At 70.4% G+C, this 56,314-nt stretch carries 52 protein-coding genes, 1 rRNA gene and 1 riboswitch (1 of these 54 cut by a window edge); of the genes, 30 read left to right on the forward strand and 23 right to left on the reverse strand.

The genetic code is table 11. The features are described 5' to 3' along the window. Nucleotides 1-88 (forward strand): 5S ribosomal RNA (rrf, locus tag ACWD3H_RS32865); the annotation flags it as partial. Between the two features lie 142 nt (nucleotides 89-230). On the opposite strand, the gene ACWD3H_RS32870 is transcribed toward rrf, so the two are convergent. After that, nucleotides 231-1,211, reverse strand: a complete 981-nt coding sequence (locus ACWD3H_RS32870; RefSeq protein ID WP_451957745.1) for a phosphotransferase family protein — start codon at nucleotides 1,209-1,211, stop codon at nucleotides 231-233. Continuing rightward, entirely contained in the window at nucleotides 1,208-2,398 is a 1,191-nt protein-coding gene (locus ACWD3H_RS32875; protein WP_451957746.1) for an acyl-CoA dehydrogenase family protein, read from the reverse strand. The genes ACWD3H_RS32870 and ACWD3H_RS32875 overlap by 4 nt, the downstream gene beginning before the upstream one ends. A 52-nt stretch (nucleotides 2,399-2,450) precedes the next feature. Here ACWD3H_RS32875 and ACWD3H_RS32880 point away from each other — a divergent pair, with 52 nt between their 5' ends. The 3 genes from ACWD3H_RS32880 to ACWD3H_RS32890 all read left to right on the forward strand — a co-directional run bounded on the left by ACWD3H_RS32880 (nucleotide 2,451) and on the right by ACWD3H_RS32890 (nucleotide 8,052). Beyond that, on the forward strand, nucleotides 2,451-2,813 hold the full coding sequence (locus ACWD3H_RS32880; protein WP_451957747.1) for a DUF6285 domain-containing protein: 363 nt from the start codon (nucleotides 2,451-2,453) through the stop codon (nucleotides 2,811-2,813). A gap of 621 nt (nucleotides 2,814-3,434) precedes the next feature. After that, complete coding sequence (locus tag ACWD3H_RS32885) at nucleotides 3,435-4,613, forward strand: sugar phosphate isomerase/epimerase family protein (protein WP_355567669.1); 1,179 nt, start codon at nucleotides 3,435-3,437, stop codon at nucleotides 4,611-4,613. Between the two features lie 118 nt (nucleotides 4,614-4,731). After that, nucleotides 4,732-8,052, forward strand: coding sequence for a PQQ-dependent sugar dehydrogenase (locus ACWD3H_RS32890; protein WP_451957748.1), 3,321 nt, complete (start codon nucleotides 4,732-4,734; stop codon nucleotides 8,050-8,052). Nucleotides 8,053-8,108: 56 nt separating this feature from the next. Here ACWD3H_RS32890 and mctP read toward each other — a convergent pair whose 3' ends face one another. From mctP to ACWD3H_RS32910, 4 genes are all read right to left on the reverse strand, one after another. Continuing rightward, nucleotides 8,109-9,728: a monocarboxylate uptake permease MctP gene (mctP, locus tag ACWD3H_RS32895; protein ID WP_451957749.1), complete on the reverse strand. Its 1,620-nt coding sequence runs from the start codon at nucleotides 9,726-9,728 to the stop codon at nucleotides 8,109-8,111. 4 nt (nucleotides 9,729-9,732) lie between these two features. Beyond that, a complete protein-coding gene (locus ACWD3H_RS32900; RefSeq protein ID WP_355567660.1) occupies nucleotides 9,733-9,942 on the reverse strand; it encodes a DUF3311 domain-containing protein in 210 nt (69 codons plus the stop codon). A 133-nt stretch (nucleotides 9,943-10,075) separates the two neighbouring features. Next, nucleotides 10,076-10,717 (reverse strand): carboxymuconolactone decarboxylase family protein, encoded by a 642-nt coding sequence (locus tag ACWD3H_RS32905; protein WP_451957750.1) that lies wholly within the window; start codon nucleotides 10,715-10,717, stop codon nucleotides 10,076-10,078. Continuing rightward, a complete protein-coding gene (locus ACWD3H_RS32910; RefSeq protein ID WP_350928980.1) occupies nucleotides 10,717-11,271 on the reverse strand; it encodes a VOC family protein in 555 nt (184 codons plus the stop codon). The genes ACWD3H_RS32905 and ACWD3H_RS32910 overlap by 1 nt, the downstream gene beginning before the upstream one ends. Before the next feature lie 458 nt (nucleotides 11,272-11,729). On the opposite strand from ACWD3H_RS32910, the gene ACWD3H_RS32915 reads away from it, so the two are divergent. The 3 genes from ACWD3H_RS32915 (at nucleotide 11,730) to ACWD3H_RS32925 (ending at nucleotide 13,910) form a co-directional block, all read left to right on the forward strand. Continuing rightward, nucleotides 11,730-12,761, forward strand: a complete 1,032-nt coding sequence (locus tag ACWD3H_RS32915) for a LacI family DNA-binding transcriptional regulator (RefSeq protein WP_355562651.1) — start codon at nucleotides 11,730-11,732, stop codon at nucleotides 12,759-12,761. Beyond that, complete coding sequence (locus tag ACWD3H_RS32920; RefSeq protein WP_451957751.1) at nucleotides 12,758-12,928, forward strand: hypothetical protein; 171 nt, start codon at nucleotides 12,758-12,760, stop codon at nucleotides 12,926-12,928. Before ACWD3H_RS32915 ends, ACWD3H_RS32920 begins: the two co-directional genes overlap by 4 nt. Nucleotides 12,929-12,995: 67 nt before the next feature. After that, complete coding sequence (locus tag ACWD3H_RS32925) at nucleotides 12,996-13,910, forward strand: SDR family oxidoreductase (RefSeq protein ID WP_355562657.1); 915 nt, start codon at nucleotides 12,996-12,998, stop codon at nucleotides 13,908-13,910. A gap of 16 nt (nucleotides 13,911-13,926) precedes the next feature. On the opposite strand, the gene ACWD3H_RS32930 is transcribed toward ACWD3H_RS32925, so the two are convergent. Continuing rightward, nucleotides 13,927-14,967, reverse strand: a complete 1,041-nt coding sequence (locus ACWD3H_RS32930) for a helix-turn-helix transcriptional regulator (protein WP_451957752.1) — start codon at nucleotides 14,965-14,967, stop codon at nucleotides 13,927-13,929. Nucleotides 14,968-15,129: 162 nt separating this feature from the next. Next, complete coding sequence (locus ACWD3H_RS32935; protein ID WP_451957753.1) at nucleotides 15,130-16,752, reverse strand: CocE/NonD family hydrolase; 1,623 nt, start codon at nucleotides 16,750-16,752, stop codon at nucleotides 15,130-15,132. 327 nt (nucleotides 16,753-17,079) lie between these two features. Here ACWD3H_RS32935 and ACWD3H_RS32940 point away from each other — a divergent pair, with 327 nt between their 5' ends. From ACWD3H_RS32940 to thyX, 3 genes are all read left to right on the forward strand, one after another. Continuing rightward, complete coding sequence (locus ACWD3H_RS32940; protein ID WP_355562666.1) at nucleotides 17,080-19,221, forward strand: anthranilate synthase component I; 2,142 nt, start codon at nucleotides 17,080-17,082, stop codon at nucleotides 19,219-19,221. 271 nt (nucleotides 19,222-19,492) lie between these two features. Further along, on the forward strand, nucleotides 19,493-20,824 hold the full coding sequence (locus tag ACWD3H_RS32945; protein ID WP_451957754.1) for an amidohydrolase: 1,332 nt from the start codon (nucleotides 19,493-19,495) through the stop codon (nucleotides 20,822-20,824). A gap of 126 nt (nucleotides 20,825-20,950) precedes the next feature. Beyond that, nucleotides 20,951-21,643, forward strand: coding sequence for an FAD-dependent thymidylate synthase (thyX, locus tag ACWD3H_RS32950; RefSeq protein WP_355562672.1), 693 nt, complete (start codon nucleotides 20,951-20,953; stop codon nucleotides 21,641-21,643). A gap of 73 nt (nucleotides 21,644-21,716) precedes the next feature. Here thyX and ACWD3H_RS32955 read toward each other — a convergent pair whose 3' ends face one another. Both ACWD3H_RS32955 and ACWD3H_RS32960 read right to left on the reverse strand, forming a co-directional pair. Further along, nucleotides 21,717-22,046: a ubiquitin family protein gene (locus ACWD3H_RS32955; protein WP_355562674.1), complete on the reverse strand. Its 330-nt coding sequence runs from the start codon at nucleotides 22,044-22,046 to the stop codon at nucleotides 21,717-21,719. Nucleotides 22,047-22,390: 344 nt separating this feature from the next. Further along, nucleotides 22,391-23,506 carry a globin domain-containing protein gene (locus tag ACWD3H_RS32960; protein ID WP_451957755.1) on the reverse strand — a complete coding sequence of 372 codons (1,116 nt, stop codon included), beginning with the start codon at nucleotides 23,504-23,506 and terminating at the stop codon, nucleotides 22,391-22,393. A 421-nt stretch (nucleotides 23,507-23,927) separates the two neighbouring features. Between ACWD3H_RS32960 and ACWD3H_RS32965 the strand changes: the two genes are divergently transcribed. After that, the gene (locus ACWD3H_RS32965; RefSeq protein ID WP_355562680.1) at nucleotides 23,928-24,842 is read left to right on the forward strand and encodes an alpha/beta hydrolase; all 915 of its coding nucleotides are present in this window, start codon (nucleotides 23,928-23,930) and stop codon (nucleotides 24,840-24,842) included. A 45-nt stretch (nucleotides 24,843-24,887) separates the two neighbouring features. Here ACWD3H_RS32965 and ACWD3H_RS32970 read toward each other — a convergent pair whose 3' ends face one another. Together ACWD3H_RS32970 and ACWD3H_RS32975 are read right to left on the reverse strand one after the other, a co-directional pair. Continuing rightward, complete coding sequence (locus ACWD3H_RS32970; protein WP_350960111.1) at nucleotides 24,888-26,069, reverse strand: acyl-CoA dehydrogenase family protein; 1,182 nt, start codon at nucleotides 26,067-26,069, stop codon at nucleotides 24,888-24,890. An 80-nt stretch (nucleotides 26,070-26,149) separates the two neighbouring features. Beyond that, nucleotides 26,150-26,758: a class I SAM-dependent methyltransferase gene (locus ACWD3H_RS32975; RefSeq protein WP_355562683.1), complete on the reverse strand. Its 609-nt coding sequence runs from the start codon at nucleotides 26,756-26,758 to the stop codon at nucleotides 26,150-26,152. 216 nt (nucleotides 26,759-26,974) lie between these two features. On the opposite strand from ACWD3H_RS32975, the gene ACWD3H_RS32980 reads away from it, so the two are divergent. The 9 genes from ACWD3H_RS32980 to ACWD3H_RS33020 all read left to right on the forward strand — a co-directional run bounded on the left by ACWD3H_RS32980 (nucleotide 26,975) and on the right by ACWD3H_RS33020 (nucleotide 37,519). Continuing rightward, nucleotides 26,975-27,394 carry a hypothetical protein gene (locus tag ACWD3H_RS32980; protein WP_451957756.1) on the forward strand — a complete coding sequence of 140 codons (420 nt, stop codon included), beginning with the start codon at nucleotides 26,975-26,977 and terminating at the stop codon, nucleotides 27,392-27,394. A gap of 247 nt (nucleotides 27,395-27,641) precedes the next feature. Continuing rightward, entirely contained in the window at nucleotides 27,642-28,238 is a 597-nt protein-coding gene (locus ACWD3H_RS32985) for a CDP-alcohol phosphatidyltransferase family protein (RefSeq protein ID WP_030915014.1), read from the forward strand. A gap of 3 nt (nucleotides 28,239-28,241) precedes the next feature. Further along, a complete protein-coding gene (locus ACWD3H_RS32990; RefSeq protein WP_350960116.1) occupies nucleotides 28,242-30,743 on the forward strand; it encodes a mannose-1-phosphate guanyltransferase in 2,502 nt (833 codons plus the stop codon). A 227-nt stretch (nucleotides 30,744-30,970) separates the two neighbouring features. Beyond that, nucleotides 30,971-31,483 carry an FHA domain-containing protein gene (locus ACWD3H_RS32995; RefSeq protein ID WP_343978377.1) on the forward strand — a complete coding sequence of 171 codons (513 nt, stop codon included), beginning with the start codon at nucleotides 30,971-30,973 and terminating at the stop codon, nucleotides 31,481-31,483. A gap of 26 nt (nucleotides 31,484-31,509) precedes the next feature. Further along, complete coding sequence (ftsR, locus tag ACWD3H_RS33000; RefSeq protein WP_386271103.1) at nucleotides 31,510-32,160, forward strand: transcriptional regulator FtsR; 651 nt, start codon at nucleotides 31,510-31,512, stop codon at nucleotides 32,158-32,160. Nucleotides 32,161-32,239: 79 nt separating this feature from the next. Further along, a complete protein-coding gene (locus ACWD3H_RS33005; protein WP_157594447.1) occupies nucleotides 32,240-32,710 on the forward strand; it encodes a bifunctional nuclease family protein in 471 nt (156 codons plus the stop codon). A gap of 144 nt (nucleotides 32,711-32,854) precedes the next feature. Further along, nucleotides 32,855-33,475, forward strand: a complete 621-nt coding sequence (locus ACWD3H_RS33010; RefSeq protein ID WP_350929010.1) for a MerR family transcriptional regulator — start codon at nucleotides 32,855-32,857, stop codon at nucleotides 33,473-33,475. 15 nt (nucleotides 33,476-33,490) lie between these two features. Continuing rightward, nucleotides 33,491-33,583, forward strand: a riboswitch (glycine riboswitch). A gap of 182 nt (nucleotides 33,584-33,765) precedes the next feature. Beyond that, nucleotides 33,766-36,621 carry an aminomethyl-transferring glycine dehydrogenase gene (gene gcvP / locus ACWD3H_RS33015; RefSeq protein WP_451957757.1) on the forward strand — a complete coding sequence of 952 codons (2,856 nt, stop codon included), beginning with the start codon at nucleotides 33,766-33,768 and terminating at the stop codon, nucleotides 36,619-36,621. A 115-nt stretch (nucleotides 36,622-36,736) separates the two neighbouring features. Further along, nucleotides 36,737-37,519, forward strand: coding sequence for a tetratricopeptide repeat protein (locus tag ACWD3H_RS33020; RefSeq protein WP_451957758.1), 783 nt, complete (start codon nucleotides 36,737-36,739; stop codon nucleotides 37,517-37,519). A gap of 117 nt (nucleotides 37,520-37,636) precedes the next feature. On the opposite strand, the gene ACWD3H_RS33025 is transcribed toward ACWD3H_RS33020, so the two are convergent. Beyond that, complete coding sequence (locus ACWD3H_RS33025; RefSeq protein WP_451957759.1) at nucleotides 37,637-37,957, reverse strand: hypothetical protein; 321 nt, start codon at nucleotides 37,955-37,957, stop codon at nucleotides 37,637-37,639. Nucleotides 37,958-38,060: 103 nt separating this feature from the next. Here ACWD3H_RS33025 and ACWD3H_RS33030 point away from each other — a divergent pair, with 103 nt between their 5' ends. Then, a complete protein-coding gene (locus ACWD3H_RS33030; protein WP_355562707.1) occupies nucleotides 38,061-38,702 on the forward strand; it encodes an alpha/beta hydrolase family protein in 642 nt (213 codons plus the stop codon). Between the two features lie 17 nt (nucleotides 38,703-38,719). Here the strand turns inward: ACWD3H_RS33030 and ACWD3H_RS33035 are convergent, their stop codons facing one another. Together ACWD3H_RS33035 and ACWD3H_RS33040 are read right to left on the reverse strand one after the other, a co-directional pair. Then, entirely contained in the window at nucleotides 38,720-38,911 is a 192-nt protein-coding gene (locus tag ACWD3H_RS33035) for a DUF5999 family protein (protein ID WP_030915037.1), read from the reverse strand. A 404-nt stretch (nucleotides 38,912-39,315) separates the two neighbouring features. Beyond that, complete coding sequence (locus tag ACWD3H_RS33040) at nucleotides 39,316-39,903, reverse strand: TetR/AcrR family transcriptional regulator C-terminal domain-containing protein (RefSeq protein ID WP_451957760.1); 588 nt, start codon at nucleotides 39,901-39,903, stop codon at nucleotides 39,316-39,318. Nucleotides 39,904-40,116: 213 nt separating this feature from the next. Here ACWD3H_RS33040 and ACWD3H_RS33045 point away from each other — a divergent pair, with 213 nt between their 5' ends. Further along, on the forward strand, nucleotides 40,117-40,515 hold the full coding sequence (locus tag ACWD3H_RS33045; protein ID WP_451957761.1) for a hypothetical protein: 399 nt from the start codon (nucleotides 40,117-40,119) through the stop codon (nucleotides 40,513-40,515). 7 nt (nucleotides 40,516-40,522) lie between these two features. On the opposite strand, the gene ACWD3H_RS33050 is transcribed toward ACWD3H_RS33045, so the two are convergent. The 3 genes from ACWD3H_RS33050 to ACWD3H_RS33060 form a co-directional block, all read right to left on the reverse strand. Beyond that, nucleotides 40,523-41,182, reverse strand: coding sequence for an isochorismatase family protein (locus tag ACWD3H_RS33050; protein ID WP_350929022.1), 660 nt, complete (start codon nucleotides 41,180-41,182; stop codon nucleotides 40,523-40,525). Nucleotides 41,183-41,397: 215 nt separating this feature from the next. Continuing rightward, nucleotides 41,398-42,564, reverse strand: coding sequence for an isochorismate synthase (locus tag ACWD3H_RS33055; RefSeq protein WP_451957762.1), 1,167 nt, complete (start codon nucleotides 42,562-42,564; stop codon nucleotides 41,398-41,400). 20 nt (nucleotides 42,565-42,584) lie between these two features. Continuing rightward, the gene (locus ACWD3H_RS33060; RefSeq protein WP_451957763.1) at nucleotides 42,585-43,352 is read right to left on the reverse strand and encodes a 2,3-dihydro-2,3-dihydroxybenzoate dehydrogenase; all 768 of its coding nucleotides are present in this window, start codon (nucleotides 43,350-43,352) and stop codon (nucleotides 42,585-42,587) included. Between the two features lie 391 nt (nucleotides 43,353-43,743). On the opposite strand from ACWD3H_RS33060, the gene ACWD3H_RS33065 reads away from it, so the two are divergent. Beyond that, the gene (locus ACWD3H_RS33065) at nucleotides 43,744-43,953 is read left to right on the forward strand and encodes an MbtH family protein (protein ID WP_350960138.1); all 210 of its coding nucleotides are present in this window, start codon (nucleotides 43,744-43,746) and stop codon (nucleotides 43,951-43,953) included. A gap of 124 nt (nucleotides 43,954-44,077) precedes the next feature. On the opposite strand, the gene ACWD3H_RS33070 is transcribed toward ACWD3H_RS33065, so the two are convergent. The 3 genes from ACWD3H_RS33070 to ACWD3H_RS33080 form a co-directional block, all read right to left on the reverse strand. Then, complete coding sequence (locus ACWD3H_RS33070; RefSeq protein WP_451957764.1) at nucleotides 44,078-45,418, reverse strand: RNA polymerase sigma factor; 1,341 nt, start codon at nucleotides 45,416-45,418, stop codon at nucleotides 44,078-44,080. Between the two features lie 192 nt (nucleotides 45,419-45,610). Then, nucleotides 45,611-45,988, reverse strand: coding sequence for a hypothetical protein (locus ACWD3H_RS33075; RefSeq protein ID WP_355568670.1), 378 nt, complete (start codon nucleotides 45,986-45,988; stop codon nucleotides 45,611-45,613). Nucleotides 45,989-46,037: 49 nt separating this feature from the next. Beyond that, a complete protein-coding gene (locus ACWD3H_RS33080; RefSeq protein ID WP_451957765.1) occupies nucleotides 46,038-47,213 on the reverse strand; it encodes an AMP-binding protein in 1,176 nt (391 codons plus the stop codon). Between the two features lie 116 nt (nucleotides 47,214-47,329). On the opposite strand from ACWD3H_RS33080, the gene menB reads away from it, so the two are divergent. Beyond that, nucleotides 47,330-48,184: a 1,4-dihydroxy-2-naphthoyl-CoA synthase gene (gene menB, locus ACWD3H_RS33085; RefSeq protein WP_343978451.1), complete on the forward strand. Its 855-nt coding sequence runs from the start codon at nucleotides 47,330-47,332 to the stop codon at nucleotides 48,182-48,184. 121 nt (nucleotides 48,185-48,305) lie between these two features. Then, nucleotides 48,306-49,964: a 2-succinyl-5-enolpyruvyl-6-hydroxy-3-cyclohexene-1-carboxylic-acid synthase gene (gene menD / locus ACWD3H_RS33090; RefSeq protein ID WP_451957766.1), complete on the forward strand. Its 1,659-nt coding sequence runs from the start codon at nucleotides 48,306-48,308 to the stop codon at nucleotides 49,962-49,964. Nucleotides 49,965-50,018: 54 nt separating this feature from the next. On the opposite strand, the gene ACWD3H_RS33095 is transcribed toward menD, so the two are convergent. Beyond that, a complete protein-coding gene (locus tag ACWD3H_RS33095) occupies nucleotides 50,019-50,750 on the reverse strand; it encodes an ABC transporter permease (RefSeq protein ID WP_451957767.1) in 732 nt (243 codons plus the stop codon). Then, complete coding sequence (locus tag ACWD3H_RS33100; RefSeq protein WP_451957768.1) at nucleotides 50,747-51,433, reverse strand: ABC transporter ATP-binding protein; 687 nt, start codon at nucleotides 51,431-51,433, stop codon at nucleotides 50,747-50,749. The genes ACWD3H_RS33095 and ACWD3H_RS33100 overlap by 4 nt, the downstream gene beginning before the upstream one ends. A gap of 156 nt (nucleotides 51,434-51,589) precedes the next feature. On the opposite strand from ACWD3H_RS33100, the gene ACWD3H_RS33105 reads away from it, so the two are divergent. From ACWD3H_RS33105 to ACWD3H_RS33125, 5 genes are all read left to right on the forward strand, one after another. After that, on the forward strand, nucleotides 51,590-52,690 hold the full coding sequence (locus tag ACWD3H_RS33105) for a sensor histidine kinase (protein ID WP_451957769.1): 1,101 nt from the start codon (nucleotides 51,590-51,592) through the stop codon (nucleotides 52,688-52,690). A gap of 130 nt (nucleotides 52,691-52,820) precedes the next feature. Further along, a complete protein-coding gene (locus tag ACWD3H_RS33110) occupies nucleotides 52,821-53,507 on the forward strand; it encodes a response regulator (protein WP_451957770.1) in 687 nt (228 codons plus the stop codon). A gap of 171 nt (nucleotides 53,508-53,678) precedes the next feature. Continuing rightward, nucleotides 53,679-54,161, forward strand: coding sequence for a general stress protein (locus ACWD3H_RS33115; RefSeq protein WP_355567978.1), 483 nt, complete (start codon nucleotides 53,679-53,681; stop codon nucleotides 54,159-54,161). 152 nt (nucleotides 54,162-54,313) lie between these two features. Next, nucleotides 54,314-56,221, forward strand: coding sequence for a molecular chaperone DnaK (gene dnaK, locus ACWD3H_RS33120; protein ID WP_350966017.1), 1,908 nt, complete (start codon nucleotides 54,314-54,316; stop codon nucleotides 56,219-56,221). Then, on the forward strand, nucleotides 56,214-56,314 hold the 5' end (the start) of the coding sequence (locus tag ACWD3H_RS33125) for a nucleotide exchange factor GrpE (RefSeq protein WP_451957771.1). It continues 559 nt past the right edge of the window; only the first 101 of its 660 coding nucleotides appear in the window; it begins with the start codon at nucleotides 56,214-56,216; the stop codon falls past the right edge of the window. The genes dnaK and ACWD3H_RS33125 overlap by 8 nt, the downstream gene beginning before the upstream one ends.

A 56,314-nucleotide genomic window follows, 5' to 3' on the forward strand; every position in this document is an offset into this window, starting at 1 on the left:
CGGTTACATTCCGAACCCGGAAGTTAAGCTCTTCAGCGCCGATGGTACTGCACCGGGGACGGTGTGGGAGAGTAGGTCGCCGCCGGACAATCTTTTATGAGGGCCCTCACCTTTTGGTGGGGGCCTTCGTGTTTTCCAGGGGAGTTCCGAAAGGCCGAGGCTTTTCGCACCCTCAGGGAGGGTTTCGAAAGCGGGTGCCGAGAGAACCTCCCAGGAGATGGCCTCTCGGTTCAGGACAGTGTCTCCAGGAGATCCCATTCGGTCTCACAGACACGGCGGCCGATCGCGGCCAGTTCCACGGATCGGGCGCCGCCCTCAAGGTGGCGCAGGGTCTGCGTGACGCAGATGATCCCCCACTTCAGCACACCGAACGTCTCCCACCAGCGCAGCGCGTCGCGGTCGACGGGATACCCGCTCGCCCGCTCGTAGGACTGGACGAGCCGCTCGTACTCCCCGAACCCGCCCACCGGCAGCGGCGACCCGAACCGCCAGGACTTCACGCACAACCAGCCGAGGTCCTCCATCGGATCGCCGGCGTGGGCGAGCTCCCAGTCGAGCACCGATCGGACCCCGTCGGGGCCGATGACGAGGTTGCCGTTCCGGAAGTCGCCGTGCACGACGGTCACCCGCTCGCTCGCGGGGCGGCAGCCGGAAAGGCGGCGGAAGGCCAGCTCGAAGACCGGGTGCGCGCTGCCGGTGAGATCCAGTATGTCCCGCCACGACCGGAGCGGATCGTCCGGCTCGATCGACTGCGCGCCTGCCGGAACCCCGAGATCGGTCCTGGGCGTGAGCGAGACCAGCGGCATGCGATGGATCGCGGCCAGGATTTCGCCGCACTGGGCGGCCAGCAGCGGCCGGGCGTCCATGAAGGCGTCGTCGCGGAGGATCCTGCGCGGGATCGTCTCCCCGTCCACCCGGCTCATCAGGATGTACGACTCTCCGGCGGCCAGTACCCGGGGCACGGGAACGCCGGCCGCCTCCGCCGCCCGCATCAGCCGCGTCTCCCCGGCCAGACCGATCCCGGCCGATCCGATTCCCGTATCCGGGACGGTGCCCGGAGAGTCCAGGCGCAGGATCAGCTCATGCCTGACGCCGTCAGGAACGATGACGTCCAGAGCCCACGTCTCCCGCGACGCACCACCCGGCAGCCGGATCCGAGAGGTGACGGCCGAGCCTGGCCCGAACACATCCGAGACGAGGTCGTCGATCATCGAAGGCCGAACTCCCAGTTGCCCCCCGCCGCGTACTCGCCCAGGATCCGGCGGCCCACCGAGTCGATGTGCACCTCGTCGGGGCCGTCGTAGATGCGACCGGCTCGGGCGTGCCGGTACATCCGGTCCAGCGGGGTGTCCGGGGTCAGCCCCGCGGCACCGTACACCTGGATGGCCCGGTCGATCACGTTGTGCAGCATCCGTGCCCCGGCCACCTTGGCCACTCCGATCTCCACCCGCGCCTGCTCACCCCGGTCGATGGCCTCCGCCGCGCTCAACGTCAGCAGCCGGGCCGACTGGATCTCGGTGTAGGAGTCGAACACGTGCTGGCGCATCAGCTGCCTGTCCGCCAGTGGCCGGCCGAAGGCGCTGCGCTCGTGCAGGCGGCGGCACATCAGGTCGAAGGCCCGCTGGGCCTGGCCCAGCCAGCGCATGCAGTGGAAGATCCGGCCGGGGCCCAGCCGCTGCTGGGCGATGACAAAGCCCTGGCCGCGCGGCCCGAGCAGGTTGGAGGCGGGTACCCGCACGTCGGAGTAGCGGACCTCGCAGTGACCGCCGTCGATGCCCAGCACCGGGGTGTCGCGCACGATGGTGTAGCCGGGTGTGTCGGTCGGTACCAGGATCATGGAGAACGCCAGGTGCGGGGCGGCGTCCGGCTCGGTACGGCACATCACCGTCGTGTACGCGGCCCGGTCCGCCCCGGTGGTGAACCACTTGTGGCCGTTGATCACCCACTCGTCGCCGTCCAGCACCGCCGTGGTCTGGAGCTGGGTGGGATCGCTGCTGGAGACGTTCGGCTCGGTCATCGCGAAACTCGGCCAGATCTCCGCCTGGACCAGCGGGGCGAGGAATCGCTCGCGCTGCTCGGGGTTGGCGTGCAGGCGCAGCATCAGCGAGTCCTGCAGGGTGAACGTGCCGAGCGCCAACTGCCCGAACTCGCTGCGGCCCTGCACCTCGTTCACGTACACATAGTCGAGGAAGGGCAATCCGCCGCCGCCCAGCTCGCGGGGGTGCCCGAGGGCCCACAGCCCTTCCTTCTTCGCCTGTGCCTGCAGCTCGCGCAGGAGCGAGGCGGCCTCGGGCCCGGCCTCGTGGAGTACGGCCTCCGCCGGCTCCACCCGTTCGGTCATGAACGCGTGGACGGCGTCACGAATCGGCCGGACGCTGTCGGGAACCGCGAAGCTCATGGAATGATCTCACCGGAGATTCGTTGCCGCGTCAACGGATAAGGAGTTCCTTATGTCGCAGGGCATGCCCCATGACATGCCGTCCGCGGCTCGGCTCGTCGCCGCGGTCCGTGACTTTCTGGAGAGCGATGTGCTCCCGGTCGTCGAGGGCCGGGTCCGTTTCCACACCCGGGTGGCGGTCAACGTGCTGAGCATGGTCGAGCGGGAGCTCGAACTCGGACCCGCGCAGCACGCCGCCCACCGCGTGCGCCTCGACGAGCTCGGCTTCGCCTCGGATGCCGAGCTCGCCGCCGCGATCCGCGAGGGGCTGGACGGCCCGGATCTTCTCGACGCCTTGGCGGCGGCCGTACGGGACAAGCTGGCCGTGGCGAACCCCGGCTACACCACGGCCCCGGACGTCCCGCCCCGCCCCTGACGGCCCGTCTCTTCTACTTGGTTCTGAACTTGGCCTGGTCGTGCCCCGGTCCGACCCGTCGGCAAGGTGCCCGCCGGCCGCGTGTCGCCCGATGCTTCTGCCGATTATGGGCGAAAGTCGCGAGTCTTTCAACCAAAGCTCTCGTCCGACCGGGTTACGCGACGCTTCGTCGCAGGTCGATCCGCGTGTCGTGGATGTGAACGGTCGCGGGCGCCTGCCGGATCAACCTGCTCGGGTTCCTGCGAACCGGAGCCCGGTTCGGCGTCCTGGAGGGCGGCCATCCAGGTCTACCTGGGAAGACTCCCCGGGGTTGGAGTGTTCGGGGCCTGGTGACCAAGATCGTGCGCTAGGGCGACTTTGGTCGTGGGCGACAGAAAGTTCAAGAGATCACGACAAAAGTGCTTCCTAAATGGGTAAAAGACGCGTAACTTCCACGCCAAGTTCTCTGCACGGCATCGAGAGGGCGAAGTGAGTCGGTCGGCGGCATCCACGGCAGGTCCCCGCGGGGAGATGACCTGCCGGGCGATGCCGCCGGACCTGCGGCGGAAAGGGGTCGGTGGTCACTCGGTCGAGGCATCGGGGATCACGGGGCTCCATCCACCCACACGGAAGTAGGAAAAGATGAGCGCACACGAAGAAGAGATCGACGAGGTCGCCGGCGCGTTGCGCCGCAGGCTCGGGCTGAACCGTCGCCAGTTCCTCGCGGCCACGACGGGAGTCACCGCGGTGGCCGCCATGGCGGCGGTCGGCCCGCTCGCGTCGGCCGCGTACGCGTCCCCCGGCGACGAGCAGGAACGCGGCCATGGCCACGGCGACAAGAACGTGCTGGTGCCGGAGGCCAAGCGGGGCATCATCCTCTACACCGTCCGCGACGTGATCTCCCGCGATCCGGCGACGAACCTGCCCGCCGGCTTCCGGCGCGTGTTCGAGGAGCTCTCGCGGATCGGCTACAAGCAGGTGGAGTTCGCGGGCTACCGCCAGCACGCGAACGCCGAGGGCGGGGCCGACCTGGAGACCGTCGAGGGCGCCCGGCTGCTGCGCCGGTGGCTCGACGACAACGGGCTCAAGGCACAGGGCAACCACGGCTTCATCCCCGGCTCCTGGCCACTCACCGAGGCCGACCTCGATCGCTTCAAGCGGACCCTGGAGATCGCCAACATCCTCGGCATGGAGCACGTGGGCACCGGCGGCGACCCGACCAACAGCGCCTACAAGGCGGACTGGGACGTCGCCGCCCAGAAATGGGACGGCCTCGGCTCGATCGCCTCGGCCGCCGGCCTCAAGTTGTACACGCACAACCACGACGCGGCGTACGGCTTCCTCCTCGACGAGGGCCCGCTCGACGAGCTGGGCCGGCCCACCCGCTCGTCGGGCGTCCGGAAGCTGGAGTACTTCCTCAAGATCACCAGCCGCAGGCACGTCTATCTCGAGATGGACATCTTCTGGGCGCACGTGGCCCAGTTCAAGCACCGCACCTACACCGCGCGCAACGGCTCCACCAAGACCGACATCTTCGACCCCCTGAAGCTGGTACGGCAGAACGAGAAGCGCTTCCCGCTGTTCCACGCCAAGGACGGCAAGGCCAACGAGGCCACCGCCAACGGCTACGACATGGTGCCGTTCGGCACCGGGAACATCGACTACAGCGCCTTCTTCTCCAAGCTGGACATAGAGAAGCGCCACAACCCGATGTACGAGCAGGACAACGCGCCCGGAGGAACGGCGGAGCCGGGCCGCTCGCTGCAGTACGCGGATCTCAGCTACAAGAACATGGCCGCCCTGCGCCGCGGTCGCCACTGACGCCCCGCTCGAAGAACCCGAGAGGTTCGGCGGACCGCCACGTGATCGCTGCCGTTGCCGCGGCGCGAGTGGCGGTCCGCCCTGTCCTGACACCCCCCTGAAGAAGAGGCTCAGGAAATTGAAGCGTACCCGCATGATGGTCGGCAGGGCACTCGCCGCTCTGTTGCTCCCCTCGGTGGTGCTGGTCGCCGCGCCCGCACCCGCATACGCCCATGAAGCCGCTACGCACTGGTCGAACTACGAGAAGATCACGCTGACCAAGAACGTCGGCGAGCCGATCGACATGGCGGTCCTCCCGGACAGGAGGGTCCTGCACACCGCCCGCAACGGTGACATCCGCCTGACCGACGGCGACACCGGCATCACCAAGGTCATCAACACGATCCCCGTCTACGCGAACTCCGAGGACGGTCTCCAGACGATCGCGATCGACCCCGGCTTCGCCCAGAACAAGTGGGTCTACGTCTACTACGCGCCGAAGACGATGACAGCGCCGTACCCGGAGACGACCCCCACCGGGTCGGCGCCCAACTCGCTGCCCGCGGGCGCGGACGAGTCGTACTGGAACCAGTGGAAGGGCTACAACCAGCTGTCCCGGTTCAAATGGACCGGTGACGCCCTGGACCTCTCCACCGAGCAGGTCATCATCAAGATCGAGACGCAGCGCGGACAGTGCTGCCATGTCGCGGGCGACATGGACTGGGACGCCGAGGGCAACCTCTACCTCGCCACCGGCGACAACACCCCCGCGGGCACGCCCGGGGCCAATGGCATGGCGCCCAACAACGACGCCCCCGGGATGAATCCGGGGCTCGACGCGCGGCGCGGCGCGGGCAACAGCAACGACCTGCGCGGCAAGATCCTGCGGATCACCGTGCAGGAGGACGGCTCCTACACGGTCCCGGCCGGCAACCTGTTCCCGCCGGGAACGGCCAAGACCCGTCCTGAGATCTTCGTGACGGGTGTGCGGAACGCCTTCCGCATGGACGTCGACGACGTGACCGGCACGGTGTCGTGGGGTGACTACGGTCCCGACGCCGGGGCACCCGACCCCGCCCGGGGCCCCCTGGGCTACGTCGAGTGGAACGTCACCCCCATCGACAAACCGATGAACAGCGGCTGGCCGTACTGCACCGGCGACAACTTCAACTACAACGACTGGAACTTCGCGACCTCGACGCCGCGTGCGTGGTTCGACTGCGCGGCCGGACCGGCGAACACCTCGCGGTGGAACACCGGGCTGGACACGCTGCCTCCCGCGACCCCGGCGGATCTCTACTACGGCGACAACAACACCCACCAGCCGGCGGAGTGGGCCGGGCTCACCGACTTCGAGGCGGCGGGCGGGCAGGGGCCGATGGGCGGCCCCGTCTACCACTACGACGCGGCGAACCCGTCGACGACGAAGTTCCCCGAGTACTGGGACAAGAAGTTCTTCTTCGCCGAGTTCTCGCAGGACTATCTCGCGGCGTTCACCGTGACGGCGCCGGACGGGCCGGTGACCAAGCTCGAACACTTCCTGCCCAACAGCGCGCTGACCGCGGCGGCGATGCCGATCACCGACAGCCCGATGGACATCGAGTTCGGCCCCGACGGATCGCTGTACGTGCTCGACTACGGCGACGGCTTCTTCCGCGCCAACCCCGACGCGGGCCTGTATCGCATCGACTACGCCGAGGGGAACAAGACCCCGCAGGCGAAGATCGTCGCCAAGCCGTCGTCGAGCAGTACCGCGCCCCTCACCGTCGACTTCAGCGCGGCGTCGTCGACCGACACCGAGCCGGGCCCGCTGCGCTACGAGTGGGACTTCGACGGCAACGGGACCTTCGACGCCACCGGCGTCACGGTCTCGCACACCTACACCGTGCTCGGGCAGTACGCCGCCCGGCTCCGCGTGACCGACGCGCAGGGCAGGTTCGGGCTCACCTCGACCGAGATCACCGTGGGCAACACCGCGCCCGAGGTGACCATCCAGACGCCGGGCAACGGCGCCTTCTTCGACTGGGGCGACGCGGTGCCCTTCCAGATCAAGGTCTCCGACAAGGAGGACGGAGACAACCCCGTGTGCAGCCGGGTGCAGTGGACCTTCGGGCTCGGCCACGACGTGCACGCGCATCCGGAGACCCTCGGCACGGGATGCTCAGGCGCGTGGCCGACGCCGGCCGACGCCCCCGAGCACGGCGAGACCGAGAACATCTTCGGCGTCGTCGTGGTGAGCTACCGGGACAACGGTGCCGGTGACATCCCCGGGGCGCTCGGCGACGCCACGCTCATCCTCAACCCCAAGCAACTGCAGGCCGAGCACGCGGACGCGAGCAGCGGTGTCACGCGGGTGGAGGACGAGAGCGCGTCCGGCCTGGCGAAGATCACGTCGTTCGACGCCGGGGACTGGATCGCGTACGACCCGGTGAACTTCGCCGGCATCACCGGCGTGCGGACCCGCGCCTCCGGTGCGGGAACGCTGTCCCTGCGGTGGGGCTCGGCGACGGCGGATCCGTTCGCCACCGTGACCGTGCCCGCCGGGGCGGGCTGGCAGAACGTGGACACCGAGCTCACCGGTGCCCCGACCGGCAGCGGGGAACTCTACGTCACCTCGACCGGCGGCGTGGAGGTCGACGGGTTCACCTTCCAGGGCGTCGGGGTCGGGGACGAGACGCCCCCGACCGTGTCGGCCACGCTCGCCCCTGCCCAGCCGGGCGGAGAGAACGGCTGGTACACCGGCAACGTCACGCTGACGGTCACCGCGACCGACAACGGCACGGTGGCGAGCCGGCAGTACTCGCTCAACGGTGGTACCACGTGGTCGAACGCCAACAACCCGGTCACGCTGAGTGCCGAGGGCGCCGTCGAGGTGTTCTACCGGGCGACCGACAACGCGGGCAACGTCTCGCAGGTCGGCAAGGTCACGGTGCGGATCGACAAGACCGCCCCGGTCCTGTCCGTGAGCGGGGTGGAGGCCGGTAAGCACGGTGACTCCGCGTCCCTCACCCCCGTCTTCTCGGCGGCGGACGCGACCTCGGGGGTGGCGAGCGTGACGGCGGCCATCGGTGACCTACAGGTCACCTCCGGCAAGCCGGTCGACCTGTGGCGGCTGGCGCTCGGCGCGAACACGCTGACCGTCACCGCGAAGGACAAGGCGGGCCACGTCACGAAACAGACCGTCGCGTTCGAGGTCACGACCTCCTTCGCCGACCTTCAGAAGCTCCTCGACGGTTTCAGGGCGGCGGGCCTGGTGACGGGCGGCTCGCTGAACGATCAGCTCAAGGAGGCCAGGAAGCACGCGGACAAGGGCAAGACGAAGAACGCCGTCAAGTCCCTGGAGCAGTTTGTGAAACACGCCCGCGACCCGCGCAAGGTGACCGACGCCGCGGTGCGCGCCGTGCTCGTCCGAGACGCGGAGGCGCTGATCGCGCAGCTTCGCGCCCCGGCCGGCGGATGACGCGGGCGCGGGGGGAGGGCCTGACCGGCTCTCCCCCCGCGCTCGGCGTGGGGACGTCAGTGGGCGGTGGGGTCCAGGTCCTTGTCCTTGTCCTTGTCTTTGTCCTTGATCCTGGGATCGCCCTCGTCGGCGAGGTAGTGGTCGGGCAGGGTGGCGTCATCGCCCTCGGCCACCTTGGTGGAACGCGCGATGACCGTGCCGAGCGCGGCGACGGCCAGGTTGACCGCCAGCGCGACGATGCCCGCGTAGATCGTCATCTTGGTGTCAAGACCCAGCTTCTCCAGCGGGAACGCCGACCCGGCGAAGTGCAGCTTGCCGGTGACCGGGTTGCCGATGTTGTAGAGCATGAGCATCCCGGCCCCCATGCCGGCCACCCAGCCGGCGATCAGGCCGCCACGGTGGAACCAGCGGGTGTAGAGGCCGAGCGCCACGGAAGGGAGCGTCTGCAGGATGATGACGCCGCCGATGAGCTGCAGGTCGATGGAGAAGCCGGTGTCCAGGAACAGGATGCACAGCACCGCGCCTACCTTGACGAGCAGCGAGGTGATCTTGGAAACCCGGGCCTCGTCGGCGTCGGTGGCGTTCGGCTTCAGGTACTCCTTGTAGATGTTGCGGGTGAACAGGTTCGCCGCGGCGATGGACATGATCGCCGCGGGGACCAGCGCGCCGATGCCGATCGCGGCGTAGGCGACGCCGGTGAACCAGTCGGGGAACATCTGGTCGAACAGCTGCGGCACGATCGTGTTGTTGTCCGTGCCGATGGGCTTGATCCCGGCCGCGATGGCCATGAAGCCGAGCAGCGCGATCAGGCCGAGCAGCAGGCTGTAGGCCGGGAGCGCGGACATGTTCCGCTTGATCACGCCGCGGTTCCTGGAAGCGAGCACGCCGGTGATGCTGTGCGGGTAGAGGAAGAGCGCGAGCGCCGACCCCAGGGCCAGCGTGACGTACTGCAGTTGGTTGTTGGCGTTGAGCAGGATGCCGTCGCCGGGTGCGGGACTGGCGTCGAACTTGGCCTGGGCGGCGGCGAAGATCCCCGACCAGCCGCCCTCCAGCTGGGCGGGGATCGCGATGATCGCCACCAGGATCACGATGTAGATCAGCGTGTCCTTGACGAACGCGATCAGCGCCGGGGCGCGCAGGCCCGACTGGTAGGTGTACGCGGCCAGGATCGCGAATGCGATGATGATCGGCAGGTGGCCGGTCACGCCCATCGACTTCAGCACCGCCTCGATGCCGACGAGCTGGAGCGCGATGTAGGGCATCGTCGCGACGATGCCGGTGATCGCGACCAGCAGCGCCAGCGTGGGCGAGCCGAACCTGGCCCGGACGAAGTCGGCGGGGGTCACGAAGCCGTGCACGTGCGAGACCGACCAGAGGCGGACCAGTACCAGGAAGACGATCGGGTAGACCACGATCGTGTAGGGCACCGCGAAGAAGCCCGTCGCGCCCGCGCCCCAGAGCAGGGCGGGCACTGCCACGAAGGTGTAGGCGGTGTAGAGGTCGCCGCCGACCAGGAACCAGGTGACCCACGAGCCGAAGCTGCGGCCGCCCAGGCCCCACTCGTCGAGGCTGGCCAGGCTGTCCGGGCGGCGCCAGCGCGCCGCCACGAACCCCATGCCGCTGACGAGCAGGAACAGTACGGTGAAGATGATGATCTCGGTCAGGTGCGCGTCCATCCGGTCACCGCCGCTTGGTCATCTGGTAGACGATCGAGGTGCAGGTCACGCCGACCGCGATGAAGGCGAGCTGGAGCCAGTAGAAGAGCGGAAAGCCGAAAAGTCGGGGTTCGTCGAAATTGTAGAGAAATGGAAGTAAAGGTAGGATGATCGGCGCGACAAGCAGCCAGTTCCACGGGCTGCGATCGCTCCGGTCCCCGTTCGGTGTGGTCAACGCGGTCTCCTGTGGCTGGAGAGGGACGCCCGAGCAGGATCATCCCCATCGGTTGACCGGCAGCGTAATTACCTGGACGTTTCTTGCGGGCCACTGAGCGCCGAGTGGAACGGTTGGCGCGACGAACGGTAGGTCAGCCCGGCCCGGCGATGTCGTCGGCGATGTCACGGGTGCCGTACCCCTCGGGGGCCTCCGCTTCGACGACGGGTTCCGGCCGGTCGTCGAACTCCAGGCGGAGTGCCCTTGACATGGTCGCGTGCATTTCGTAGAGGCAGGTGATGTAGGTCAGCTCCAGGATCTGCTCGTCCGGCAGGTGCGCCTTCAGGACCGCGAATATCTCGTCGTGCACCCGGCCGCCGTCGAGCACCAGGCCGTCGGTGTAGGCCAGCACGGCCCGCTCCAGCTCGTTGAAGTGCGGGCTGACCTGCCAGTGCGCGACCGCCTGGACCTTCTCCTCGGGCACCCCCAGCGCCCGCATCTGCTTGCAGTGCTGTGAGAAGACGAACTGGCTGCCCCGGGCCCAGCCGGCCCGCGACTGGCCGAGCTCGCGCAGCACCGGGTCTACCTTGCTCTCCCGGTACAGCTGGAAGCCCTTCACGCAGTGCCGCAGGATGACCGGGTCCAGTGCGAAGACGGTCCACCAGTCGCCGGGGGAGCCGGTCGCGGTGCCCGGTTCGGCCACCGGGTCCCGGTCCGGGCCGAACAGCCGGTCGTAGAAGAAGAGCGTCAGCGGGTCCGTGGCCTCCGCGCGGGGGACCTGGCGCAGGCGTGGCATCACACGGTCCTTTCCGCGGCGGTCCTCGGTTCGTGCCGGACGTCGGTGGGCAGGCCCAGTTCCCTGGTCCAGGCGGCGAACTCCACCAGGATGCCGTCCGGATCCTTGAAGTAGATCGACCTGACGAACACGCCCTCTCCCATGGTGGGCGCCACCCCGAACTCGCTGTCGTCGTGGTTGAGGATCACCCCGACGTCCACGCCCTTGGCGATGAGCCTGTCGCGGTACTCCTCTATCTTGTCCGGGGCGACATCGAGGGCGATGTGGTTCATCGAGCCGACCGCGGAGAGCATCTCGCCCCGGTCCGGCAGGTTCTTCGGCGCCGAGACGCCGGGAATCCCCTCGGGTGCGTCGGGGAACCAGAAGAACGCCAGCGCGTTTCCCCCACCGCAGTCGAAGAAGAAGTGCTGTCCCCACCCCATCGGCAGCTCGATCGTCTTGATCAGGGGCATGCCCAGGACGCCGGAGTAGAAGTCGATCGTCTGCTTCATGTCCGAGCACACCAGTGCGAGATGGTTGATCCCGCGTAGCTCGAACTCGCTGTTGTCCGCCATGTTCTCCTCGCCTCTTCGAGTAACTCATTACTTATCACAGGAGGGCGGAGGTGGGCAGACGGCGCGCACTCCCCGCCCCCTCCCGAGGGGGCGGGGAGTGCGCGCCGGCCGGGTCTTTCCGTACGGGCGGCAATTGCCATTAACCGGTTAACTTAAAAAGGTGGACGATGTTGTCCCATGGGTCGGCGGCTCTGTCCGCGAGTGATCCTGAATATCGGAGCCCGTGAACTGAACCGAGCAAGTTACTGGGAGGCTACGTGTGAGGCGGCGATGGTGCCGGCACCGCGTTACCGGCGTGCTGCCCCTTGATCCCCCGGCTCCGGTTCGTTCATGGAACCTGCTGGCAGCAGCGGGTTGACTCGTCCCGCCGGGGTGGGGGCAAGAGCGTCCCCTCTCTCTCCCCAGTGAGCCGACCCGCTATCCTTGGCCGAATAAGAACCGGTTCATCAGGGGGAACTGTGAAACGTCCGACGATCGCTGACATCGCCCGTCGTGCCGGCGTGTCCAAGGGCGCCGTCTCCTACGCGCTCAACGGGCAGCCAGGGGTCTCGGAGGCCACCCGCGCCAACATCCTCGCGATCTCCAAGGAGCTCGGCTGGCAGCCCAACAGCGCGGCGCGCGCCCTCAACGGTGCCCGCGCCCGCACCATCGGCCTCGCGCTGTTCCGCCCGGCCCGCACCCTGGGCATGGAACCGTTCTTCATGGAGCTGATCAGCGGTATCGAGGCCGAGCTCGCGGACCGGTCCTACGCGTTGATGCTGCAGGTGGTCACCGACCACGCGCAGGAGATCGAGGTGTACCGGCGCTGGTGGGGGGAGGGGCGCGTCGACGGCGCCTTTCTGGTGGACCTGCACCTCGACGACGCCCGGGTGGAGGCGATGCGGTCACTGAACATGCCGGTCGTGGTGATCGGGCATCCCTCGCAGGCGGGTCCGCTGAGCACGGTCTGGTCGGACGACGGCCTGGCCATCAGGGAGACCGTGGAGTATCTGGTGGCGCTGGGGCACCGGAGCATCGCCAGGGTCGCGGGGCTGCCCAGGCTCGTGCACACCACGCTGCGCGACCAGGCCTTCGTTCAGGCGTGCCAGGACGCGGGCCCGGGGCGCGTCGAGCATCTGATCGTCCACACCGACTACACCGGCGAGGAGGGGGCCAGGATGACCAGGCGGCTGCTCAGCTCGCCCCGGCGGCCCACCGCCATCGTCTACGACAACGACATAATGGCCGTGGCCGGGTTGTCGGTGGCGCAGGAGATGGTTCTGGACGTTCCGGCCGACCTGTCGATCGTCGCCTGGGACGACTCCCCGCTTTCGCAGGTCGTGCGCCCGCCGCTGACCGCGCTCACCCGGGACATCCCCGCCTACGGAGCCTGTGCCGCCCGTCAGCTGCTCGCGCTGATCGCCGGAGAACCGGTCGACCTCTCGGTGGAGGACCGCCCCGCCACCCTGATCCCGCGCGGCAGCACCGGCCCCGTCCGCGGCCCGCGTTGACGGTCAGAGTCGACCGGTATCTCGCCCACCCGCCGGAGCGGGTCTGGCGGGCGCTCACCGACACAGACCCGGACGACCCGCTCCAGCGGCGCACGTACGCCGCCTTCGACGAGGGCCGGCGCTCGCACCTCATGGGCAGGCTGGAGGAGGTGCCGGTCACCGGCTGACGATCTCGTACGGCGAGGCGGCGAAAACACGACAGAGGATGTCCTGTTTTCGCGCCACGCTCGTCCCATGAACAGGACGCTGGAAGGAAAGGTCGCCCTGGTCGCCGGGGCGACGAGGGGAACCGGCCGGGGGATCGCGGTGGAACTGGGCGCCGCGGGCGCCACGGTCTACTGCACGGGCAGGAGCACGCGGCGGCGGCGCTCGGAGATGAACCGGCCGGAGACCGTCGAGGAGACGGCCGAGCGCGTGACCCGCGCCGGCGGGCAGGGCATCGCGGTCGAGGTGGACCACCTGGAGCCGGAGCGGGTGCGCGCCCTGGTGGAGCGGATCCGGCGCGAGCGGGGAAGACTCGATCTCCTCGTCAACGACATCTGGGGCGCCGACCCGCTGGCGGAGTGGAACGTCCCCGTCTGGAAACACTCGCTCGACGACGGCCTGCGCATCCTCCGGCTGGCGATCGACACCCACCTGATCACCAGCCATCACGCCCTGCCGCTGCTGATCGAGAACCCCGGCGGCCTGGTGGTCGAGGTGACCGACGGCACCCTGGAGTACAACCTGGCCAACTACCGGCTCTCGGCCTTCTACGACCTGGCCAAGCTCTCGGTGAACCGCCTGGCCTTCACCCAGGCGCACGAGCTGCGCCCGCACGGCTGCTGCGCGGTCTCGCTGACCCCCGGCTGGCTCCGCTCGGAGAGCATGCTGGAGAACTTCGGCGTCACCGAGGAGAACTGGCGGGACGCCACGGCGAAGCAGCCGCACTTCGTGATCTCCGAGTCGCCCTCCTACACCGGGCGCGCGGTCGTCGCCCTCGCCGCCGACGAGGACAGGATGCGCTGGTCGGGGCAGTCCACCTCCAGCGGGCGGCTCGCCCAGGTGTACGGCTTCACCGACCTCGACGGCAGCAGGCCCGACGCCTGGCGCTATATCGAGGAGGTCGAGAGCAAGGGCAGGGCCGCCGACGCCACCGGCTACCGCTGACCGGCGCCGGGAGCGGTCACCCGGCTGACCCGCCGCTGCCGCCCGAGGAGCCGTACAGGTCATGCATGCGGGCGGCGGCACCGGCGACGCGGGTACGGAGGTCGGGCGGGTCGAGGACCTCGGCCTCCGGGCCGAAGCGGAGGACCTGGCCGTAGGCGACCTCCAGCGACTCGACGGGCAGGCGGAGCGTGACCCACCCCTGCCCGTCGGGCTCGCCGGCGGAGGCCATCGCGTCGTCGAGGGCCGCCCGATCGGCGATGACGGGGAGCAGGCGAAGGGCGGCGGGGCTGAGCCTCACGGTGACGTCCGTGGTGAGCAGGGAGTTCGCGAACCGTGCCGACTTCTCGCTCCAGAACGCGGCCAGGTCGAAGGCGCCGTCCCGCTCGAAGCGCAGGGCGGGGTGGAGCTCGACCTCGTCGAAGCGATCGACCCGATAGATCGCGGACCGGGTCGCCAGGTACCAGACCCCCGCCTTCAGCACCAGCCCGTACGGCTCCAGACGCCGCCGGGCGGCCCCGGCCCCTCCGGTCTGCCCGGTCTGTTCGGTCTGTTCGGCTGGGCGGGAACGGGCGGCGCGCCGGTAGCGGGCGGTGACCGGGTGGTCGCCCCACACGGCCCTGGCCAGCGGTGCCAGTGCGGTAGGGGGAGGCCGCTCGCTCGCGAACCAGCCGGGGGCGTCCAGGTGGAAGCGTTGCGCGGCGGTCGCGGGGGCGTCCCGCAGGCCGGGGGAGAGCGCGGCCGAGGCCTTCAGCCGCGCCGTGGCGGCCACCTCGCCCAGTCCCATCTCCCGCAGCGCCTCGGGCACGCCCGACAGGAACAGCGCCTCGGCCTCGGCGCGGTCCAGCCCGGTGAGGCGGGTGCGGTATCCGTCCAGCAGCCGGTAGCCGCCGCCCCGCCCCCGGTCGGCGTAGACCGGCACGCCGGCCTCCGACAGGGCGAGCACGTCACGGTGGACGGTCCGCTCGGAGATCTCCAGCTCCCGGGAGAGCTCCATCGCGGTCATCCGGCCCCGAGCCTGGAGCAGCAGCACCAACGACATCAACCTGGCCGCGCGCATCCCCCGACCCTAGTGCGCGGGCCGGGGGATCCTCACCGGCCTTTCGGGGGAACCGGGCCGAGGCCGTCTCCGGGGCCCCGGCGCGGAACCCGTTGAAGGCGGGCGGTCACCAGCCTGGCCGCGGCACGCCCGCGACGGCGGGTGATGTGAGGCCGGGCGAGGTCAGTCCGGGACGAGGGGGAGCACGACCGCGGACGGGTGGGCCGGGTCGTGGAAGATCTCGTAGTCGTTCGTGACCATCGCGCTGCCCGTGCCCAGGGGCTCGCCGGTGCCGAGGTTGCGGGCGATCCGGGGGTAGGCGCCGCCGGCGACGTGCAGGCGGATCCGGTGGCCGCGGCGGAACCTGTGGCCGATCGGCCACAGGTCCACCCCGACCCGGCGGATCCCGTCATCCCCGGCGACCGGGGCGCCGGGAACCAGGCGGCGCACGCCCTCGCACACGTTGTAGGAGGCGCCGTCCGGATGCACGTCGCAGACCCGGACCACCACGTCGCAGTGCTCGCTGCCGGTGCGGACGTACAGTTCGGCGGAGACCGGGCCGATCATCTCGGTGTCCCGCCGTAGCTCGGGGCCGGTGTAGACGAGCACGTCGCGCCGGGCCTCCAGCCTGCGGTTGTCGCGCGGCTCGGAGTTGCCGAGCAGGACCGGGCCGCCCTGCGCGGGCGTCGGGTGCGCGGGGTCGTAGCGGAAACGGCCGGGTTCGGCGTCGCCGGGGCCGTCGGGGCCGCCGGGGGAGAGGGCGAAGCCGGGCCGCAGGTGCCAGCGCTGCTCCCGCATCCGGGGAACCGGCCAGTCGGGGTAGTCGCGCCACTCGTTCGCGCCCGTCACGTACAGCCGGACCGGTTGCTCGCGCAGCCCCGAAGGGTCGCCGAGCAGGTGCGCCCGAAACCAGGCGAGCGCCTCGGCGTTGGCCACCCGGCTGTGCCGCACGTCCGCGTGATACCAGGGGCCGATCGTCAGGTACGGGCGCCGCCCCGCGGCCCGCATCGCCGCGTAGTCCTTGATCTGCCACGGCAGGAAGACGTCGTACCAGCCGCCGGCCATGGTGACCGCGGCCTCCACCCCGCCCACCGAGGCGGAGAAGTCACGCCTGCCCCAGTAGGCCGCGGGCTCGGCGTGGTGGGCCAGCAGATCCTGGAAGAACGGCATGCCTCTGCCCGCGGACAGCCTGTCCAACTCCCCGAGCGGGCGCCCCGACAGGGCCGCGCGCCGCGTCCTGCGCGGGGCGAGCAGCGCGCCCGCCCCGCCGAGAGGGCCGTCGATGGCGGCGGTCAGCGTGGTCCACATCAGCGACGACTCCAGGGCGAACGCCCCGCCCACGTAGGCGGCGTCCCGGAACTGGGAGGCGGTCACCGAGGTGGCCATGGCCTTGAGGTCGGGCCCGGCGAAAGGGGCGATCGCCCACTGGGCGTAGCCCAGGTAGGAGGGGCCGTGCATGGCCAGGTCCCCGCCGTACCAGGTCTGGCCGCGCAGCCAGGACAGCGTGGCCAGGCCGTCGTCGTGCTCGTCGCCGAGCGGGTCGAGCAGGCCGCCGGAGCCGAACCCGCCCCGGCAGCTCTGGATCACGACCTGGAATCCGCGCCGCGCGAAGCCGCGGCCGAAGGCCAGCCCGAACACGCCGCGCCTTCCGTACGGCGAGCGGATCAGGATCGTGGGCGGCCGCACGGCGCCGGTCGGAACGTAGCGGTCGGCCAGCAGCGTGACCCCGTCGGGCATCGGTACCGGCAGGTCACGCTGGATCGCGACCCGATGCACGGCCGGCCGCGGCCATGTGCTCGTCGACATGTGCTCTCCTCACGCCGCTCCATACCTACTAACTGGTAACAGAACATGGCTCTGACGGCCAGGGTGTATCGCTGTGAGGCTCGCCATCCTCGTGCTCGGCCCCGGTTCGAGGCCCGGGGGCGAGGCCGTCGCGTGGCCACGTTGCATGATCACGGTCGTCGCCGGTACTGTGGCGACATGCGATACCCGGTTGCCCTTCGGTGGTGGCGCCGCTTCTAGGCGGCGCAGGTTTCGCATTCGCGAGCAGACAGACGGCCGCCCAGGGAGGCGGCCTTTTCTGCGTCCGCTCCCTCTGGGCATCAGGGAAATCAAAGGGGCGATAACGCAGTGGAGACGAGCCGATATACCACCGCCGGCGGCGTGGGGATCGAGGTCACCGCGTCCGACGTGCCGGAGACGGTGCTTGAGGACGTCGTCACGACGCTCGGCGAGCGCCGTGGTGGAGTGCTCTCCTCCGGGATGGAGTATCCCGGCCGCTACAGCCGATGGCACCTCGCCTACGTCGATCCCTGCCTGGAGATCGTGGCCAGGGGACGCAGGATCTCCGCCCGCGCGCTGAACGCCCGCGGCAGGGTGGTGCTGCCCGCCGTCGTGTCCTGCCTGCTGGCGGCGGGCAAGCCAGTCGAGGAGCCGACAGGCGATTTCGTCGAGGTGCACGTGGCGGAGTCCGAGGACATCCTCCCCGAGGAGATGCGCAGCCGCCGTCCCACGGTCTTCACCGCGATCCGCGAGGTCATCGCCGTGTTCAAGGGCGAGGACGAGCACCTGGGCCTGTACGGCTCCTTCGGCTACGACCTGGCCTTCCAGTTCGAGCCGATCAGGCAGGTCCTGCCGCGGGGCGCCGACCAGCGCGACCTCGTGCTGCACCTGCCCGACCGGGTGATGGTGATCGACCGCAAGCGGGAGACCAGCAAGGAGTTCCGTTACGAGTTCACGGTGGACGGCCTCTCCACCCACGGGCTGGCCCGCGAGGGGGAGGTCGTACCGCTGCCCCCCGCGCCGTCCGAGCTCCCGGCCGACCCCGAGAAGGGCTCCTACGCCCAGGTGGTGGCCGCGGCCAAGGAGAAGTTCGTCCGGGGCGACCTGTTCGAGGTCGTTCCCGGTCAGGTCTTCCACGCGCCCTGCGCCGACCCGGCGGCCTTCTACCGGGAGCTGCGCCAGGTCAATCCGGCACCGTACGAGTTCCTGTTCAACCTCGGTGAGGGCGAGCATCTGGTCGGCGCCTCCCCGGAGATGTACGTCCGGGTCAGCGGCGACCGTGTCGAGACCTGCCCCATCTCCGGCACCATCGCCAGGGGCAGCAACCCGGTCGAGGACGCCGACGCGATCCGCACCCTCCTGTCCAGCGTCAAGGAGGAGTCGGAGCTGACCATGTGCACGGACGTGGACCGCAACGACAAGTCGCGCATCTGCGTGCCGGGGACGGTCCAGGTGATCGGGCGGCGCCAGATCGAGATGTACTCCAGGCTGATCCACACCGTCGACCACATAGAGGGCCGGCTGCGGCCGGAGTTCGACGCGCTCGACGCCTTCCTCACCCACATGTGGGCCGTCACCGTCACCGGTGCCCCCAAGACCTGGGCCATGCAGTTCATCGAGGACCACGAGGCCACCACCCGCCGCTGGTACGGCGGAGCGGTCGGCTACATCGGCTTCGACGGTTCGATGAACACCGGCCTGACCCTGCGCACCGCGCAGATCCGCGGCGGGGTCGCCACCGTCAGGGCCGGGGCCACGCTGCTGTTCGACTCCGACCCCGCCTCCGAGGAGCGGGAGACCGAGCTCAAGGCCAGCGCCCTGCTGGGCGCTCTGGCGGTGGTCGGCGTGACCCCGCAGGAGCAGGCCGAACCCCAGGTGGCCGCGGCGCCGCCGGGAAGCGGGATGAAGATCCTGCTCGTCGACTGCGAGGACTCCTTCGTCAACACCCTCGCCGACTACTTCCGCCAGCAGGGCGCCGAGGTCGTCACGCTCCGGCACGGCTTCCCCGTCACGATGATCGACGAGATCGCGCCGTCCCTGGTGGTGCTGTCGCCGGGCCCCGGCTGGCCCTCCGACTTCGGGCTCCCCGCCCTGATCGACGCCCTCTACGAGCGCGACCTGCCGGTGTTCGGCGTCTGCCTCGGACTGCAGGGCATGGTGGAGCAGGCGGGCGGCACGCTGGAGTTGCTGTCCTACCCCGAGCACGGCAAGCGTGGCCGGGTCCGGCGGCTGGGCGACAGCGCCCTGCTCGACGGGCTCCCCGAGGAGTTCACCGCCGCGCGCTACCACTCGGTCCACGTCAAGCGGCCGGGTGTCGCCGGTTTCACCGCCACCGCGCTCACCCCCGACGGCGCGGTGATGGCGATCGAGGACGTGGAGCGGCGCCGCTTCGCCGTGCAGTTCCACCCCGAGTCGATCCTCACCGCGGAGGGAGGCGCGGGAGCGAAGATCATCGCCAACGTTCTCCGGCTCTGCCGCACGTCCGGGTAAAGAAGCGGTATTTCGAACCCGGCCCTCACCTCGGGTGACCATCATGTTCAGCGAGGGGATCGCCGGGTTCACCCGGCAGGTGAATCGCTTCTCCGCTACGGTTCTCGGGTTCGAAACGGCCAGAGCCTGGCCGTCGCCCACCTCGGCCGAGGGAGGCGAGGAGCCGCTCCCTTCGGGAAGCGGAGGAGTCACAGAGTTCTCCCCGTCGTAGGGACCGCAGGGGTGACGGCCGGACCTGGCCGCCGCCCCCGCGACCGGGGGAGGAGCGGGCATGAGGTCGGACGGTGTGCTGCCCGTCGAACTGCCCGACGCCGTACGGGAGGCGCTGCTGGCGCCGCTGGTCGACCAGAACTGTCACGGCGTGCGCCGTGACGACCTGACCAGGGCCCGGTTCGAGACGCTGCTCAGCGACGCGGGAACTCCGGCGCCCCCGGGCACCACCCACTTCGACACCCCCGTCGGCACCGCGGTCCGTCGCTGGTGCGCGCCCGTCCTCGGTCTCGCCCCGCATGTGCCGCCGGCCGTGTACCTGGCCCGCAGGGCGGAGTTGGGCGCCACCGAGGTGAACCGGCGACTGCTGGGCGCCGCGGGGATAGCCACCTTCCTGTTCGACGGATTCGACCGCTTCGACGGCCTGGACAGTGATCTCGACGGTGATCTCGACAGTGATCCCGACGGTGACCTCGGCAGGCCCGAGGTGCTGCCACCGGCCGAGATGGGCCAGGCGGGTGGCGCCGGCACCGCGCGGGTCGTCCACATCGAGCGGGCCGAGGAGGAGGTGGCCAGGACCGCGGTCTCGGGGGTCTCCTACATCTCGGCCCTCGCCCAGAGCCTCGCCGCGCGGGCCGTCCGCGCCGTCGCGCTGAAGTCGGTCACGGCCCACAGATCCGGGTTCCATCTCGACCCGGCCAGGCCGAGCCGGGGAGCGGTGATCGCGGCGGCCACCCGGCGGCTGGCCTGCCCGGGCGAGCGGCTCATCGATCAGGTGCTCCTGCGCCACCTGCTCTGGACGGCCGTCGACGTGGCCAGGGAGTACGGGCGGCCGCTGCAGTTCCACACCGGTCACCCCCACTACGGCGGCGCGCGCCAGGGGGCCCATGCCGGTCGCGGCGGTCGTGCGGTTCACGGCGGTCGCGTGGATGCCGGCGCTTTCGGGACTCCCGACGCCGTCGAAGGCCACGCGGTCCCCGGCCGGTACGGTACGGGTCCGGCACCGATGACCGGCTTCATCATGGCCGTGCAGCCGGTGGGTGTGCCCGTCGTCCTGCTGCACTGTCACCCGTTCCACCGCCGGGCGGCCTACCTCGCCGGTGTGCTCCCGCATGTCTACGTCGACGTGGGCGCGGCACTGACCCGCAGCGCCACGGGCTCGGCCGCGGTCATGGCGGAACTGCTCGAACTGGCACCGTTCCACAAGCAGTTGTTCGGCTCCGGCGGCCACGGCGTGGCGGAGACCTGCCACCTTGGAGCCCTGCACTACCGGCGAGGGCTGGCCGGGGCGCTCGCCGCACGACTGGCAGACGGCGAGTGGAGCGCCTCGGACGCCGTCCGGGTGGCCCAGATGATCGGCTCAGGCAACGCCCGCCGGATCTACCGGCTGTGAGCGGTGCCCGTCTTCGGGGCGGCGGGGCTCCCCACGCCGTTACGGTTTACGATATGCGCGACCGACGAGGTGACGAGGGGGATCCAGTTGACGGGCGATGAGGCAGAGGCACGTTTTCTTGACGACGTGACCGTGGAGTTGGTCAAGCACAGCGCCTCCGACTCCGACGTGCTCTGGGCGGCGCGGGTCTCGACCGCGGGGGAACAGTCCCTGGAGGAGGTCGGCAAGGATCCCGCGCGGTCCAAGGGGCTGATCAACTTCCTGATGCGCGACCGGCACGGCAGTCCCTTCGAGCACAACTCGATGACCTTCCTGGTCAGCGCGCCGATCTTCGTCTTCCGTGAGTTTCACCGCCACAGGGTCGGATGGTCGTATAACGAGGAAAGCGGGCGTTACCGCGAGCTTCAGCCCAATTTCTATGTTCCGGGGATGGAGCGGAAGCTGGTTCAGGAAGGCCGGCCGGGTAAGTACGTCTTCGCCGAGGGCAGCGCCGAGCAGCACAAGGTCGTTACCGAGGTGATGGAGGCGTCCTACCGGCAGTCCTACGCCGCCTACCGGGAGATGCTGGAGGCCGGCATCGCCCGCGAGGTGGCCAGGGCGGTGCTGCCCGTCGGGCTGTTCTCCTCGATGTACGCCACCTGCAATGCCCGTTCGCTCATGCACTTCCTCTCCCTGCGCACCAAGAACGAGCAGGCCAAGGTGCCCTCGTTCCCGCAGCGTGAGATCGAGATGGTGGCGGAGAAGATGGAGGCCGCCTGGGCGGCGCTGATGCCCCTCACGCACGAGGCCTTCGTGGCCGGCGGCAGGGTCGCGCCCTAGGTCCTGCCGCCCGCCGGGTCTTCGGCCCGTTGCCCGAGGTCTCGCATGGACCGTGGTCCGGGGCGCGGGCGGGTCAGCTCGTGGTCTCCTGGCGGCGCGAGAGGGTGGGCAGGACGAGGATCTCGGCCCCCGGGGGCAGCGCGCAGTCGAGGCCGCCGAGATGCCGGGCGTTCTCGCCGCAGACGAACATGCTGATGTGGCGGCGGATGCTCCCGTAGTCGTCGCGGAGCCGCTGCTCCAGGGACGGGTGCGTACGGCGGAGCGTGTCGAGGGCGGAACCCAGCGTGGGGTCGCCGTCCTCATGGTCGGCGACGGCGAAGACGCGGACCTCGGTGCTCTCGCCGGCCCAGTGCCGCAGGGGGGCGGGAAGCATGAAGGTCACCAGCGTGACGGGTCTGGCCATCGGTTCAGAGCGCCGTGTGGCGCGGGGCGGGCACGGCCGGTGCGCCCGAGGGGCGGGTGCCGCGGCCGGGGGTGGCCGCATGCCGGAGGCGGGCGTGGCCCTGACCGTGGAGGGCCCGCCACCGGTGGAGGGGACCGGGGGCGGATTCGTGCGGATGGACGGCTCTGGCGGGGACGCGCGGGGAACGGGGGTGGCGGTCGAGAGGGGGGCACGGGCTGTGAGGGGGGCAGTCGTGCATGACCATCTCCTTTCGGATTGGGCCTCATGCTGCCATGCCATACCGTGTCCCGCCGGGCTCTGTGGAATTTGCGTGATCACTTTGGGGGATTAATCCTGATTGTCGGTCAAGGCTCGCCCTGCACGATGTCCCGGTGGATGTGGGCCAGGGGCATCCCGCCTTGCTGGAGCCGGTGGACCGTCTCGTTGACCATGGCGGTCGGGCCGCAGACGTAGGCCTCGTGGTCGGACCAGGAGTGGAACCGCTCCATCACCTCGGCCACCTGGCCCCGCATGCCGTCGTACCCCGGTTGTCCGGAGACCACGGGGAGCACCCGCAGCCACGGGAAGGCCGACGCCATCCGGAGCAGGTCGGTCAGGTCGTAGAGTTCCCCGACGGTGCGGGCGCCGTGGAGCAGGTGGATGTTGGGGCGGCGACCGGAGCCGATCACATGCTCCAGGATGGCCTTGATCGGTGCCAGGCCGGTGCCGCCGGCCACGCACAGGATGTCGCGTCCGGAGTCGGTGGGAACCATGGTGCCGATCGGGGGCCCCAGCATCAGGTTGTCTCCGATCCGGGTGCGCTGGACCAGCGTGGTGGAGACCCAGCCGCCGGAGACCGCGCGGACGTGCAGGCGGATCGTGTTGTCGTCCCGGGGTGCGTTCGCGATGGAGAACGTGCGCCAGACGCGTGGCCAGCGTGCGGTCTGCACGCTGACGTACTGGCCGGGCAGGTAGGGCAGGTCCTGGTCGAGCCGTAAGGTGATCACCGCGATGTCCGGGGTGCGGAGTTCGTGGTCGATCACCTCGGCCAGCCACCAGGCGGGGGACACTCCCGCGTCGGACTCGGCCGATTCGATCATGAGATTGGCGGCGGCGGTGTAGGCGGCGGTCCATGCCGCCTCTATCTCGGGAGTCCAGATCTCGGCGGCGAAGCGCCTGACCGTGGCCAGGAGCGCGTTGCCGATCGCGGTGTAGTGCTCGGCGAGCACGCCGTACTTCCGGTGGTCGCGGCCGAGTTGACTCAGGAACGAGGCCAGGCTGTCGGGACTGTCCAGGCTCCAGACGATTCTGGTCAGCGCGCCGAACAGGCGGTCGCGCTGTACGTCCATCGCCGGAGGGAACATCGTCCGCAGGTGCGGGCTCTCGGCGAACAGACGTCCGTAGAAGTATGCCGCGGCCTTGTCCGCGACAGGTTCGACGATGGCGAAGCTTTCCTTGACGAGACGCGGATTCAAAGACATTTAACGAACCCACCCTAATTGATCGGCTCAAAGTCCGATCACGCAGATCCACCTCCCTGACGGCTCCGGGTGACGAGCGACCGGTAGCCCCGGCTCACCTGATCACTCGAAATTCAAGTCTTCCATCACCAGGTAGGCGTCACAACCGTTTCTCGACAATACGGGGGGAAGGCTAACTATCCGTAATTAGAGCGTTATTTTGTGTGACCGAGCAATATGATTCGAGGAAATTAAGCGAATAATAATCACGTTCGTTCTGAGTGGCGGGCCCGCCGTTCGAGAGATTTTCCGTCATTCCGGAGTTTCGGGTCGCCGGAGGTGTGACCCTCTCCGCCGTGGCGGCCGGGCGCCTCCGGCGGGGCGACACTGACACCTCGACGCCTCCCGCGGTCGACCGGACCCGGCGGGTAAAGTGCCGATCATGCCGTTGCACCCGCAGGCCGAGGCCTACCTGAGGACTTTCCAGACGGACCTCGGTGTCCCGCTCTCCACACTCACCCCCGAGGCGATCGTCGCGATGCGGGCCCTCGACGCCTTCGCCGAGCAACGTGGTCCGATCATCCCGCTCCCGCTGGTCAGGGATGACGTCGTCGCGGGCGTGCCGGTCCGCGTCTACCGGCCGGAGGAGGGCGACCGTCCCCTCCCGGGGATCGTCTACTTTCACGGTGGAGGCTGGGTCTTCGGCAGCGTCGACCGCAACGACGCCCTCGGCCGTGACCTCGCGGTGCGCAACGGGGCGGTCGTGATCTCGGTCGACTACCGGCTCGCCCCCGACCACCCCTTCCCCGCGGCGGCCGACGACGCCTGGAGCGTCGTCCAGGACGTCTTCGGCCGCCCCGGCGTCTACGGGGTCGACCCCGAGCGCATCGCGGTCTGCGGTGACAGCGCCGGGGGCAACCTGGCCGCCGTGGCCGCCTGGCAGGCCAGGGACGCCGGGCTCGGGCTGGCCCACCAGCTGCTCGTCTACCCGATAGCCGACGTGGCCATGGACACCGGGAGTTACCGCGCCTACGCCGGCGGCTTCGGGCTCGGCGCCGACGAGATGGCCTGGTTCGTCGCGCAGTACGGCGGTGATCCGGTCGACCCCCGGCTGGCTCCCGTCCGGCTGGCCGACAAGGCCGGTCTGGCCCCGGCGACGGTGATCACCGCCGAGTGCGACCCGCTCTGTGACGAGGGTGAGGAATATGCCGCCCAGCTGGCCGCGGCCGGGGTGCCGGTAGAGGTCAGGAGGTACGAGGGGGCGATCCACGGCTTCTTCGGCCTGCCGGGCTTCTTCGACCAGGCGACCGAGGCGCGCGAGTACGCCGCGGCCCGTCTCGCGGAGGCTTTCAAATAGGGGTGCGCCCGGCTCCGGCCGGGCGGGGCGCACCCGGCGATCAGGTCAGAAGCTCCTGGGAAGTCCGAGCACCTGGGTGGCCAGGTAGTTGAGCAGGAGCTCCTCGGTGACGGGGGCGACCTTGCCGATGCGGGCGTCGGCCAGCAGGCGGGCCACCGGGTACTCCAGCGAGTAGGCCATGCCGCCGTGTGTCTGGAACGCGTGGTCGGCCGCCTCCCAGGCCGCCTGGGAGGCGGTCAGCTTGGCGATGTTGGCCTCGGTGCCGCAGGGCAACTGCCTGTCGAACAGCCAGGCGGCCTTGTACAGCATCAGCCTGGCCAGCTCGATCTTGGCCTTGACCTGGGCGAGGGGGAAGGCGATGGCCTGGTTGGCGCCGATCGGACGGCCGAACACCTCGCGCTCCTTGGCGTACTGCACGGCCACCCGCAGCGCCACCTCGGCGCCGCCGAGCGCGGAGGCGGCCAGCAGGACGCGCTCGGGGTTGAGGATGTCCCACAGCACCAGCGCGCCCTGGTCGACCTCACCGACCACGTTCCTCTCCGGGACCCGCAGGTCGTCTATGAAGACCATGTTGGACGGGGTGGTGTTGGCGCCCATCTTCGGGATCGGCTGGAAGGAGAGCCGGCCGGCCGCGACGGCCTCTGGGACGTTCACCAGCAGGACGGTCAGGCCGTTGGTGCGGGGCTTGGCCTCGGCGGCCGGGATGGTCCGGGTGACCAGGAGCATCCAGGTGGCGCGCTGCACGCCGGTGATCCAGATCTTCTGGCCGTTGACGACGAACTCCGCCCCGTCGCGACGGGCGGAGGTGGAGATGCCCAGGGCGTTGGACCCGGCGTCGGGCTCGGTCAGCGCGAAACAGGTCTCCAGCTCGCCGGTGGCCAGCCTGGGCAGCAGTTCGTCGCGTTGCCAGGGGCTGCCGTGCCTGGCCAGGGTCATGGCGCCGAACCCGGGGGTGAGCACGTAGGTGAACGCCGAACCGCCGGCCGAGCCGGAGGCCGACAGGGTCTCGGTGGCCACGGCCAGCTCCAGCAGACCCTGACCGCCGCCTCCGTACTCCTCGGGCACGGCCAGGCCGAGCCAGCCGCCCTTGGCCAGATCCTGCCAGACCTCCTCCGGCCAGCGTTTCTCGCTCTCGCATCGCTGCCAGTAGTCCAGGTCGTAGCGCGCGCAGATGTCGCCGACGCCGCGTTGGACGGCGAGGGCGCTCTCCGGAAGTGTGAAGTCCACGGTGACCAACTCCATTCTAGTTGCGCGTGCAATCGTAGAACGAAGTTCGGTAAGCCTCCAGGGCCACCGGGACGCGGGGATCAGTTCTGCTGGACGGCGTCCAGGCGCGGCCTGCGCGTGTGGTAGACGAAGGCAGGCGGTACGTTGCCCCACACCGTGCGGCCCGCGACGACCTCCTCGAAGGTGTCGATCAGGCGCTTCCTGAAACGCCGCGCGGGAGGAAGGCGCTTGGCGAAGCTGTAGGCGAAGGTGGTGAAGGCCGTGTGCGGACCCATGATCGCGGTGACCGCGTCCAGCAGGCGGCCCTGTGTCTCCTCGGAGAACGCGGCCCAGGGGAGCCCGCTCACGATCACGTCGGCCCTGGCGAGACCACGCTCCCGCAGCAACTGAGGCAGCCGTGCCGCGTCATCGGTCACGACGTCCACCCCGGGGTTCCTGGCGGCGAGGAAATCGGCCAGCCTGGGGTTGATCTCGACGGCCATGTGGTGCCCCCGGCCTCCCAGCCTGCGCTGGATCTCCGCGGTGAACACACCGGTGCCCGGGCCGAGTTCGACGATCACCGGATCTCCCCGGTGGGGGACCGGCGAGGCCACCGCCTCGGCAAGCCGCCGCGAGCTCGGCGCCACCGCTCCGACGGTGCCCGGCGAGCGAATCCACTGCCCAAGAAAGAGCGTGGTGTCATTGGTCATGCTGTGAAGCGTAAGGGGTGCGCCGGGGCGTCGCGCGCGTCATCCGATACGATTTTCGGCCGCGCGGGAGGCGGTGCCCTCGAGGGGTGAACACGCACCGGACGGAGAATCCGCCAGGAGGTGGACGGCGAGGTCGGCCCCCAGGGTGACGACCGGGTGGATGCCCCGCGGCCACGATGTGTTCCGAACCGGTCATCCAAGGCAAGGACACATCACATGCAGGAGGTCGTCTCCCCGCGGAAACCGACGGAGGATCGCCTGGTCCCCGCGGGCCTGCTGTACGGCCTGCGCATCCTGGTCGTCGCCCAGGCGGCCGGCCTCATCGCCGCCGCCTCGTTCGCCGGCCAGGCGGTGCGCGGCGGGGAGGCGCTGGCCGAGACCCACGTACTGGCCGGGATGGTGGTGCATCTGATCGCACTGCTGCAGATCATCGTGGCCGCCATGGTCTGGCGTCCCGGGCGAGGTGCCGGCTGGCCGGCGCTGGCCAGCGCCGGCCTCTTCCTGGTCGGGATGGCACAGCACTTCAACTGGGAGGCGCTCGGCACCCACGTTCCCAGCGGGCTGGCCCTGTTCGGGATGACCGTCGCCGTGCTCGTCTGGGCCTGGTCCCCCGGCGCCGCCGTGCGCCGCTCCTGATCCGGACGGCGCCGCCCGGGTCGGGTGACGCCGGCCGGAACCACGCCGCCGCGCGGCCGTGGCGGCGTGGTTCCCCGCACTCCTCCCGCCTCCCCCCGGCCGCCTCCCCGGGCCCTGTCGCGCCCCTGGGCGCCCCCTGGTCCCGCGCCTGACGGCCCGCGCCCGTGTCCCCGCCGGACGGCCGTACGGTCCGTGTGAGCCCCGCACGGGTAGGGTCGGCATCAGGCACGGGGAGGGAGACAGACCGGTGAATCCGGAAGCATCGGGAGCCGAAGATCGAATCTGGACGGTTCCCAACGCGTTGAGCCTGGCCAGGCTTCTGGGGGTGCCGGTCTTCCTCTGGTTGGTGCTGGGCCCGAAGGCCGACGGCTGGGCCGTCGCGCTGCTGATGCTGGCGGGGTTCTCCGACTGGCTCGACGGTAAGATCGCCCGCGCCTGGAACCAGACCAGCCGGCTCGGCCGCCTGCTCGACCCGCTGGCCGACCGGCTCTACATCCTGGCCACCCTGTTCGGCCTCGCCATGCGCGAGATCATCCCCTGGTGGCTGGCGCTGGCCATCCCGCTGCGCGACGTGATGCTGCTGGGCATCCCGCTCATCCTGCGCCGCCTCGGCTACGGCCCGGCGTTGCCCGTGCACTTCCTCGGCAAGGCCGCCACCGCCAACCTCCTCTACGCCTTCCCCCTGCTCTTCCTCGCCCACCACGACGCCTGGTACGCCGATCCCGCCCGGATCGTCGGCTGGTCCCTGGCCATCTGGGGCACAGGCCTGTACTGGTGGTCCGGAGTGCTGTATTGGGTACAGGTGCGTCAGCTGACAAGCGAGGCCAAACGCCTTAAGAGGTGATCCGTGAAGGCCGTCGTCATGGCGGGCGGGGAGGGTACACGGCTCCGGCCGATGACCGCGAACCAGCCCAAGCCTCTCCTGCCCGTGATCAATCGGCCGATCATGGAGCACGTGCTGCGCCTCCTGAAACGGCACGGTTTCACCGAGACGGTGGTCACCGTGCAGTTCCTGGCGGCCCTGGTCCGCAACTACTTCGGCGACGGCGACGAGCTCGGCATGAGCCTGTACTACGCCACCGAGGACACACCGCTCGGCACCGCGGGCAGCGTCAAGAACGCCGCGGACCGGCTGCGCGACGACCGCTTCCTGGTCATCTCCGGCGACGCGCTGACGGACATCGACCTGACGGACATGATCCGCTTCCACCGCGAGAACGGCGCGATGGTCACGATCGGGCTCAAGCGCGTTCCCAACCCGCTGGAGTTCGGCATCGTCATCGTCGACGACCAGGGGCGGGTGGAGCGCTTCCTGGAGAAGCCCACCTGGGGCCAGGTCTTCTCCGACACCGTCAACACCGGCATCTACGTGATGGAGCCCGAGGTCCTCGACGAGATCGCGGCGGGGGAGTCCGTCGACTGGTCGGGAGACGTGTTCCCCCGGCTGCTGGAGCGCGGAGCCCCGCTGTACGGCTACGTGGCCGACGGCTACTGGGAGGACGTCGGCACCCACGAGAGCTACCTCAAGGCCCAGGCCGACGTCCTGTCGGGCCGGGTCAAGGTCGACATCGACGCCTTCGAGGTCTCGCCGGGCGTCTGGGTGGCCGAGGGAGCCTCGGTCGACACCGACGCCATCCTCAAGGGCCCGCTCTACGTCGGCGACTACGCCAAGGTCGAGGCGGGGGCCGAGCTGCGCGAGTACACCGTGCTGGGCAGCAACGCGGTGGTCAGGGAGGGCGCCTTCCTGCACCGCGCGGTCGTCCACGACAACGTCTACATCGGGCCCAGCGCCCACCTGCGCGGCTGCGTGATCGGCAAGAACACCGACCTGATGACCGCGGCCAGGGTCGAGGAGGGCGCCGTCATCGGCGACGAGTGCATCATCGAGGCCGAGGCGTACATCTCCTCCGGCGTCAAGATCTACCCGTTCAAGACCATCGAGGCCGGGGCGGTGATCAACAACAGCGTCATCTGGGAGCCGCGCGCCCAGCGCAACCTGTTCGGCCCCCGGGGGGTCTCGGGGCTGGTCAACGTGGAGATCACCCCCGAGCTGTGCGTGCGGCTCGCCAGCGCCTACGCCACCACCCTGAAGAAGGGCGCCTCGGTCATCACCTCCCGCGACTCCTCCCGCGCGGCGCGGGCGCTGAAGCGGGCCGTGATCAGCGCCCTCAACGCCAGCGCGATCAACGTGCTCGACCTGGAGGCGTCCCCGCTCCCCGTGGCACGCTTCCACACCGCCAGGGAGAACGCGGTAGGCGGCATCGCGCTGCGCACCACCCCCGGCGACCCGCAGAGCGTCGACATCGTCTTCATGGACGAGCACGGCGCGGACCTGTCGCCGCCGGCCCAGCGCAAGCTGGACCGGGTCTTCTCCCGGCAGGAGTTCCGCCGCGCCTTCCCCGGCGAGATCGCCGAGCTGAGCTTCCCCGCCAGGGCGGTGGAGGACTACACGCACGAGCTGCTACGCCTGGTCGACATCAACGGGGTCCGCGACGCCGACATGAAGGTCGTGGTCGACTGCGCGGGAGGCACCTCCTCGCTGGTGCTGCCCAGCCTGCTCGGCCGGGTCGGGGTGGACGTGCTGACCGTCAACAACCGGCTGGACGACGCCTCGCCCACCGAGACCCTCGCCGAGCGCCGCCGCGACCTGCAGCGCCTGTCAGAGCTCGTCAGCTCCTCCAGGGCGGCCTTCGGCGTGCGCTTCGACCCGGTGGGCGAGCGGGTCGCGCTGGTGGACGAGATGGGCCAGCTGATCAGCGAGGAGCGCGCCCTGCTGGTGGTGCTCGACCTGGTCGCGGCCGAGCGCCGCGGCGGCAGGGTGGCACTGCCGGTCACCACCACCCGGGTGGCCGAGCAGGTCTGCAGGTTCCACGGGGTCCAGGCCGAGTGGACGTCCACCGCGATCGACGCGCTCACCGCCGCCGCCAGGGGTCCGGAGATGATCTTCGCGGCCGACGGGCGCGGTGGTTTCATCGTGCCCGAGTTCGGCCCCACGGTGGACGGCCTGGCGGTGTTCCTGCGCCTGCTCGGACTGGTCGCCAGGACCCGGCTCTCGCTCAGCCAGATCGACGCCAGGATACCCGAGGCCAAGCTGCTGCGCCGTACCGTGCCGACTCCGTGGGCGGCCAAGGGGGCGGTGATGCGCTCGGTCATCGAGGCCGCCGAGCACCACCGCATCGACACCACCGACGGGGTGCGGGTCGTCGCGGAGGACGGCAGCTGGACCCTGGTGCTGCCCGACCCGACCGAGGCGGTGACCCACCTGTGGGCCGAGGGGTTCGACGTCGACTCCGCCCAGACCCTGATCGAGCGCTGGGCGCGGGTGGTGGAGGAGGCCGCCGGCGGTTGAGGCGGCCCGCGCGACAAATACCGCGCGGCGCCATGGACCAGGGGCAGCGTCCCCTGTAACTTTGTCACCGACCGTACCCGCGGTTCAGCGTCAACCTTGACCTTCGCGCCTCATCACTGTATGTTGCGGCATTCGCAGTCTGAGAAAACACTTGAGAAGCGAAGAAGCGAGGCGCGCATCACTGAGCACCGTTGCCGCGTCTTCGCGGTAGGAGGCCGAGCCGATCGATGCCGAGCGTCTACTGCACGCAGTGCGGTCATGCCAATCCTGAGGATGCCCGTTTCTGTTCACGATGCGGGTCGCCGCTTACCAGGTCCGACACCCCCGGAGACAGCACGTCGACGATCTCCCTCTCCGGGATCGAGGCCTACGAGGCGGAGACCGGTGAGACGCTTCTCGCCGAGCGGCAGGCCGTTGAGCAGTTGCCCGCCGGCACCGCGTTGCTGGTCGCGATGCGCGGCCCCAACGCCGGCAGTCGGTTCCTGCTCGACAGCGACCTCACCACCGTGGGCCGCCACCCCGAGAGCGACATCTTCCTCGACGACATCACGGTCTCGCGCCGTCACGTGGAGTTCTACCGGCGCGGCGGCGGTGTCTTCACGGTCCGCGACGTCGGTAGCCTGAACGGCACGTACGTCAATCGTGAGCGCATCGAGGAGGTCCCGCTGTACGGCGGGGACGAGGTGCAGATCGGTAAGTTCCGCCTCGTCTTCCTCACCCGCGGCGCCGCTGGAGGATGATGAGCTCGCAGGCCGCTCGTGCGCACATGAGCATCGGGGAGGTGCTCGCTCTCCTGCAGGGCGAGTTCCCCGACGTCAGCATCTCCAAGATTCGCTTCCTGGAGGGCGAGGGGCTGATCGAGCCGGAGCGCAGTCCCTCCGGCTATCGCAAGTTCACCTACGCCGACGTCGAGCGGCTCCGCTACATCCTCAGCGAGCAGCGTGATCGCTACCTGCCGCTGCGCGTGATCAAGGATCATCTGGAGGCGGCCGACCGCGAGGAGCGCCCGGCGGCCCGGCCGCGCGCCGTCCCCGACGACGCGCCCCCCGAGGTCCGCCTCACCCGCGAGGAGTTCCTCGCCGCCGCGGAGCTCGACGAGGAGACCCTCACCGAGCTGGAGGACTACGGTCTGCTGGCCGCCGTGGCCCGCTACTACGACGCCGAGGCACTGGTCGTGGCCCGCAGTGTGGGCGCCCTGGCCGCCTTCGGCCTGCGTGCCCGCCACCTGCGGGCGGTCAAGGCCGCCGCGGAACGCGAGGCGGGGCTGGTGGAACAGGCCGTCGCCCCGCTGCTGCGCCGTCGCGGCCCCGGCGCGATCGACCAGGCGGACGAGACGGCGAGGGAGATCTCCGGTCTCCTGCTGGAATTGCACGCCTCGTTGCTGCGTTCCGGAGTCCGTGGGGCACTGGGCCGGTGAGAGCCTGACCAGGCACTCGTACCCCCACGAGTGTTACGTTGAACAAACCGGTCGGAATCCAGCGAAGACGGAGCAGCCCGTGTTGCAGATGGAGGTCGTGGGCGTTCGAGTTGAAATGCCCTCCAACCAGCCGATCGTCCTGCTGAAAGAGACGCATGGGGAGCGTTACCTACCTATCTGGATCGGCATGACGGAAGCCACGGCGATCGCCATGGCCCAGGCCGAGGAACCACCACCCCGGCCACTTACCCATGACCTGTTCCGGGACGTGCTCGAAGGGCTCGGAGTCAGGTTGAACACTGTCAACATCGTCGCTTTACGCGACGGCATCTTCTTCGCGGATCTCGTGTTCTCCAACGGGGTCGAGGTGAGCGCGCGTCCTTCCGACTCGATCGCCTTGGCACTTCGCACCGGTGCACGTATCTTCGCGAGTGAGGATGTGGTACGGGAGGCAGGGGTGATCATCCCTGACGACCAGGAGGACGAGGTGGAGAAGTTCAGGGAGTTCCTTGACACGATCACGCCCGAGGACTTCGGCCGCGCGGGGTAGGAATTTCGGTGCATTTACGCTTCACGACGCGCCGGGTGGGGTCGTTGACTGGACTTGGCCCCAGTCCTACGGTGCAAGTGAAACCTGCGGTCGTGCGTAAACCCCCAGATCAGGCCGTGGGATGAGAGAAAGCCGGAGGTCCGCGTGGCGGTCAGCAGCGGCGAGGGTAGAAACGCCGACCAGGATGACCCGGAACGGCGCCAGTCGGCACGTCAGCGCGCGGGTGAAGAGGGTCTGCTGTTCGACGGGCAACCGGTGAAAGTGCCCGCCGACATCGGCTACAGGGGGCCGACGGCCTGTTCGGCGGCAGGAATCACCTACCGGCAACTCGACTACTGGGCGCGCACCGGCCTGGTCGAGCCCACCGTGAGAGCCGCCCACGGCTCCGGCTCCCAGCGGCTGTACGGCTTCCGTGACATTCTGGTCCTCAAGGTTGTCAAGCGCCTTCTCGACACCGGTGTCTCCCTCCAGCAGATCCGCATCGCCGTGCAGCACCTGCGGGAGCGGGGTGTCAACGACCTGGCCCAGATCACTCTGATGAGCGACGGGGTGAGCGTCTACGAGTGCACCTCGCCGGACGAGGTCATCGACCTGCTTCAGGGGGGCCAGGGAGTCTTCGGTATCGCGCTGGGACGGGTGTGGCAGGAGGTGGAGGGCTCTCTCGCGGATCTTCCCGGCGAACGCGCGGAGTCGGGCGGGGGCCCTTTAGGCGATCATCAGGCCGATGAGTTGGCCCGTCGTCGCAGAGCACGACGAACCGGGTAAACTCGGACTCGCCATTGACCCTGTGCGGGAGAGACCCCGACCGCGATCGGGGCGCCGAAGGAGCAACCTCCCCGGAATCTCTCAGGCACCCTGTACCGCACGGACGAGGCAACTCTGGAAAGCAGACGTGCCCGCCAGGTGCGTCTCACCGACGGTGCAAGCCTCCCGGCAAGGGCAGGTGAAGCTCTCAGGTAGCGACCACGTCGTGATGACAGTCGTGATGACAGAGGGGGAGAACCGGCATATGCCCGCGCCCAGCACCGGTCTCCACCCCGCCCGAGAGGCTTCTCATGACCGATCTGTCATCGCTCAGCGAACTCGCCCCTCCGCCGTTCGCGACCCGTCACATCGGGCCCGACGACGCCGACCAGACCCGCATGCTGGAGGCGGTCGGATTCGCCTCCGTCGCCGACCTGGTCGCGGTGGCCGTGCCCGAGGCGATCCGCTCCTTCGCCCGGCTGGGTCTGCCCCCGGCGGCAGGGGAGTCCGAGGCCCTCGCCGAGCTGCGGGTCCTCGCCGGGCGTAACACCGTGCTCACCTCGATGATCGGCCTGGGCTACCACGACACGATCACCCCGGGTGTCATCCGCCGCAACCTCCTGGAGAACCCGGGCTGGTACACCGCGTACACGCCCTACCAGCCGGAGATCTCCCAGGGCCGGCTGGAGGCCCTGATCAACTTCCAGACCGTCGTCTCCGACCTGACCGCCCTCGACGTCGCGGGGGCCTCCCTGCTGGACGAGGCCACCGCCGCGGCCGAGGCGATGACCCTGGCCCGCCGCGCGGGCCGCACCTCGTCGAAGGTGTTCGTGGTCGACGCCGACGTGCTGCCGCAGACCAAGGCGGTGTTGCGCACCCGTGCCGAGCCGCTCGGCATCGAGCTGGTCGAGAGCGACTTCACCGGAGGGCTCCCCGACTGCTTCGGCGTGCTCGTGCAGTACCCCGGCGCCAGCGGCAGGATTCGCGACTTCCGCGCCATCGCCGACGCCGCCCACGCGTGCGGTGCCCAGGTGGTCGCCGCCGCCGACCTGCTCGCCCTCACCCTCCTGGCCGCGCCGGGCGAGCTCGGCGCCGACATCGCGGTCGGCTCCTCGCAGCGCTTCGGCGTCCCCCTCGGCTTCGGCGGTCCGCACGCCGCCTACATGGCGGTCCGTGACGGCCTCCAGCGCCAGCTGCCCGGCCGCCTGGTCGGCGTCTCCCAGGATGTCGAGGGACGTCCCGCCTACCGGCTCGCGCTCCAGACCCGCGAGCAGCACATCCGCCGGGAGAAGGCCACCAGCAACATCTGCACCGCGCAGGTGCTGCTCGCCGTGATCGCCGGCATGTACGCCGTCTACCACGGCCCCGAGGGCCTGCGCAGGATCGGCCGCCGCATCCACCGGCACGCCGCCGTGCTCGCCGAGGGGCTGCGCCAGGGCGGCGTCGAGGTGGTCCACGACACCTTCTTCGACACCGTGCTCGCCCGCGTGCCCGGACGTGCCGCCGGAGTCGTCGCCGCGGCCCGGGAGAACGGCGTCAACCTGCGCCTGGTCGACGCCGACCACGTGGGCGTCACCTGCGACGAGAGGACCGAGGTTCTCCATCTGGAGCAGGTCCTGGCCGCCTTCGAGGTCAGCGGCACCGTGCTGGCCGACCTGGACGCCGCCGCGCACGACGCGCTGCCCGGCGCGCTGGCGCGGGTCGGCGACTACCTCACCCACCCGGTCTTCCACAGCCACCGCTCCGAGACGGCCATGCTGCGCTACCTGCGCAGGCTCCAGGACAAGGACGTCGCGCTGGACCGGTCGATGATCCCGCTGGGCTCCTGCACCATGAAGCTCAACGCGACCACCGAGATGGAGCCGATCACCTGGCCGGAGTTCGCCGGGCTGCACCCGTACGCGCCGGAGGACCAGGCGGCGGGCTACGCCGAACTGATCGGGGAGCTGGAGCGCTGGCTGGCCGAGGTCACCGGTTATGACGCCGTGTCGATCCAGCCGAACGCCGGCTCCCAGGGCGAGTTCGCCGGTCTCCTGGCGATCCGCGCCTACCACACGGCGCGTGGCGAGTCGGATCGTGACGTCTGCCTGATCCCCTCGTCCGCGCACGGTACGAACGCCGCCAGCGCCGTGATGGCCGGCATGCGCGTCGCCGTGGTCGCCTGCGACGACAACGGCAACGTGGACCTCGACGACCTCGTCGCGAAGATCGAAAAGCACCGCGACCGGCTTGCCGCGATCATGGTGACCTACCCGTCCACGCACGGCGTGTACGAGGAGACGATCGTCGATGTCTGCGAGCTGGTGCACGAGGCCGGCGGGCAGGTCTACGTCGACGGCGCCAACCTCAACGCGCTGGTCGGCCTGGCCAGGCCGGGCGAGTTCGGGGCGGACGTCTCCCACCTCAACCTGCACAAGACCTTCTGCATCCCGCACGGCGGCGGCGGCCCCGGTGTCGGCCCGGTCGCGGTCCGCGCCCACCTGGCCGACTACCTGCCCGGTCACCCGCTGCGCGGCGGCTCGGCGGTCGGCCCGGTCTCGGCCGCCCCGTACGGCTCCGCGGGCATCCTGCCCATCTCCTGGGCCTACATCCGGATGATGGGTGCCGACGGGCTGAAGGCGGCCACCGAGCAGGCCATCCTGTCGGCCAACTACCTGGCCCGCAGGCTCGGCCCCCACTACCCGGTTCTCTACACCGGCCGCGGCGGCCTCGTCGCCCACGAGTGCATCATCGATCTGCGCCAGATCACCAAGGAGACCGGGGTGACGGTCGACGACGTGGCCAAGCGCCTCGTCGACTACGGTTTCCACGCGCCGACCATGTCCTTCCCGGTGGCCGGCACGCTGATGATCGAGCCGACCGAGAGCGAGGACCTGGCCGAGCTCGACCGGTTCTGCGAGGCGATGATCGCGATTCGCGGTGAGATCGAGAAGGTCGCCTCCGGCGCCTACGACAGGGTCGACAACCCGCTGCGCAACGCCCCGCACACGGCCGGCAGCCTCGTCGCCGACGAGTGGGAGCACCCCTACACCCGCACCGAGGCGGCCTACCCGCTGCCCTCGCTGCGCGAGGGCAAGTACTGGTCGCCGGTCCGCCGCATCGACCAGGCCTACGGCGACCGCAACCTGGTGTGCTCCTGCCCTCCCCTGGAGGCGTACGAAGACTGATCCGCACCGCGGCCCGCGTCTCGCGAGAACCACGTATCCGTAGGGAATGCGGGAGGACGGACGGCGCCCCGAGTCGTTAGGCTCGGGGCGTCTCCGTATCCGGGAAGGACCCTGCATGCCTGAGGTGGACACCCGTCCCTTGGACACCGCGCGAAGACTGGCCGAGTCCGGCGACCTCGACGGCGCCGCCGTGATCTTCGCGGAGCTGGCCGCCGACCCCGACGAGCCCGATCGGGCACAGGCGGCGGTGGGCCTCGCCGTGGTGCTCCAGGAGCGCGGAGACGTGCCGGGCTCTCGCGCGGCCGCGCGCACCGCACTGGCGACAGGGCACCCGGAGTTCGCCGCCCAGGCCGCCTGCCTGCTCGCGGGGAGCTTCGAAAGGGAGGGGATGGCCGACCAGGCCCGCGCCGCCTGGCAGGCCGCGCTGGGCGTCGGCCATCCCGCCTACGTCCCGTCGGCGCACATGGCCCTCGCCAGGCTCGCCACGGACGCGGAGGAGGCCGAACGGTCGCTGCGTGACGCGCTGGCCACCGGCGACCCGGAGGTCGCCCCTCGGGCCGCTCAGCGGCTGGCGGAGGCGCTCATCGAGGAGGGGGAGCCGGGAGAGGCCGCCCAGGTGCTGCTGGAGGCGCTCTCGGTGCCGGACGCGGCCGAGGTGCCGAGGCTGCGGGTGATGCTCGGCATCGCCCACCTGGAGCTGGCCTGCGCCGAGTTCTCCGGTGCGATCGAGGAGGGCGGCGACGTCGAGACCGGCGCGCTGGCCATCGAGCTCCTGGCCCGCACGCTCCCGCTCAGAGGACGCGGCGAGGACGCCGAACGCGTTTGGCGCTACGGCCTCGACAGCGCCGACGCCGACCTCGCCGGTGAGGTCCGCCTCCGCCGGGGCCGCGACGTCTGAACCCCTGGGACGTCCGTGCCAGGGCTTCGGGGGCGGTGTCCGGTGTGACCGGAGCGCACCCGGCGGGACGCCGGTCGCTCTGGGAACCCGCGCCGCTCCTTCCGGGGCCCGGAACGGTCAGTCGCGCTCCCGCCGGCGGCTCAGGGCGTGGGCGACGTTGATCGCGATGATGCCGCCCCAGGCCAGCAGCAACCCGGCGCTGCCCGCCTCGGACGCCGCGATGGCGGTCAGCGGGATGCCCATGCCCATCGAGGCGAGCGCGATCGGGATCGAGGAGTTCCCGGCCTTGCGCGGCGGTGTCCCGCCTACCCCGGCGGCGTGCATCTCGGCCCGCACCCGCTGGGTGATGGTCACGTCCAGGCGCGACACGAACGACTCGATGAGGGCGGTCTCATACTCCGGCCCGAGATCACGGCGGGCCTCGAGAGTGGCCCGCATGTCCTGGCGGATATCTTGGTAGTCCTGCACCCTTCGATTGTTCTCCTTCACCGGCCGTCAGGCATCAGTCGTTAGGACGAGATCCGTGTCCGTCTCCGAGCCCATGTCCCGCCCGGGTACCGTCCCGCCCCTGGAGATCGCGACTCCGCACGGCCCGGCCCTGGTGGAGATCGACGAGGTGGCCTCCCCGCGCTTCCTGCTGGTGCTCACCCACGGCTCGGCCGGGGGAGTGGACGCCCCCGACCTGCTGGCGGTGCGGGACGCCGTGACGGCGGCCGGCGGGACCGTCGCGCGGGTGCTCCAGCCGTTCCGGATGCGCGGTGCCCGCGCGCCGGGCTCGGCGGCCAGACAGGACGAGGCGTGGGAGACGCTGGTGGCCGTCCTGCGCGAGCGCTACCCGGGGCTGCCACTCGCGCAGGGCGGGAGGAGCAACGGGGCCAGGGTCGCCTGCCGTACGGCCCGGCGGGTCGAGGCCCGCGTGGTCGTCGCGCTGGCCTTCCCGCTGCACCCGCCGGGCAAACCGGAGCGGTCACGCGCCGGGGAGCTGCGCGCGGCGGGTGTGGATGTGCTGGTGGTGAACGGAGACCGCGATCCGTTCGGCGTGCCCGAAGCGGCGGATGCCGCGCGCCTGGTCGTGCTGCCGGGACAGGGCCACGACCTCGGGAAGGACCCCGCCAGGGTGGGCGAGGTGGTCGCCGAATGGCTCGACGCGAGGATGCGGCCGGGCCCGTGTGAGCCCGTGTGAGTTCGGCGTGAGTGCCGTCAGGCGACGCCGGCCAGTGGCCGGTGTGGCTCGATGACGGCGCCGTCGGGGAGGAGCTCGCCGGTGTCTTCGAACAGCACCACACCGTTGCAGAGCAGGCTCCAGCCCTGCTCGGGGTGGGCCGCCATGGTGCGGGCGGCTTCGCGGTCCAGCGCCTCAGCGGGCGGACAGGACGGCTCGTGCGGGCACATCGGCGTGCCTCCGGATCTCTCGTGTCGGCTCGCCCGGGTCACGCCGGGACGGGATGGGCATCGGACATCCGGCGGGCACCGTCACCGATGGGTCTCCGTTCCCACGCATGACGGGGGACGAGCATCTGAATGTTGACATATGGCCATGCGAGCCCTGATAGAGCGAGGCTCGCACATCAAGCAGATCAAGTGTGCGATCGATCGCACCTCGGCGACATAGCCCGTTAGGACTGTTTACGAACTGCTAGAGGGCCAGTCCGTCAGGGCTTTATCAGGGGATGTGACCTATAACACAGCATGCCTCATATAAGGATATTCGGCCAAGCGCGACACGCCGCGAGTCAGGTAAACGATCGGTTACAACTTCCTGACGTGCGTCGATGTGGGCCTCCGCGTCCTACTGGTTACCGCGCGCCCAGGCCGGCCAGGAGTGCGTCCAGCCCGTACTCGAAATCGGCGTCCGCCCCGGGGCTGCCGCCTCCCCGCGAAGGGGGGCGCCAGGGCTCGTTCTCGTCGCCGGAGGGCTCGGCCCAGCCCGACTGCTGCACCTCCACCGCCACCGCGCCGAAGACGTAGGCCCTCAGCGCCCGCACCGCTCCGGCCGCGTCGGTCAGCCCCGCGTCGGCCAGCTGGTCGGTCTGCTCCCTGATCGCGATCGCGGCCCGGCCCCTCGGGGGCTTGGTCAGGGCCAGCGCCAGCACCCCCGGGTGCTCCCTGAGCGCGGCGCGGCTCGCCCGGCACCAGGCCCTCGCGCTCTCCTGCCAGCTCTCGCCGGGCTCGACGTGGACCGTGGTGACATGCTCGGCCAGCGCGTCCATGAGGGCGTCCTTGCCGCGGGGCAGGTGGTGGTAGATGGCCATCGCCTCCACCTGGAGCGCGTCGCCCAGCCGTCGCATGGTCAGGCGCCGGAGCCCCTGGCCGTCGGCGATGTGGAGGGCGGCGTCGATGATGCGCTCCCTGGAGAGCGGGACGGGTGGTCGCTTGGCAGGCATGGGGGCATCCTGTCACCGGTGACCTTACTGCGTAAAGGAGGGCGCGCCGGGCAGATCGATCCGCTCCGCTCACCACCGTTCCGCGCACGCCCGGTACCGCGAGCCGGCTCCCGGTACGGCTGATCCCGAGTACGTGAGGTGGGGATGAACGGCGTAGGCTACGACCGGTGACCTGCCGGAGGCGACCCGGCGACCGGTGAGAGAGGGCAGAAGATGGCGTTTTTCCGACCGAGCGTGAGCCGGGAGGCGGAGGTTCGCTACCACGCTGACCAGGAGGTCGGGAAGGGCTTCCCCGAGCTTCTGGAGAAGGCGCGCGCGGCCGAGGCCGACCTGCGCCGGGCGCAGGCCGATCTGGCTCCCGTGCCGGAACTGCGAGCCGCCGGGCTGGCCTTCGACAGGGCGCTGACCGAGGCCCTGCGCGCGGCCGAGGCCAACCAGCGCGCGACGTTCGGCATCAAGTCGTACGACGACCGGATCCGCCGCCGCAAGGGCAAGGCCACCCCCCGGGGCGCCGAGTGGACCGCCGAGGTGGACCGCCTGCGCACCCTGCGCGAGCAGAACCGGCTGACCGGCATCCCCCGGGTCCCGCGCCCGGTCGCCGCCGCCCGCTGAGCCGGGCTCAGCGGGCGGCGTGCGCGGCGGAGGCGGTGAGCAGCCGCCGGACGTGAACGGCGGCCAGGACCGCCGCGCACCGCTCGGCCGCGTAGGTCTGGGCCATCCTGTGGTGTTCGGCGGAGAAGTCGGCCACCCCGTCGGCGACGAAGAACACCTCCACGTCCCCCATGAAGGCATCGCAGGCCGTCATCAGGCAGCCGATATGGGCGTAGATACCGGTGACGATGAGCTGGTCGCGGCCCTGCTCGGCGAGCAGGTCACGGAGCGGGGTGCGGTGGAAGGCGCTGTAGCGCCATTTGGTGAGCCGGATGTCGGCCGGACCTGGGGCGAGCGCGGTGACGATCTCCTGGGCGCCGGGGTCGGCACCCACTCCTGCTCCCCAGAAGTCCTCCAGCAGGCCACGCTGTGCCGAGGTCTGTCCGCCCGGCTGGGCCGAGTACACCACCGGGACACCGAGCTGCCAGGCCGTCTCGCGGAGACCGATGATCGCCGAGACCAGCTCCACGATCGGCGAGGTTCCCGGCGCGAACGCGTTGACGAAGTAGTTCTGCATGTCGTGGACGAGCAGCACCGCCCGGCGGGCGTCCGGTGTCCAGGAGACGCGGTTGACCGGCATCTCGTCCTCACGGGGCATCGGATAGGGGGTGATGGTTGGTATGGCCACGGCTGCCTCTCCTTCTTACCTTGTGCTCGGCGTCCCGGCGTGTACGGGGGGTCGCCGGGGGCGTGAGTACGTCCTGTGGGCCTTGGCGGTGGTGGTTCGGCTGGGTCTTCGCGAGCGGGAGCCGGTCGGGGATCTCGCCTGCGGCCGGTCCCGCCGCGGAAGGAGGGTCTTCGGCGCGGCCGGATGACCGGCGCCGGGCGGCCCGGTCGACCCCGTCACGTCTCCGGTCTCTCTCCGGGGCGGGGGTCGGCATCCAGGTCCAGGCCGAGGGCGTGCAGGAGGGTGCGGAACTTGGCGGAGGTTTCGGCCAGTTCCTCTTCGGGGACCGAGCCCGCCACGATCCCGCCGCCGGCGAACAGCCGGATGCCCGCGCCGGTCACCTCGGCGCAGCGGATCGCCACCGCCCACTCGCCGTTGCCCGAGGTGTCGCACCAGCCGACCATGCCGCTGTAGAAGCCCCGGTCGAAGGGTTCGATACCGATGATCGCGGCGCGCGCCGCGGCGGTGGGGGTGCCGCAGACCGCGGGGGTCGGGTGCAGGGCGACGGCCAGGTCGAGCGCGGTGGTCCGGGGGTCGGCGAGCCGGCCGGTGATCCTGCTGGACAGGTGCCACATGGTCGAGGTGCAGATCAGTGACGGCTCGGACGGGACGCTCAGTGCCCGGCAGTGTGGGGCGAGCGCGGCGGCCACGGCCTGGACCACGACCGCGTGTTCATGCTGGTCCTTGGCCGAGCAGAGAAGTGCCGCCGCACGGCGGCGGTCCTCGGCGGGGTCGGCGCTGCGCGCGGCCGAGCCGGCCAGCGGGTTGGCGACGACGGCGGGACCGTCCCTGGAGACCAGTAGTTCCGGGCTGGCGCCCACCAGGGTCCGTCCGCCCGGCAGGTCGATGGCGAAGACGTGGCCGTGCGGATCGCGCACCGCCAGGCGCCGGACCATCGAGGCGACGTCGGCGGGCTCGGGCCTCGTCAGCTCCAGGGACCTGGCCAGCACCACCTTCTCCACCGATCCGGTGCGGAGCAGTTCCAGCACCCGCCGGACGCCCTCCAGGTGGCCCGCGGGTGTGGGGACGGGGGTGATCCGCCATGGCCGCGTGCTCTCCCTGCGTGGCGGCTCGCCGGGCAGGAAGGGGTCGGCCCAGCGGGTGCGCAGGGGAGTGACCAGGTGCGCCGAGGCGGGGTCGTCGAACGGGACCGCACCGAGGATCAGGTCGCCGTGCCCGCGTACGCTCTGGGCCAGTTCCCGCAGGGTGCGTACGGGGGGCAGCACGGCGGCGACGCCTCCGGCGAGGAGGGTGTGCCGGGGAGAGGAGAAGATCGATGAGGAGCCTGGCCGGTACTCGTCGAGAAGCTCGGTGGCGCTGACCGCCTCGTATGCGATAGTCAAAGCTGACCTTTCGGGGGATTTCATGCCCGGAGCGTGGCGCCGCCGTCCACGTACAGGTCTTGCATGGTGATGTGCCGGGCACGGTCCGAGGCGAGGAACAGCACCGCCTCGGCGATGTCCGAGGGATCGGCCAGCCGGCCCAGCGGAATGCCCACGCGGTAGGAGGACGGATCTCCCTCAAGCACGCTGCGGGGGTCGAGTCCCGCCTGCATCGCGGTGTCCGTCGATCCGGGCGAGACCACGTTGCAGCGGATGCCGTGGCGGGCGAGTTCCAGTCCGGCGCATCGAGTGAACATGACCGCGGCGGCCTTGGAGGCCGCGTATGCCGCCATGCCGACGCGCGGCACGCCCGCGGCGTTGGAGGCCACGGTGACGACCGTCCCGCGACCGCGGGGGATCATGCGGCGGGTCACGGCGCGGACGGCGTGGAAGACCCCGCCGGCGTTCACCGCGAACACGTGCTCCCAGTCATCGGTGCTCAGATCGGTCACCGCGCCGGTACGCAGCACGCCCGCGACGTTGACCAGGACGCCGATCGGTCCCAGTTCGTTCTCGACCCTGCTGACGACGGCGTCAACCTGGCCGGGGTCCCTGACGTCGGCCAGGTGGCGGGCGATCGGCTCTGGCCGGTTCTCCCAGGGCTCGTCGCGCACATCGACTCCGGCCACGATCATCCCGGCACGGGCGAGAGCCGTCGCGACGGCGGCTCCGATGCCTCCCGCGGCGCCCGTGACAAGGGCCACCGCCCCGGGGAGGCCGGGATGGTCTTGCCTGTTGGTCACATACACCTCACTAAAACGTTTAGGTTAGCCTTACCTCACTTGCACTGCGTGTCAGGGGTGGGTCAGGTGGGCGTGGAAGGTGATCTGGTCATGATGATATGCCTCTTGACGTCGGCGTCAATAAGGGGAATCTTAGGTGAGGCTTGCCTAATTAAAACCTGTCTCAGGGGTCTCTCCGGTCACTCGTTCGGCGCCGTGGCCAGGTCTTCCTCCGAGAGTGCCGAGTGATCCTTCATCCGCGCCCCCGGATGCCTGGATCCGGGAGGGGAGCGACGGTCGTCACGTGTCCATCCGGCAGGTGACCTCCGTGCGCGTCGCTCACCTCCCCTCCCTGAGAGGGGCACACGATTCCGATCTCCGGGCCAGCTGCCCGGGATGTTCCCGCTGGAGGTATTCGATGACCAATCCGTTCGACGACGAGAGCGCGCCGTTCCTGGTGCTGGTGAACGCGGAGGGGCAGCACTCGCTGTGGCCCGCGTTCGCCGACGTCCCCGGGGGCTGGGAGGTCGCCCACGGTGAGGACTCCCGCGCCGGGTGCCTGGCCTACGTCGAAGGCTCCTGGACCGACATGCGCCCCAGGAGCCTTGTCAGCGCGATGGGCGGCTGAGCGCCGGACCCTTCGCGGCCCCGTGCGGCCCTCGGGGCCGCGAGGGCCCTCGCGGCGGTCCGGGAGACGGCGAAGGGCGCCCTCACGGACCGGGAGGTCTCGCGGGGGCGCCCTTCGAGGCGGGTCAGCTGGCCCAGTCGAGCAGCGGGCGTGTGTTGCTGGGGTGGCGGAGCTTGGAGAGCGACTCCTTCTCCAGCTGGCGGATGCGCTCGCGGGTCAGGCCGAGGTGCTTGCCGATCTCGTCGAGAGTGTGGGGCTTACCGTCGATGAGACCGAAGCGCAAGGCCATGATCTTGGCTTCCCGTGGGGAGAGGTTGCCGAGCACACCGCGCAACTGCTCGCCCAGCAGCTGGCGGTCGACGACCTCCGAGGCCTCGGGCGAGTCGATGTCCTCGATGAGGTCACCGATGGTGGTCTCGCCGTCCTCGCCGATGGTGGCGTTGAGGCTGATCGGCTGGCGGCTGGTGCGCAGCAGCTCCTCGATCTGGTCGGGAGTCTTGTCCAGCTCCACGGCAAGCTCGTCCGGCGTGGGCTCGCGGCCCAGGCGCTGGTGCATGTCGCGCTCGATGCGCGACAGCTTGGAGAGCATCTCCAGCACGTGCACCGGCAGCCTGATGGTGCGGGCCGAGTCGGCGAAGCCGCGCTGGATGGCCTGGCGGATCCACCACATGGCGTAGGTGGAGAACTTGTAGCCCTTGGTGTAGTCGAACTTCTCCACCGCGCGGATCAGGCCGAGGTTGCCCTCCTGGACCACGTCGAGCAGGGCCATGCCCCGGTCCGTGTACTTCTTCGCCACGGAGACGACCAGGCGGAGGTTGGCCTCCAGCATGTGGTCCTTGGCCCGGCGGCCGTCCTCGGCGATCCACTCCAGGTCGTCGCGCATGACCGCGGACAGGCCCGGCTCGGCCTCCAGCTTGGACTCGGCGTACAGGCCGGCCTCGATGCGCTTGGCCAGCTCGACCTCCTGGGCGGCGGTGAGCAGAGTGCGACGGCCGATCGACTTCAGATAGGTGTGCACGGAGTCGCCCATCACGGAGGAGTGGTCGTCCAGGTCAAAGGTCGACTCGGTCTCCGTCTCGGCCTCCGGCTCCTCCGGGGGGTTCCACTCGTCGTCCGCCTCCGCCGCGGCGTCCTTGCCCTTGGCCTTGGCCACGGCCTCGGTCTTGGCCGACGCCTTCTTCGCGGGTGCGGGCTTCGCCTTGCGGGCGGTGCTCTTGCGGGTGGTGGTCTTCGCCGCCTTGGCGGTGGCAGGGGAGAGCACGGGCTCGTTCTCGGCGGCCAGGCTGACGCCGGCCTCGGTGAGCTCTCGCAGGATCGCCCTGCCCTCGGTGGGGCTGATGCCCGCCTCGGCGAAGGCGTGACGCAGCTCCGCGAGTGAAAGGTGGCCCTGAACTCGCCCTCGGTCAATGAGCTGTTCGAGGGTCGTCGGGGCTTCAGATGAGGCCGCCACGGCGGTCGGGGGCATGAGGACACCTCCTCCATCACGGAGTCGTCTGATTACGGTTTTCAGTCGTCGGGTGGGGCGGTCTGGGGCCGCTCGGCGCACCAGTACCAATAACCACAGCCAAGAACTTTCTGTTCCCGACTTGACTCGGAAAATATGATGGGTGGACCGTCCTCTCGGCGATCCACCCGCGTATAAGTGCCTGGTACGGCCCTATTCGGTCACGTCCGAGGAATCCTCGATCACGTCCAGAGGGCCCTCGACCATGGGCATCGGGAAGGGTTCGGCCTCCTCCATGCGGTGCTCCGTCCAGTAGCCGACGACCTTCTCCGGATCCGGGTTGACCTTCTCGGAGATCACATAGCCCTCCGAGGACGGGGGCGGTGCCGTCGGCGACGGCACCTGCGAGGGCGGGCCGCCCCAGGGCGAGGACGGGGCGGGGTCGTGCGGAGCGACCGGCACCGGCTCGCCCGATGTTCTCCCGGTCTTCCCGATGCCTCCCGCCGCGGCGGCCGCCGTGACGGAGATGCCACCGGCCAGGACCAGGCTCACGATTCCAGCCGAGACCCATGTCTTCCGGGTGACGTTCATCGAGATTGTCCTCCTGCTTCGGCTATCCCTTGGACGTGTGACAGCGTCTTCACGGTTCCCGGCCACGACCATAACGGAGAGTTTCCAGGTCCGGCTTGCCGTTGGCCAAAAGCGGTATTTCGGTCATTACGATCAGCTCGGCGGGGGCCGCGTAGGCAGGTAGCCGCTCCTTGGTGAAGGCGCGCAACTCGGCCAGGGACGGCGGGGCCTGCGAAACGACGAAGGCCACCACCCGCTCGCCCCACTCGGGATCGGGGCGGCCGACCACGGCGGCGTCGATGATCGCGGGATGCTCGGCCACCGCGGCGGCCACCGCCGCGGCGACGACCTTCTCGCCCCCGGTGTTGATGACGTCGTCGGCCCGCCCCAGCACGCGCAGCCGCCCGTCGTCCAGGGTGCCCAGATCCGAGGTGAGGAACCAGTCACCGTCGCGCACGGCCTCGGTGAGGCCGCGTTGGAGCCGGTAGCCGGAGAACAGCACCGGCCCGCTCAGGCGGATCCGGCCGTCGCCGCCGATGCCGACGCCCACCCCGTCGAGGGGCTCGCCGTCGTAGACGCACCCGCCGCAGGTCTCGCTCATGCCGTACGTGGTGACCACCCGTGCGCCGGCCGCGCGGGCCGCGTCGAGCAGGTCGGGGGGAGCGGCGGCACCGCCGAGCAGGATCGTCTTGAACACCGACAGATCCGCGTGGAGCAGGCGGCGCAGCTGGGTGGGCACCAGCGAGACATGGTCCGCACCGCTGGCGAGCACCGCCTCGGGGGAGAACCCCTCGTGCGTGATCGGCTCGGTCCCGCCCAGTAGCGACCTGACCAGAACCTGCAGGCCGGACACGTGGGAGGGGGGCAGGCAGCAGAGCCAGCGCTCGCTCGCCTCCGCGCCCAGGCGCCGCAGCGAGGCCGACGCCGAAGCCCTCAGCGCCTCGGCCGACAGTTGCACGCCCTTCGGAGTGCCGGTCGAACCGCTGGTGGCGATGACCACCGCCACCTCGGCGGGCACGCCGACGCCGTCCTCGCGGCGGACCCCGTCGACGTGGGTCGGGCGCAGCGCCTCCAGCGTCGCCCGCAGTGCGGGGGCGGGCAGGGAGGGGGAGAGGGGCAGGATGGCCGGGCCCTGGCCGTCCAGTGCCGAGCCGACGGCCCGGAACAGCTCCGGACCCGCCGCGGACACCACGGCATGCAGTTCTCGTTGCACGGAAAGCCACTCCTCGTGCACAGGAATGGTCATCACAGTCGTAAGGTTAGTGCCGAAAGCCGGACAACGGCCGGGGACGGCCCCGGCACAGCGGAGGGGGCGAAGCAATCGTGGGCACGGAGAGAGTCGAGCCGGGCGCGAACGAGCAGGTGGCGGCGGAGACGACTCCCGAGCGGGACGGTGCGGTCGACTGGAAGAGGTCCGGCCAGTACGAGGACATCGTCTACGAGACCGGCGAGGGCATCGCCAAGATCACGATCAACCGTCCGGAGCGGCACAACGCGTTCCGTCCGACCACGCTCTTCGAGCTCAAGGAGGCCTTCAACGCCGCTCAGGAGGACTCCGAGGTCGGTGTGATCATCTTCACCGGTGCGGGCGACAGGGCCTTCTGCTCCGGCGGTGACCAGAAGATCCGCGGTGACGACGGCTACGTCGACAAGTCCACTCCGCACGTGGGCAGGCTCAACGTTCTGGACCTGCAGGTCCAGATCCGCCGCTGCCCCAAGCCGGTCATCGCGATGATCGCCGGTTACGCCATCGGCGGCGGCCACGTGCTGCACGTGTGCTGCGACCTGTCCATCGCCGCCGACAACGCGGTCTTCGGCCAGACCGGTCCCAAGGTCGGTTCCTTCGACGGCGGCTACGGCTCCTGGCTGCTGGCCGAGACCGTGGGCCTGAAGCGGGCCCGCGAGATCTGGTACCTCTGCCGCCAGTACGACGCGCAGACCGCCCTGAACTGGGGCCTGGTCAACGCGGTCGTTCCGCTCGCCGAGCTCGAGGCCGAGACGGTCAGATGGGCCAGGGAGATGCTGGAGAAGTCGCCGCTGGCACTGCGCATGCTCAAGGGCGCGCTGAACGCGGTGACCGACGGTGCCGCCGGGATGCAGCAGTTCGCCGGCGACGCCACCCTGCTCTACTACATGAGCGAGGAGGCACAGGAGGGCCGCGACGCGTTCAAGGAGAAGCGCGCCCCCGACTTCGGCAGGTTCCCGCGCCGCCCCTAGGGGCAGCGAAGATCTGAACGGGTTCGGTCCCGAGGCGCACCGTCCCGCGTAGGCGAGGCCGGTTTCGCGCGCCTCGGGATGGACCTACCCCCCCGGGGTGCGGAGTTAAGGAGGCGATGCGGTGAATCCCGCGACCGCGCTCGCGACCGTGCTGGTCGACGAGCTCGCCCGCTGCGGTGTCACGGACGTGGTGCTCGCGCCGGGGTCGCGCTCGGCGCCGCTCGCCCTGGCCGTGCACGCCGACAGCCGCATCCGGCTGCACGTGCGGGTGGACGAGCGCTCGGCCTCCTTCCTCGCGGTGGGGCTGGCCCGCCGCAGTGAGCGGCCGGTCGTCCTGATCTGCACCTCCGGCACCGCGGCGGCCAACTTCCATCCGGCCGTCATCGAGGCGCACGAATCGGGGGTGCCGCTGCTGGTGCTCACCGCCGACCGCCCGCCCGAGCTGCGCGACACCGGCGCGAGCCAGACCGTCGACCAGATCAAGCTGTACGGCACGGCCGTCCGCTGGTTCAGCGAGGTCGGCGTGCCCGAGGAACGGCCGGGGCAGGTCGCCTACTGGCGGTCGCTGGCCTGCCGCGCCTACCAGCGCGCGCTGGGCCCGTACGACCCGGGCCCGGTCCACCTCAACGTGGCCTTCCGGGAACCACTGATCCCTGACGGCGACCTCTCCTGGTGCGAGTCCCTGGAGAGCGACGCGCCAGGGCCGTGGATCCGTGCCAGGGTGGGCTCCCCGTCGGTGGCGCTGCACCTGCCGCCGACCCGGCGGGGCGTGCTCGTCGTCGGCGACGGCGCGACCAACGTGCGCCGATACGTGGCGGCGGCGGGCATGGCCGGGTGGCCCGTCCTGTCGGAGCCCAACGGCGGCGCCCGCTACGGCGACCACGCGATGTCCACCTACCACTTCCTCCTGGGCACCCCGGAGTTCGCCGACCGGCACCGGCCGGACGTGGTGGTCACCCTGGGCCGTCCCGGGCTGTCACGGCCGCTGCTCAACTGGCTGAGGCACGCGGACGAGCACATCGTGGTCGCCGCCGACATGACCCGCTGGCCCGACCCGACCCGCTCGGCCACCCAGGCCGCCCAGGTGGTGGAGATCCCGATCCCGGCGGGCGACGACACGTGGCTGCACTCCTGGCGCCGCGCCGAGACGGCGGCCAGGACCGCGATCGACGACGTGCTGGACGGGACCGGGCTCAGCGAGCCACGCCTGGCCCGCGACCTGGTGGACGCGCTGCCCAACGGGTCCCTGCTGTTCTCCGGCTCCTCCATGCCGATCCGCGACCTCGACCAGGCGATGCGCTCCCGGCGGGGACTGCGGATCCTGGCCAACCGGGGAGCGGCGGGAATCGACGGCGTGGTGTCGGCCGCGATGGGCGCGGCCCTCGCCCACAACGGTCCCTCCTACGCCCTGATGGGCGATCTGACCTTCCTGCACGACCAGAACGGGCTGCTCCTCAGCCCTCGCGAGCCCCGTCCCGACCTCTGTCTGGTCGTGGTGAACAACGACGGCGGCGGGATCTTCTCGCTGCTTCCCCAGGCCACGCTCCGCGACCCCTTCGAGCGGATCTTCGGCACCGCGCACGGGGTGGACCTGGGCTACGTGGCAGCCGCCACCGGCACGCCGTACACCTTCGTGAACGAGCCGGGCCAGCTGGTGAAGGCGCTGCGCGGTGAGGGGCTGCGCATCGTCGAGGTGCGGACGGAGCGGGAGTCCAACGCGACGCTGCACGGCATGATGCGTGACGCGGCCCACGCCGCCGTCCGCGATGTCATGTCGTGACGCCCGCCCCCGCGCCGGTGTCAGTGCCCGTGTCGGTGTCGGTGTGCGGCGAGGTCAGGTGATGTCGCGGCGGAGCGTCAGCGCGCGGGCGGCGAGCACGAGCACCACGACATAGCCGGCGAACAGCAGCCCGCCCCCCCAGGCGGGCAGCAGCTCACCGCCCTGCATGTTCATGCCGCCCAGGGCGCGGGCCGCCCCGGTCGGCAGCCACCGGCCCAGGCCGGGCAGGAGCATGGTGAGCAGGTAGTCGGCGTACATGAACCAGACCAGCGCCACCGCCACCGCCGCGACCTGGTTGCGGACCAGAGCTCCGAGGCCCACTCCGAGCAGGCCGTACAGGACGACGCTGAGCACCGAGCCGAGCAGTACCACCGGCACCCGGGGGGTCCACACGGGATGACCGGCCAGGCCGAGCATGACCAGGCCCGCCGCCAGCGTGACCAGCGCCGACACGGCGCCGACGAGCAGCCCGACGATCCCGTACGCGGCCAGCTTCGCCCCCACCACCCGCTCCCGCCGAGGGGTGACCAGGAACTGCCAGGTGATCGTCTGGTGGCGGTTCTCCCCGGCCATGCCCAGGACACCGAGGATCAGGGCGAAGACATAGGACTGCTGGGCCATGTTGTAGACGTTCTCGATCTGCGGCGCCGTCGCGCCGCCCGGCTCCGCCAGTGCGACCATCAGCCCCGCCCAGAGCACGCACAGCGGGGGCGCCAGGGCGACGAGGATCCAGGTGACGCGGCTCGCGCGGGCCTTGAACAGCTCGGCGCGGATCAGGCGGCTCATCCGGTCACCTTCACGTACAGCTCCTCCAGGTCGGTCTGTGGGGTCAGCGGGCCCTGCCAGGCGAGGCGGCCCGCGGTGAGGATGATCACGTGGTCGGCGATCTGTCGGATCTCGGCGAGCACGTGTGTGGAGACCAGGACCGTGCGGCCCTGGTGGGTGTAGGCCCGCAGGAAACCCCGCAGCCAGCGCATGCCCGCCGGGTCCAGGCCATTGGCGGGCTCGTCGAGGATGAGGATCTCCGGGTCTCCCAGCAGGGCGGAGGCCAGGGCGAGCCGCTGGCGCATGCCCAGGGAGAAGCCCCGCACCCTGCGGTCGGCCGCGGCGGTGAGGTCGACCTGCTCCAGCGCGTGCGCCACGTACGCGGGATCCAGTCCCGCGGCGAGGCGGAGCGCCTCCAGGTGCGCGCGGGCGCTCAGCCCGGGGTGGAAGGCCGTCGACTCCAGTACCGCGCCGACCGTGGCGGCGGGCCGGTCCAGGTCACGGTAGGCCGTGCCGCCGATCGTGGCGGTGCCGCCGGTGGGCGCGACCAGGCCGAGGATCATGCGCAGGGTGGTGGTCTTGCCCGCCCCGTTGGGGCCGAGAAAGGCCGTGAGCGTTCCTCGCTCCACGGTGAAGGACAGATCGTCCACGGCGCGTACCTCGCCGAACGACTTCCCGAGATGAGTGACGCTGATTGCTGACATGGCCTCGACGATGACCTGCCGGCAGGTGTTGGCGCATGGTTCCGGAGGTGGAGCCGGCAACCTCCACCCGGGAGGGGACCGTCGTGCGGTCGGGTGGAGGCATCTCCACCCTGAGGTCCATGGTCCCTTTCCGGCGGGCACCGGTAGCTTGTCGTCGTGGCCATCCTCCGCAGCCCGCCCGTGCGCAGGCTTCTCGCCGTCCTGCTGGTGGGATACCTGCTCTTCGGCCCGGTGTCCGCCGCCGTCGAGGTGGGACCGTCCGGGCTGTTCGCGGTGATCCCGATCGGCGCCCTCACCGTGGGCTGTTGCCTGTGGGCGCTGTGCGGTGAAGACCTCCGGCGCAACGTCCCGCTGCTCGCTTTCACCCTGGCCGGGGGGCTCGCCCTGCACGCGATCAGCCTCTACAGCGGGATGGGATTCCTGTACGTCGTCGTCTTCGTCGCACCGTTCAAGACTCGTTTCTGGCCGGGGGCGACGCTGGTCACGGCCGACCTCGTCGGCGTGACGGCGCTCTCCTTCGCCCTGGGCATCCCTTCCGGGTCTGTCTGGGGCAACACCGCCGGGCTCGCCTACTCCGCGGTCTTCGTCTTCCTGCTGCGGCATGTGAAGACGATCAGGGAGCACGGAGCGGCACTCGCCGAGGCGCGGGCGGGCGAGGCCGTGCTCGCTGAGCGGGCGCGGCTGGCCAGGGAGGTCCACGACATCCTGGCTCACTCGCAGTCGGCGCAGATCGTCCATCTGGAGGGGGCGCGGCTGCTGCTGGAGCGGGGCGACGATCCGGCGGCGGCGCTCGACCGGGTCGAGCGGGCGGTGCGGCTGGCGCGGACCGGGCTGGAGGAGACCCGCCGGGCGCTCGACGCGCTGCGTGGCGAGGAACTGCCGCTGGCCGAGCGGCTGGAGCGGCTGGCTGTGGAGTTCCGGTCGGTGACCGGGGCGTCCTGCACGGTCTCGGTCACCGGGAACCTCGACTCGTTGAAGGCCGGAGCCCGGCTGGCGGTGGCCAGGACCGCTCAGGAGGCGTTGACGAACGTGCGCAAGCACGCGCCGGGCGCCGCGGTCTCGGTGGCGCTGCGCCGCGTCGAGGGCTGGTGTGAGCTGGAGGTGTGCGACACCGGTGGCCGGCCGGGCCGGCTGGCGCCGTTGGGAGGAGGATACGGGCTGGTGGGGATGCGCGAGCGGGCCGAGCTGATCGGCGGGTCGCTGGCCGCGAGGCCGGGTACGGAGGGCTTCAGGGTCCTCCTGCGGGTCCCGGCGTGAGTCGCCCACGGCGCGGCGCCGCCGCGGGGGCGGGCACCGCGCCGTGGACGACTCACGCCGGTGCCGGTGCCGGGGCGGATGCGGGGGAGGCGGCGCGCGACCGCGATCCGGTCCCGCCTCGGCGGGAGAGGTGCCGGGGAGCGCGAGCGGGTTCGAGGGACGCGGGGGTGCCGAGGTGACCGTGCGGGTGCTGGTGGCCGACGACCAGACGGTGGTGCGCGAGGGGCTGGTGCTGCTGCTGGGGCTGCTGCCCGGCATCGAGGTCGCCGGCGCGGCGGCCGACGGCGGGGAGGCGGTCCGGCTCGTCGGCGAGCTCAGGCCCGACGTGGTCCTGATGGACCTGCGGATGCCCCGCATGGACGGGGTGGAGGCGACCCGCAGGATCAGGGAGGCTCACCCGGAGGTCCATGTGGTGGTCCTGACGACGTACTCCGACGACGAGTCGGTCTTCGCCGCGCTGGGCGCCGGGGCGCGGGGCTATCTGACCAAGGACACCGACGCCGAGTCCCTGGCCTCGGCCATCGCGACCGTGGTCGAGGGGCAGGCCCAGTTCGACCCCGGTATCCAGCGGCGGCTGGCCGAGGCGGTGACCGTGAACCGCCGCGCGCCGGACCTGCCCGACGGGCTCACCCGCCGGGAGAGCGAGGTGCTGCGACTGATAGCGGCGGGCCGCTCGAACGCGGAGATCGCCGGAGAGCTGTTCGTCTCCGAGGCGACGGTCAAGACCCACATCAACAACCTCTTCGCCAAGGCGGGACTGCGCGACCGCGCCCAGGCCGTGACGTACGCCTTCCGGCACGGTCTGGGACCTGACTGACCGCAACGGCGTGGGGGTCGGAGACGACGGTGAGGCGGGGTGGCCAACAGGGTGGCGGGGCGGGGTACGAAGGAGATGACTGTCAGATCTGGGGATGTGGGGGCACCGTCCCCAGAGGCACGGTGAGCGGGTAAGGATCCACTTCGCGGGTACCCGTTGAAGGGAAGTGCCATGCCATCGGATGTCACCTTGAAGGCCCATGAGGCGGTGGCGGGTTTCGGCACCTACGCCGAGGCCCAGCGTGCCGTGGACCAGCTCTCCGACCAGAAGTTCCCGGTCGAGCACACCCTGATCGTCGGAGTCGGACTCCGGCTCGTCGAGAGGGTGCTCGGGCGGCTGACCTACCTTCGCGCCGCGTGGATGGGAGCCGGTGCCGGTGCCTGGTTCGGCCTGCTGATCGGCCTGTTCTTCGCGATCTTCACTCCGGGCCGCTTCCCCTTCGTCCTGGTCCTGTGGGGCCTGATCTGGGGTGCCGTGGCCGGCGCGATCTTCGGGCTGATCGGCCACGCGCTCACCGGGGGCAAGCGTGATTTTCTTTCGTCGAGCTCGATCGTCGCCGACCGCTACGAGGTGCTGGTCGAGACCCCGTACGCGGCTGAGGCGCGCAGGCTGCTCAACGTGGGCATGCCCCCGCAGATGCCACAGCAGATCTGATCGGCGCTCCCTGAGCAGGGCCCGCACCGCCGTGCCGTGCCCGCCACCTGGATCACCGGCCTCACCGGGGCGTGGAGTGACCAGGCCCGAGGACCGGGGCGGCGATGCCGTCCGGCGAGTGTCGTTCCCGTCATGTCGCACAGGAGATCAGCATGCCTAAAACAGTTGGAATCGACCTCGGCACCACCAACTCGGTGATCGCCACGATGGAGGGCGACAAGCCCACGGTGATCCCCAACGCCGAGGGGGTGCGGACGACGCCGTCGGTCGTGGCGTTCACCGAGAACGGTGAGCGCCTGGTCGGGCAGCTTGCCCGCCGCCAGGCGATCCTGAACCCCAAGGGAACGATCTACTCGGCCAAGCGCTTCATCGGCCGCCGCTACGACGAGGTCACCAGCGAGATGAACGCCGTCTCGTTCGACGTCGTCCCAGGTCCGGACGGTGCCGTCCGCTTCAAGATCCACGAGAAGCTGTACGCGCCGGAGGAGATCGCCGCGGCCGTGCTGCGCAAGCTGGTGGACGACGCCTCGAAATTCCTGGGGGAGAAGATCACCGAGGCGGTCATCACCGTGCCCGCGTACTTCAACGACTCCCAGCGCCAGGCCACCAAGGACGCGGGGAAGATCGCCGGCCTGGAGGTCCTGCGGATCGTCAACGAGCCGACTGCGGCGGCTCTCGCCTACGGCCTCGACCGCAAGGAGAACGAGACCGTGCTCGTCTTCGACCTGGGCGGCGGCACCTTCGACGTCAGCATCCTCGCCATCGGCGACGGCGTCGTCGAGGTACGGGCGACCGCGGGCGACACCCATCTGGGCGGTGACGACTTCGACCGGCGCATCGTCGACCACCTCGCCGACGAGTTCCAGCGGGACAACGGCATCGACCTGCGCCAGGATCCCCAGGCCCTGCAGCGGCTCTTCGAGGCCGCGGAGAAGGCCAAGGTCGAGCTGTCGGCGGTCAGCCAGACGCAGGTCAGCCTGCCCTTCATCACGGCGGACGCCTCGGGCCCCAAACACCTGAACGCCACGCTGCGGCGCTCTACCTTCGAGGAGATCACCGCCGACCTGCTCGAACGGTGCAAGCCCCCCATCCAGCAGGCCATGGCCGACGCCAAGCTCACCGCCGACGACATCGACGAGGTGATCCTGGTGGGCGGCTCGACCAGGATGCCCGCGGTGCAGACCCTGGTACGCCGCATGACGGGTGGCAAGGACCCGAACATGACGGTCAACCCCGACGAGGTCGTGGCGCTGGGCGCGGCGGTCCAGGCCGCCGTCATCAAGGGCGAGCTGAAGGACGTCGTGCTGCTGGACGTGACGCCGCTCTCCCTCGGCATCGAGACGCTCGGCGGGGTCATGACGAAGGTCATCGAGCGCAACACCACCATTCCGGCCCGCCGGTCCGAGGTGTTCAGCACCGCGGAGGACAACCAGACCGCCGTGGACGTCGCGGTGCTGCAGGGCGAGCGCGAGCGCGCCGCCGACAACCGTTCCCTCGGCCGGTTCCGGCTGGAGAACATCAGGCCCGCTCCGCGCGGCGTGCCGCAGGTCGATGTGACCTTCGACATCGACGCCAACGGGATCCTGAACGTCTCCGCCAAGGACAAGGACACCGGCGCCGAGCAGCGCATCACGATCAGTGAGAGCTCGAACCTGGACACCGGCGAGGTCGAGCGGATGGTCGCCGACGCCGAGCGGCACCGCGAGGAGGACCAGCGGATGCGGCAGGTCATCGACGCGCGCAACGAGCTCGACAGCGCCGCCTACCAGGTGGAGCACCGCTTGGCCGAGCTGGGTGAGTCGGTGCCCGTCCATGAGAAGGCGCGGGGCGAGATGCTGGTGAACGACGCCCGCGAGGCGATCAAGCAGGAGGCCCCGCTCGACCGGGTCCGCTCGCTCACCGCCGAGCTCCAGCAGGTCTACCACAGCCTCGGCGCGTCGGCCTCCGGTGCTTCCGGCCCGGGCGCCCCGGGGGAGGGCGCGTCCGGGGCTCCGGGCGGCCAGGCGGGTGGCGGCAGGGACGACGACGTCATCGACGCGGAGTTCACGACCGATGAGTGAGGCAGCCGGGCAGGGCGGCCACGTCCCCGGTCATGAGCCGGATCCGCGTGGCCAGGAGCCGCGGGCCCAGGGCGGGTACGGCGGCCAGGAGGA

It is taken from the genome of Streptosporangium sp. NPDC002607 (genome assembly GCF_053592655.1).

Bases quoted from the DNA above. Each gene is read 5' to 3' on its own strand.
- ACWD3H_RS32870 (WP_451957745.1), bottom strand. From the start codon at position 1,211: ATGATCGACGACCTCGTCTCGGATGTGTTCGGGCCAGGCTCGGCCGTC.
- ACWD3H_RS32875 (WP_451957746.1), bottom strand. From the start codon at position 2,398: ATGAGCTTCGCGGTTCCCGACAGCGTCCGGCCGATTCGTGACGCCGTC.
- ACWD3H_RS32880 (WP_451957747.1), top strand. From the start codon at position 2,451: ATGTCGCAGGGCATGCCCCATGACATGCCGTCCGCGGCTCGGCTCGTC.
- ACWD3H_RS32885 (WP_355567669.1), top strand. From the start codon at position 3,435: ATGAGCGCACACGAAGAAGAGATCGACGAGGTCGCCGGCGCGTTGCGC.
- mctP (WP_451957749.1), bottom strand. From the start codon at position 9,728: ATGGACGCGCACCTGACCGAGATCATCATCTTCACCGTACTGTTCCTG.
- ACWD3H_RS32905 (WP_451957750.1), bottom strand. From the start codon at position 10,717: ATGCCACGCCTGCGCCAGGTCCCCCGCGCGGAGGCCACGGACCCGCTG.
- ACWD3H_RS32910 (WP_350928980.1), bottom strand. From the start codon at position 11,271: ATGGCGGACAACAGCGAGTTCGAGCTACGCGGGATCAACCATCTCGCA.
- ACWD3H_RS32925 (WP_355562657.1), top strand. From the start codon at position 12,996: ATGAACAGGACGCTGGAAGGAAAGGTCGCCCTGGTCGCCGGGGCGACG.
- ACWD3H_RS32930 (WP_451957752.1), bottom strand. From the start codon at position 14,967: ATGCGCGCGGCCAGGTTGATGTCGTTGGTGCTGCTGCTCCAGGCTCGG.
- ACWD3H_RS32935 (WP_451957753.1), bottom strand. From the start codon at position 16,752: ATGTCGACGAGCACATGGCCGCGGCCGGCCGTGCATCGGGTCGCGATC.
- ACWD3H_RS32945 (WP_451957754.1), top strand. From the start codon at position 19,493: ATGAGGTCGGACGGTGTGCTGCCCGTCGAACTGCCCGACGCCGTACGG.
- ACWD3H_RS32955 (WP_355562674.1), bottom strand. From the start codon at position 22,046: ATGGCCAGACCCGTCACGCTGGTGACCTTCATGCTTCCCGCCCCCCTG.
- ACWD3H_RS32960 (WP_451957755.1), bottom strand. From the start codon at position 23,506: ATGTCTTTGAATCCGCGTCTCGTCAAGGAAAGCTTCGCCATCGTCGAA.
- ACWD3H_RS32965 (WP_355562680.1), top strand. From the start codon at position 23,928: ATGCCGTTGCACCCGCAGGCCGAGGCCTACCTGAGGACTTTCCAGACG.
- ACWD3H_RS32975 (WP_355562683.1), bottom strand. From the start codon at position 26,758: ATGACCAATGACACCACGCTCTTTCTTGGGCAGTGGATTCGCTCGCCG.
- ACWD3H_RS32980 (WP_451957756.1), top strand. From the start codon at position 26,975: ATGCAGGAGGTCGTCTCCCCGCGGAAACCGACGGAGGATCGCCTGGTC.
- ACWD3H_RS32995 (WP_343978377.1), top strand. From the start codon at position 30,971: ATGCCGAGCGTCTACTGCACGCAGTGCGGTCATGCCAATCCTGAGGAT.
- ftsR (WP_386271103.1), top strand. From the start codon at position 31,510: ATGAGCATCGGGGAGGTGCTCGCTCTCCTGCAGGGCGAGTTCCCCGAC.
- gcvP (WP_451957757.1), top strand. From the start codon at position 33,766: ATGACCGATCTGTCATCGCTCAGCGAACTCGCCCCTCCGCCGTTCGCG.
- ACWD3H_RS33020 (WP_451957758.1), top strand. From the start codon at position 36,737: ATGCCTGAGGTGGACACCCGTCCCTTGGACACCGCGCGAAGACTGGCC.
- ACWD3H_RS33025 (WP_451957759.1), bottom strand. From the start codon at position 37,957: ATGCGGGCCACTCTCGAGGCCCGCCGTGATCTCGGGCCGGAGTATGAG.
- ACWD3H_RS33030 (WP_355562707.1), top strand. From the start codon at position 38,061: ATGTCCCGCCCGGGTACCGTCCCGCCCCTGGAGATCGCGACTCCGCAC.
- ACWD3H_RS33035 (WP_030915037.1), bottom strand. From the start codon at position 38,911: ATGTGCCCGCACGAGCCGTCCTGTCCGCCCGCTGAGGCGCTGGACCGC.
- ACWD3H_RS33040 (WP_451957760.1), bottom strand. From the start codon at position 39,903: ATGCCTGCCAAGCGACCACCCGTCCCGCTCTCCAGGGAGCGCATCATC.
- ACWD3H_RS33045 (WP_451957761.1), top strand. From the start codon at position 40,117: ATGGCGTTTTTCCGACCGAGCGTGAGCCGGGAGGCGGAGGTTCGCTAC.
- ACWD3H_RS33065 (WP_350960138.1), top strand. From the start codon at position 43,744: ATGACCAATCCGTTCGACGACGAGAGCGCGCCGTTCCTGGTGCTGGTG.
- ACWD3H_RS33070 (WP_451957764.1), bottom strand. From the start codon at position 45,418: ATGCCCCCGACCGCCGTGGCGGCCTCATCTGAAGCCCCGACGACCCTC.
- ACWD3H_RS33075 (WP_355568670.1), bottom strand. From the start codon at position 45,988: ATGAACGTCACCCGGAAGACATGGGTCTCGGCTGGAATCGTGAGCCTG.
- ACWD3H_RS33080 (WP_451957765.1), bottom strand. From the start codon at position 47,213: ATGACCATTCCTGTGCACGAGGAGTGGCTTTCCGTGCAACGAGAACTG.
- ACWD3H_RS33095 (WP_451957767.1), bottom strand. From the start codon at position 50,750: ATGAGCCGCCTGATCCGCGCCGAGCTGTTCAAGGCCCGCGCGAGCCGC.
- ACWD3H_RS33100 (WP_451957768.1), bottom strand. From the start codon at position 51,433: ATGTCAGCAATCAGCGTCACTCATCTCGGGAAGTCGTTCGGCGAGGTA.
- ACWD3H_RS33115 (WP_355567978.1), top strand. From the start codon at position 53,679: ATGCCATCGGATGTCACCTTGAAGGCCCATGAGGCGGTGGCGGGTTTC.
- dnaK (WP_350966017.1), top strand. From the start codon at position 54,314: ATGCCTAAAACAGTTGGAATCGACCTCGGCACCACCAACTCGGTGATC.